Raw genomic sequence first — 56,920 nt, forward strand, 5'->3', positions numbered from 1 at the left:
TCGGCGCCGATTTTTTCAAGGAGGATTTGGGCTTCATCTTCGTTCCTTCGTCACTACGACGAAGCCCAAATCCTCCTTAAATCACAACCTCAATCTGTGCCATTGGCGCTGACGGCGGACAGATCCTTGATTCCGCCGATATAATTGCCGAATATCCCCAGGCTGAAACCGCCATGAGACCAGTCCGCGCCCCCTCGCGCGCGCCAATGCGGCGGGAAAAACAAGGTGCCGGCCGTATCGACCGCGGCGGATACGGGAGTGACTTTCCGGCGGCTCTCGAGATAGGTCAGATTTCCCGTCAGATGGATCATATCCCCAGCGGCCAATCTGACAGAATAGCTTATGTCGAGATCGATCCCTTTCGCTGTCTGCTGGGCGATATTGACGTATCGGCTGTCGACGATAGCCGCCACATTGTCGATATTGAAAGGCGCGTCGGTGAGGTTCGTAAGACCTGTGGGAGATCCCGATATGAAAGCTTCGATGAGTGCCTCGGTGGGACTAAGGTTGACCAGGGACTGATAGGCGGGGTTGGACAATAGACCGGTCGTCGAGGCGATCGGCGTGGCGATCCTGTTCTTGTAACGGATGTGGAAGAGGCTTGTGCTCATCTTAAGCCCAGGCAGCGCGGCCGGATGTATCTCAAACGTCGCGGCCATTGTGGTGGCCCGCTCGGGCCTGAGATCAGCATTGCCACCAGAGATGTAGAGCGCCGTAGCTGAAGCGGGGTAGGCACTGCCGCCAAAATCACTGATCGGCACCAACTGCGCCGTATAATCGAGAAACTGTTGGTAGAGCGTCGGTGTCTTGAACGAGCGGCCCCATGAAAATTTGAGATTGATATCTTTCGACGGGGCGTAGACGAGTCCCAATTTGGGCGTCGTGACATGCCCCATTCCGCCCGAATAGCTTTCATAGCGCGCTGCGGCGCTGAGAGACAGCGCATGAATGAAATCAATGTCCTGCTCTGGCGCCACGATCGGAATGGCGGCTTCGCCAAAGAGGTAATAGCTGCTGCGATTTTTTGAAAATTGTACCGTAGGCGTTGTCCCGGTCGCTCTTTCCGTCTGGAGATCGGCGATCAGCCTGTTCGATCGGTAGCCGCCACCGAGGGCGAGTCGCAAGTCGCCAGCCGGCAGATCGACGAGTGCGCCCTCCAGGTTCATCTCCAATATGCGGGACTTGTTGGTATAGCTGCCGACCGAGGCGAAATTCAGCAGACCTGCTGTGTAGAGGCGCGAGTTGATTTCAAGCTTGTCCTGTGCTGCGGTACCCATGAATGTGGCGAGCCAGTCGGCGGGCAGCTTCCATTCTATTTTTGGGGATATTGACCAGGATTGGTTCCGCGGTGTCCGGCGATATCCTCGATCCCGATAATCGTTGCTGATAAGCGGCTGAATGGTGATGGAATGACGATTGCTGAAAAGCGCGTCGGTGCTGATGGTGAGGTGGTCGGTGGGTTCCCAATATCCGGTCGCCACTATGCTATGCTGTCTCATGGCCGGGAGAATGGTCGTGTTGGGAAAGGCGTTGTTGGTGAATGAACGGTCGCCGGCCTTTATGGCCGTGCTGCGGTCATAGCTATAGGTGAACATGAAGCCGAGATTGCGTCCGGTCTTTCCCGCCACCACGCTATATTGCTGCTGCTCGTCGCCGCCATCGGTTGCCGCGCCCAATCGGGCGGATGCCTCCATTCCATCATAGCTGCGCTTGAGGATGATATTGGCGACGCCAGCGACCGCGTCCGAACCGTAAACGGCAGAAGCACCATCGGTGATGATTTCCACGCGATCGACCGCGCCCAGGGGAATGGAGGAAATATCGATGGCCTGCGCCACGCCATTATAGGCGATGCGTCGGCCATTCAGTAGTGTCAGCGTGGCATCGGGACCAAGTCCGCGAAGATTGAGGCTGGAAGCGGAGCTTACATTCTCGTTACTGATACCTCCCACGCCGACCGTGACCCCGGGATTTTGCCCGCCGGCAAAGCTTTGAGGCAGGCTGCGGGCGAAATCGCCGAGATTGGAAAGTCCGGCTGTGCGAATATCATCCTGTGTCCTGGTCATCACGGGCGACGCGCTTGCGCCACCGCGAATGCGCGACCCGGTGACGATGATATTATTTTCCGCCGTGCCGTTTATCGCCTCCCGCGATGGTTCGCCTCGCCCCCGAACGAAGATCGAACCGTTGCGGACTTCCGCTATGAGGTCGCTGCCCTCGACAAGGAGGCTGACAGCCTCGCTGACTGTATAGGCGCCCTTGAGGGCTTTTGCCTGCTTGCCCCGAAGTGCTCTTGAATCCGCTATCAGTTGATAGCCGTCCTTGCGGGCAACGGCACGAAGCGCATATTTCAGATCCTGCGCCGGAAGATCATAGGATCGCTTTTCGCTGTCCTGAGCCAGGACATGCGGACTTATCGCGACCAGGGCGGTCGCTGCGCCAATCAGAAATCCCGTCTTGCCGAAACCCATGATGCTTCCCCCATCATTTTCGCTGCGCCCTTCTTGGACAGGGCAAACGGGAAAAGACGGGGGAAGGAAAAGTTGAAGCTGGCTTGGCTAAAATTTATTTGGTGATGATCAATTTTCCTGGATGGGAACGATCGATCCTCGCCTCCAGGAATGCGGCAATTGCCTCCGCCACGGCGTCAATGTCGCGGATGTGAACCGAGCCGAATATCTCCCGGCTGCCAAGCCCTGGATCAGCGAGCACGATCTGCGTCGTGCTGTAACTGTTGGCTTCGGCGATTACCTCGCTGATCGGAACATCATCTAGATCTTTCACGCCGCTGACCCATTGCTCGTCGGTAGGTTTTGCGGACATGACAGAAGGCGACATGGCTTGTCCATCAAGGAAGGCTAATTGCTCCCCGGGATGGAGACGAAAGAGTCGCTCGGAGCGAGCACTGGAACGCCATCCATGCACCTTCACGTCGGCGCTTCCTTCAAGGAGATGAATGGCGATACGATGGCCATAGGTCACATCGAATATCGTGCCGGGGGACAGGATTTCATTCTGGCCGAAGCGCACGATGAACGGTCGCGCGGCATCATGCGCGATCCTGAACCTTGCCCGCCCGCGTTCCAGGCTTACAACACGTTGCTCCGCCGAGAGATCGACATTGATGCTCGTTCCGGTGTCGAGGATGAGCGTCGATCCATCCTCCAGCCGGACTTCGCGTACTTCGCCGATCCTCGTTGCGAGCTTGCCGCCGCCCAGAGCATCCGTGCGCGCGAATGGGGCGTAGAAGAACATCATGACCAGGGCGGCGGTGATCAGGGTCATGACGGTTGCCGCGGCAAGCGCAGGCCGCCATCCTGGCATTTGCGCGACGCCCTTCTCGACATGCATGGGCGCAACGGCCGCGGCGCCGGCTGCGACGCCGACGCTGGCCGACAATTTTTCATAGAAATGTTGACGGCCATCCTTGGCTGCCATCCACCGGCGGAGACCCGCGCGATGCCTGTCAGGGTCGCATTGCATTTTCATAAGCCATCGCGAAGCGGCACGGCGATCCCACCATGAGAGTTTATTCATGATCGCCTCCCATATTGGCGGCGATATGCCGGATGGCCTTCAACATATGCTTTTGCACCCTCCACAAGGGGAGCCTCAGATCAGTCGCTATCTCCCGATAGCTATAGCCTTCGACACGATTGAGAAGGAAAATTTCCAGGGTGCGCGGCGGCAGTTGCCGCAAGATCGCTCGCCAGCGCTGGATCTCCTGCCGCGCCTCGACTTCACGATGCGGGTCGATGTCGTTGGATTTGTGCAATCCTTCGTCGAGGGATACCGACAGCTGCGACAGGCGCGTCGATCCCCGTTCGGCGCGATCCCGCAGCATGTTCGTGGCGATGCGGGTGATATAGGCCCGCGGGGTTACCACCGCGACCGGAGGCGTGGCGCCCAGGAACCTAGTCATTACTTCCTGCGCCATATCGTCAGCATCCGAGCGATTTCCCAGCTTTTGCAGGAAATAGCGAAGGAGACGGGGCTTTTCCCGCCGGTACACGTCTGCAAAATCATGGGTGGGAGGGGCTGCGCTATTTGCGTCGTCATCGTCGAGGGACGCGCGTCGTTGGGGAGAGACGCTCATGACGGCATTCTCATCATATGCGCACCGCATCGCAGGAATGGCTTCCCGCAGCGGTCGTCGTGAAAGGGAAATATTCCCGGATTAGACCGGTCCCGCGCCGGTCGTGATTGGCCCTGGCTCATTCGTCGCACCTATGTCCACTCGGGGCGACGGCCTAAGCCGGATGTTGGAAACCTGTCTGGAACAGGCGCATGCGCCTTTACCGTTGCCGGTTGGACATGCGCGCATGCCACCCGGCCCCAGAAATCTGTGACCGAGCAATCCAGAAGGGTTTCCACGCCCCACTTCCGTTCTTTTCCCGGAAGCGGGCCTAGTTTGCGCGATTAACGCCTTGAAGCAAGCTCGAATTTGTCGGGTGGTGTATAATACACCATTTCTGCTCACGGTGGCTAGCGCAGCGCCGCTAAGCCTGTTTTTCGCCAGTACCGTGAGTATGAGTGATGTCATTCCAAACGGGATCAGTCCGGCCGCTCGGCAACGCGCCGTTCATCGCCGTTAAATGCCGAAATTTACCATTCCCGATCCGGAAATTCGTCTGCGATCCCGCATTCCAAAATAATAGATACACACCGTGTATCTTTCATGGTAGGGAGAGGTTTAAAGGATCAAGGGCATGCCACGTACCACCGCCTCCTCGGAAACGCCACTTCAGGCCGTCAATCTGCGTGTTCGAAAGGACACGCAGTCCCTGATCGATCGGGCGGCAAACATGCTTGGCCGCACGCGCTCCGACTTCATGATTGCTGCGTCCAGGAAGGCTGCCGAGGATGCCATCCTCGACCAACGTGTCATTTCTGTATCGTCCGAAGCCTATGGCGAGTTTTTGGCCATGCTCGACCGCCCCGCGCAAGCGAATGAGCAGCTTCGCAAAACCATGCAGACGCCCGCGCCCTGGGAGTCCCAGTGACGCTCATCGCTCCGGTGCCGCTCGATGACGGTCATCTGCTTGACGAATTCACCTCCGGCACGGCTTCGCTTGACGATTGGCTAAGGCGCCGCGCGCGTGCCAATCATGAAAGCGGAGCCAGCAGAACTTTCGTCCTGTGCGATGACGCGCGCGTCATCGCCTATTATTCGCTGGCCTCCAGTTCGATCGCCTGTGCGGAGGCCGTAGGCCGCTTCCGCCGAAATATGCCAGATCCCATTCCGGTTATAACTCTGGCTCGTTTGGCGATCGACCAGTCCATACACGGCAAAGGTTTTGGAAGGGCTCTCATCCGCGACGCCGGCCGCCGGGTGATTGCCGCCGCTGACCTTGTCGGCGTCCGTGGCATGATCGTCCATGCAATCAGTGATGACGCGAAGCAATTTTACTTGGCGTGCGGTTTCCTGCAATCACCCACCAACGAGATGACGCTCATGATCCCGCTTTCCGATTTGAAAGCGGCTGCCTGATCGTTCCCAACCATGCACGATATTTGCGGTTCATGGAATTGGATCATTGAAGACCGATACTCTCAGACTTCCTCGCTGGGGTCCTGGATTTCGAGATGGATTCGCCATCCCTCAAAGGTCATGAGCATGCGACCAAATTGCTCCCAACTCACCTCCCGCCCATCGATGATCAGCACCGGCATATAATCGGCGGATTCTGGGTCGCAAGTGAGTTGGCCTCGGACGGTCGTTCCCGAAATGGACAAACCCAGATCGCCTTCGACCAGGTAGGTCGTGGCAAGATCATGCCGCATCCGTTCGAGCAGGCGCGTCATGAGATCAAGCGGATCGGCGTCTGCGGCGCCATGCACCTGGAATTCGTAGCCTTCCCGTCTTCCGCCTTTGACTTCGACAGCCTCAAGCGACAGCATCATGCCAAGGAGCCGCAGCACAAAATGGAACCGATGCCCGGCCCCGTTCGCATCGAGCAATTCCATTGGCAGGAAGGCGATATGGGTGAAGGTCAGCCCGTTCCGGCGGGCGACCTCCTCGTGCAGCGGCTGCAAAGATCCCGGTAACCGGCCTCGAGGCTCCCGAAATGCGTTATTTCGAAGTCTGGAACGCCGCTATGGCATTCGTCGCATGATATGCGCGGCATCATTCTCCGCTCAACTCCTGCCTGTCTCATCTGGATGGGTATCGCGGGTCCAGGTCAAGCCAACATCGTCGCACCATCGGCACATGGCCGCTTCGACCGCGCGTTCTTCATAGGCATACCATCTTTCAAGCACGGCCTTCGCCTCGAGCAGATTTTTGAAACGCCTGTAGGCGCCTTTCCGGCTGAAAATGTCCCGTACGTCCATCTGTGCTTCTGGCAGTTCCTCGGCGGCGAATGCGAGCGCCAGCTTTTTCCCAAGGTCGAGGTCGCGTCGATGGGGCACCAGGATATAGCCTGCGGCCTCCGGATCGTCAGGCAACTCCGCCGCATCGTCCATGTCGACGCTGTCGGCCAGAAAAAGGATGCGGCCCGATTGCCTGCAAATATAGGCGTGATGTTCGTCATATTGGGAAGTGCTGACAAATTCGAGCGCGTCGATGAGATCGCTCAGCAGAATAGGCACTGTCTGACGATTTTCCGGTGTCATGTGCACGACTCGCCAATCAAAGACCGAGAACATTTTATCTTCGGGAAATGTTGGCACATCGTGGCGAACGAAACGAGCTCAAACAAGATTGAAGGGCGCGCTGTATGGAACTGCGTCCGGCGCCAATTCCTCCGTTCTTCGACATGCCGTGGACGGCATTCACTCGGGAAACAGCACGCTTCGTAGCCTCTCTACGAGGGCGTGGCGCCGTTCGGGGGAGAGTTTGCCGAGATTGTGCATTTTCCACTTCACTGCGGGCAGAGTCGATGCGTTGGGCACGTCCAGTAACGACCAATCCGGTTCCCCCTGTTTGAAGCCGATCAGGAAATGCCGGTGCGCATCTGGCATGGCCGCGATCATCGTGCCGATCATCGCCTCGCGCGCCTCGATGAGGGCGTCGAGGGCTATCGGTTCGCGCGTCATACCATCGAAGCCGCGCGCGAATTCCTCTTCGAGCGGTTTCCGTGTAGGGGCGAGGATCTCCGACAGGGGGCGATCATGGCTGATGGTGTAGACGATGAATGCGCGGCGTAGCGCATCGTCGACGCCGCTGCCCGCGAGTAGTTCGCGGACATCGAACAGGTCGCGGGGGTGTTGGCGGTCCAGCGCCGCGACGAGTTTTCCTGCATAGAGATCGGCGAGGGAGACGACTTGCATGCGCGCAAAGCCGAAGGCATCCTCGACGGGAGAGGTGACGGAGGTTTCGGTGGGGTCATAGACCGTACCGCGCAGGACGGGTGTCACCTCGATCTTGATCTGTGCGTTGTCCAGCCGGACGACCAGTTTGGTGATCACATTTTCTGCGCGCAGTCGGCTCGGTGTCACGTGAGCGCCCCGGATGCCCTTTTCGATGCGATCGGCGATACGTGCCATGGCCGTGTCGATCTCCGCGAGCGACGTGGCCCGGTCGGCTATCGGCAGATATGCAAGGTCGATATCCACTGAGAGGCGAGGCAAGTCTTTTACGAACAGGTTGATCGCCGTGCCGCCCTTGAGCGCAAAATCATTTTCAGTCGCAACGAACGGGATCGCGCGCACGAGCAGGGCGACCTGATCGCGATATTGGTCAAGATAGGCCATCAAGGTCTCCCGGAACGGTGATGAGATAGGTCGGATCAAGCTTGCCGCCCTTGACCAGCAAGCGTTTGCCGGAACCCAAATCGACGGCCTTCTTGTCGAGGCCATCCAGCCATGCATGGCGGTGACGGTCGGCAAAGAAAAAGAACAGGCGCTTTACCTTGACGCTCCGGCAGCTTTCGAGAAGCGGCTGCAGGTGGCGAGGGCTAAGGTTGGTGAGCCCCTCCATCAGCATATCGACCTGATGGAAGCTTTCGTGGGTGGGTAACTCGTCGAGCAATTCGAGTATGGCGCGCTCCCGCGAGGACAGGCGCAGCGGCCATTGCATTGTGCCAGCGGTTGCCATGAAGCCGCCGGGCAGCAGCGAATCCGTGTTTTCAGGGGGCGCCGAAGCCGGCGCCAGTTCGGGACTATCCGGGAAAAGGCGGCGGCTGTTATGCCAGCGAAACAGGATGTCGAGCGGCAGTGCCTCAAGCCAGCCCGGAGCCTTTCGCGGACCATAGAGATGCACTTCGCGCCGTTCACCCAGATAGTGGGCATAGCCCTGCTCCTCGAGCGCGGTGCGGCCGCCCACAGTCAGAGGGTAATCCATGAACGATTGGAGGGATGTGACGACCTGTTGCCAGGTGGGCTGGCCGGAAGCTCGGCGATAAACGCGCGGCGCGGGTTGATGCAGCCAGCCCCGTTTGACGTATTGGCTACGCAGCGATGACGAATAGCCATGGCGTTCAAGCCACGCGGCATCAACCAGCACGCTTTCGGGAAGCTGCTGTAGACGGTTTAGCTTTCTTTCGGAAGAATAAGCCATACTTGGTATTTTGGAATATTTTTAAACCGAAGTCTAGTTTGAAAATCATTCATTTTAGAAAGTTTAACTTAGCAAAATATGGATATATCAAACTGCGATTACACACCCGCTCCCATGTGCCTGTCATCCCGGGGCGGCCGCAACGAGCGTCGATGATACCCGACCATGTGAAGCGGTTGGAGAATTGCTACTCCATGGTGAGCAACTCGGTGGATTACGAGGCTAAGTCGTGCTCCCGGACCGCGGCTTCCACCATCGCTGCCAAAACCTCTTCGGCTCGCGCGCGCAGGCTGTTGTCCTTTGCGCCAAGATCGTGCCGAATCCATTCGGGCGCCCGCTGCAGCACTGTCAGCACAATTTTTGCCAGCTCTTCGTTCATCGCCACCGCTATGCTTCGGGAAACCGGGAGGGGCAAGAGCCGATCCTGATGTAATCCCGAGTTGACTGTCTCTGGCCGTTCGTTGAATTCGTCCCCTTTCCATGCAATATCATCTCCATTAAACGAGGTGATCCTATGGTATGGCCGACAACCGGCAATTCTATCGACCTGAATGAAGCGCTTCGCGCGCGCATCATGGCGAGCGCCGAACGTTTGCTGAAGGTTATGCCGGTCGCCGCCAAGAAGATCGCCATCGAAAGCGTCGATCTGCCCGAATTCATCCTCAACCTGGCGCGAGGCATTCCCGCCACCCAGGTCGATAACCCGGACATTGTCGAGGAACTCGGCCGGACAATCACTTTCAAGCGGCAGATGATGGAGGCGGCTGGACAGGCCCTCAGCGCGGAGTCGGTCCGCAAGCTGCTCGGCCACAAGACCGTCCAGGCGGTTTACAAGGCTGCGCGCGAGCGCCGCCTGCTCATGCTGGACGACGGGGGTGTGAAGCTGTTCTCGAGCTTTCAATTCGACGGCAACAGCGTTCGGCCCGCCATCCCACAGCTTCTTGCTGCAGCGCCCCGATCAAGTGGATGGGCGATCCTCCAGTTTCTGGTTGGGGGAGAACCGGCATTCGACGGCAGGCGCCGGATCGACCTGATCAGAGGCAAGCCCGAGGAAATCGACCGCGTGGTTCGTTTCGCCCGCACGCTCGACGACTGAGCCATGGCGAAAACGTGCATGCCGCAACTCACTATTGCGGCCAACAAAAATCCTTCACCGCGTTCATGGCGCTTTTGGTCGGACGGGCTGACCGGACCGGGCCGCTCCGCCATGTCATAAGGGCGAGGTGTGACAGATGCCGATCAGCCGGTCGAGCAGGCTGTTCATCTTATCAACGCCACCTTCCGTCATCTCGACGCCGATGCAGCGGCGATCGCGGTCAGACAACTCCCGCATGAGCAGGCCCTGCCGCTCCATTTCCACAACCCTGCGCTGCGCCGTCGACGGCGAAACATGCGCGACCATATACAGGGACCAAAGATAGACGCCTCGATTTTCGTGCCGCGCGAGATACAGATCGAGGAGCATGTCCCAGATCGGGCTGGGACAAAATTCATAGCCGAGCGCGTCGCCAACGGCATTCCGCATATCGATAAGCCTGCGGCACATCGCCGTTCTGCGGTTTATTGGCATCATCTGCGTCATTTGCGCACTCCCTTCCCGTGGAAGCTGAATTCCCATTTCATGACGAATTGTTGGTGCGTGCTGATGGTGCCGCGTGGGGCTGGGGCGATACCCAGCCAGGGCGCCGGAACCTACATCAGACCAGCTTTACGAAAGCTCACATATCCATCTCGGCAGATCACCAGATGGTCATGAACCGTGACGGCGAGCGGTTGCGCCGCGGCCATCATCTGTTGCGTTAAATTCCGGTCGGCCCGTGACGGCTCAGCGGTTCCGGCTGGGTGATTGTGCACCAGGATGATGGCCGTGGCGCCAATTTCGAGGCAGCGCTTCATCACCTCTCGCGGATAGAGATGGACTCGGGACACGGTTCCAATTCCCAGTATCTCATCCGCCAGCAACTCATTGGCTGCGTTCAGAAATATGACCCGAAACTGTTCGATCGGTTCGAACGCCATGGCCATGCGGAGATAATCGAGCAGCGCCCTCTCATTCGACATGACGCGCCTTTGTTGGATTCGACCGTGCAGGATTTGGTTCATGGCCTTTCGCAGGCATTGAATGGTCCGTTCCACCTCGGGCACGCCATCCAGGATTGCGGTTCTGTCTGCCGTGCGCGCTGCTACTGCGTCGCCCAGCGAACCGAAGCGATCCACCAGCCGATTGGACAGTTCATTCGCGCGACCCGGGCAGGTAAGCCTGATCAGCTCTTCCAGGGTTTGTCGACATTCCGCTGTCTCATGCGTTTTCCGTGCCGCCATGTCCCCACCACCAAAAATAATTGCGCGAACCAGCTCCAGAAGCCGACCGCATCGATATAGGCCTTGGGAACGATGTTCGGCATCGCTCCCCGCACGGCATGAACAATCACTTCCGCCAGCAGCAATCCCGCGATTCCGAGCGGCCAGAATCTCGTGCTTCGGACTGAAAGCCATAGAAAAATGCCCAGCATTGCAAAGTCTGTCAAAAGCAGACCCGGCTCAATGTGACGAAACCGCCCGCCAAACGGATCAACGACGATCACGGATAGGCAGGCGCCGCCGAAGAGGGTGGCCGCCCCGATCCTTTCGGGTCGGCCGCCCCTCATCATTGCATAGAGGCAGCTCAGGATCAGCAGCAGTAGAAATCCAGATTGTCGTGTCATAACAGTATGAAAAGCACATAACTGCTTCCACCCGTCAACCGCTGCCGCCCGCTGGGATCATGCCGCCCGCAGATGGCGACCCTCTGGGGGCTGCTGCTTGTGCTCGGCCTTGAACAGGTCGCCATAGCCCACCTCTGCTAGCCCGACATCGTCGTTGGTCTGTTTGAGATTGGCGTGGGTCGTGATGATCTCCTGCCGCGTCTGGGCGATCAGCATGACAGCCGATGCCGAACTGACGAGCGCATTCTGGCCGATGGCTGCTGCAAAGCGGGCATCCAGCCTGGCAATCGGCAGGGCGGCGTTGAGCTCTGCAATCCTGGCTGCCGCGATGTCGATGGCCTCTTCGGCGGCAAAGAGTTTTCCGGCCACGGATTTGGCGATGGTTTGACGTTGTGAGCGCATGATTTCTCCTTCCCGCGTCCGGACGGAGCGGGTCGTTGCATTTGACGATGTGGAAAAGGCTGCCTTAAGTATATGCGCTATTGAGCGCTGTAAGCAGCGAAGCGGCCGACCCTGCCATGACAAGAGCGAGGACGGCAACGGCCGCAATGACGGCCAGGGTCAATAATAGCTTCAGGTCATTATCTTGCCTCCCGCTTGTGCGGAGCATCAAAATGTTCCGACGGGCCAGACGGCGGAGGAAGCTGGACAAAGCATCCTGTTCCAACGCCGGTGGCTCTGCATGTGGAATCTGTGCATCCGCTTGGACATCAGCGGGTTCATCTGGTCCGAAATCATCGCGCTGCGGAAGGTATAATTTTTGGGGGTATAAAGAATGTACCCCTTCTTCGGCCGCTTTCTTGGCCGCCTCCATGGCAGCTTCCCAGGCAATCACAATGCGTCCCGCTTCAGCTTTTGAATATTGGCCGCCCAGGCGCGTGCGTCCTGTGAAGATCGCCTTGGTGACCATGTTTTGGCTAGTGCCGACCTGCTTGGCGATTTGCTTCGCGCTAAATCCATGCCCGGACCTTTTAAGCACTTCGCGCTCAAGGTTGTTAAAGCGTTCGAGTTGCTCTCGATGAGGCTCCCAGTCGATCGCGTCAGGGTCGAGCGGCATGTTCGTCACTACCTCCACATCCTGACCGTCTCGAATTCGCCCCGGACATCCATGCGCGGTCGGTGTCGCATGGCTGCAGTGTCATGAAACTGAAACACAAAAGCAACGGAGAATGGGCGCAGAACGGGCCTGCCAAATTCTTCCGCCATGGTGTGGGATACGCGAGGCCGATGGCCGACATGATCTAGGAATCTGGATACCGCCCAGCCATGGGAAGGAAAGGGGGAGGGGGAGTGATGCGGCCATTGGGTTGCACTCGTTCCTTCAACTCGGAGATTCCCATGAGATGGTGGCTGGGTTTTCAGGCATTGCGTGGTCTGATGTCGGTCCGTCCCTGGCGTCGCGGCTCTGGTAGCGACGCTGCGGTAGCGCGGGCGATCAGGGTCTATCTTGCAACCGCCGCAAGTCACAATCGGCATGATCAAAATGGGCCGCGATCGGTGCTGACGGATCCCTGTGACCGAGTCTGCGCCCACGATCCCGAAGACCTTCCATTCGTTAGGAGCGACCCAATGTGTCGGAGGGTGAAGGAAGAAACCGGATTAGAACGGCCTTTGGACCCAGTGCTGAAGTCGGCGGTTGATGCCATGCCTCCGCTGACTGCGGCGATACTCGCTCTTCGGGTGCATCATGGCATGGGAGTCGATGCAATCACCGAGCGATTTGCGATCCCTCGCTGGAAAATACGCATGCACCTGCGGCGTGCGATCCGCACCGTTGCGCAGTCGTCTGCGCATGAGGGCATGGATTTTCCCGGCTGACCTGTGATGGTTTCGCTGCTGGACGCGCAAGGGCGCAGGATCGTCGAGAAGCTGGGTGGAATATGGACACCACAAGGTGGAATGTGCCGCTGCCCCGCACATGATGACCATACGCCCAGCCTATCCGTGCGGGTCGGCGAGAGAGCGCTTCTGTTCAAATGATTCGCTGGCTGCGACACGAGAGACGTGCTGCGGATCGTCCGGGCTATTGATCGCGGCACCCTACAATCGATAGCCATCCCTTCGCCGACCCGGTCGCGGCCCTCATCCTGGAATCTGCAGCGCGCGCATGATCTCTGGCAGTCCAGCATGCCCCTCGCTGGAACGATCGGGGAAAATTATCTCCGCAGCCGCGCAATCCAGGCGGCTCCCTGCTCCCTGCGGTTCCATCCCCGAACACCCCTCGGCAGGGAACAATCATGCACATTCAGGCCGGCTATCATCACAGCCCTGCACGACCGCAGCCGCTTCGTTGCCGTCCACCGGACTTTCCTCGACCCGCATTCTGGCTGTCTCGCACCTGATCTGATCAATCCGCGGCAGATGCTAGGAGGACCGCGACAGGGGGCGGTCATGTTGGCTCCAGCGACGGATACGCTCGGCTTGGCAGAGGGCATCGAGACTGCAATCTCGGCCATGGCCCTGCTCGACATCCCCGTCTGGGCAACGCTGGGCAGCGAACGTCTCCATAATATCGCGCTGCCCTCTCGGGTGACGCGCCTCATCCTGCTTCCCGACAATGATCGGGCCGGGCAATTGAGCGCGGCCAAAGCCCTTATCGCCTATCAAGACCCTGGCCGAATGGTATAGACGATCTGGCCGCCCATGGGCATGAACGACTGGAACGATGTCCACAAGATGGAAGGGAAGTGGGGGAGGTACTGGTGGCGAGAGGGGGCCTGATGGTCAGGTTCCCTCGCCAGGAGAACTATTCCATGAACCAGCTTCCTATACTCGTTCCCGCAGCGAACCTTACCAAATCGCCGTCTAACGTCCGCAAGGCCAGCGACCCCGTCGCCGATGCTCAGCTCGAAGCCAATATCGCTGCCAAGGGCATAAGGCAGAATCTCATCGGCCTGCCCGTCTCCCGCAAGAAGGGCCATTACCGCATCGCTGCGGGCGGCCGACGCCTCGACGCAGTCCATCGCCTGATCGAAAAGGGCATCTTCGCGGCGGATTATCAGGTTCCCGTCCTCGTCCTTCGCGAAGCCAAGGATGCGATCGCGACCAGCCTTGAAGAGAATTTCTTCAAGTTAAGCATGTCGCCTGCGGACACCTGCCAGGCCTTTCAGGATATCGTCCAGACCGAGGGCAAGACGCCGGCCGAGATCGCCAAACGGTTCGGGTTGACCGAGCGTTTCGTGCTTGGCCGGCTTCGCCTCGCTGATCTGGCGCCCTGCGTGTTTGACGCACTGCGCGATGGTGAAATCAGCATCGAGGTGGCCATGGCTTATGGCAGTAGCCCCGATCCCGCGCGCCAAGCGAACGTCTTCGAAGAGCTGGGCCAGGGCTATTACCGCGCCAATGTGAGCGAGATTCGGCGTCAGCTGGCACAGGGCAGCTATCGGGGCAGCGATCCCAAAGCCCTACTCGTCGGACGCGAGGCCTATCTCGCCGCTGGTGGCCGGATCGACAGCGATCTCTTCACCGACAACGCCACCGAGATGTGGATCGATGGCGATCTGCTCAGCCAAATTGCGAGTGACAAGTTGGCGCAGGCCGCCGAGGCGATCCAGGAACGGGAAGGCTTTGGAGAAATCCGCGTCGTGCCGACCACCCATATCGCTTATAGCGCCACCTGGGGTCTGAAGCCTGTCGATGGTGAGCAACCGCCGCTGACGCAGGAGCAGGAACAGCGTCTGGCCGACATCGAAACGGAACTTGAAGGCTTCGAAAATCCCGCCGACACCGACGAAAGCGAGGAAGAGGCCGAGGCACGTTATGATCGGCTGAATGCGGAATATGAGGCGATCCAGCAACGCGCGCCGATTCTGACCGAAGAACAGAAGGCCTCCGCTCTGGCCTATGTTGTGATCGGGCAGGACGGGCAGCCGCGCATCCATGAGCAGCTCTACATCGCCCCGTCGGCCGAGCCTGTCGATGAGGAGGAAGAGCCATCCGGCGAGGATGCGGAGGAAGAGGCCGCATCGGATGAAGAGGTTTCGGCCAAGCCTCGCATCAGCCAGCGTCTGGCCGAGGAACTGGCTGAGATGAAGGCCGAGCTGCTCCGTATCCATGTCGCCAGCGATCCCCGCTTCGCGCTCGATCTCGCCACCTTCTATATGGCTGACGCTGCGACCCGGAAATATCGGACCAGTGATCTTGCCACCGAGTTGCGTGCCAATGCGCCTTTTTCCCGGCTCACCGACTATAAGAGTGGGACATCGGCAGCCGAGGAGTGGATGAAGTGCGACGCCAGCCTTGATCGCAGCTGGACCGAACCTACCGATGAGCGGGAACGCTATGACGCCTTTTGCGCGCTTGCTGAGGAAGCCCGAGCCGCCTGGTTCGGCTGGTTGATTGCCCGTACGATGCAGGCCGTTCCTGCTGGTCAATCCGGGAGTCACTTTATCGATCACCTGGGTCAGAAACTGGAAATCGACGTCGCTTCATGGTGGCGGCCCACCGCGAACAACTATTTCGACCGGATCAGCAAGGCGTCGATCCTGTCGGAGTTCGAGGGGATTGGCGGGATTGAACTCAGCAGCCGTTACAGCGCCTCGAAAAAGCATGATCTCGCCTTGTCGGCCGAAAAGCTTTTCTCCGGCGCGCTGATCATCGAGGCTGACCTCAAGGAAAAGGCGTTGGCCTGGCTGCCCGACGCAATGCGCTTCAGCCCGCCGGTTGAGCCGGATGAAGACGACATCGAACCGGGCGCAAGCGGTGAAGATATTGCCGCGGATGCGCAAGTGCTGCCCCCGGCTGAGAACGACGACATCGCCCAGGCAGCCTGACAGCCTGCATTGATCATCCTTGGGGCTGTCGCCTTGCGCTGCGGCCCCTTTTTGCATCCGCCCTGTCCGGTCGCATGTCCGGCGCAGGTGGATGCCGACCGACCGAACCAGTCCCCAGCCAGGAAAATTTCATGACCCTTCCACTCTTCGCGCCCGTCGAGGCGCCCGATGCAGATGTGCCTCAAAAGGTCCGGCAGCTATTCGACGTTGCCCAAGCCGTGTCCGCATTGCTGGCGGCCTCCCGGCCGCCCAGCCGTCAGACGCTCAAGCGGCTGATGACGCAAAGCTTTGGAACCAGCGATGCATGGGGCGACTGGTCGATGCGTGACGCCTATGACGCACTCGAAGCCGCTCAGGTCCTTTTCCTTCGCGAGAGCGGGGCCAGCGAAGCGGAAAGCCGGACGGCTGAAGCGCGATTTGACGATCTGCTGTTCCTCCAGGACCGGCTTCCGACCCACAGCTATCGGTCCGAACATCAGGTGGCGATGCAGCAGTTCAGCACGCCGCTTGCCCTCTCCTGGCTCGTCAACCAGGCGGCCCGGATCGGCACCGATGATCGCCTCCTGGAGCCTTCGGCCGGCACAGGCATGCTGCTGGCCCATTGCGGGGCGGCACCAGCGCAAATCACGCTCAACGAACGCGATCCGGCCCGCGCCGCGCTGCTCGCGCTTGTCATGGGGCAGGCAGTCACCACCCATGACGCTGAATTCATCCATGACCATTTGCCGGTGGACATCAGTCCCTCCGTCATCCTCATCAATCCGCCTTTCAGCCGCAGCGAGGGCAGGGGCCGGGACCGACATGGCGGCGCCCGCCATCTGCGTTCGGCACTATTGCGCCTGGCGCCAGGTGGACGCTGCGTTGCGATCATGCCTTCAACCTTTGCCGCCGATGGCAGCGGCGCGGCGGCTTATGCTTCGGTGGCAGAGGTAGTGCCGCCCCGCGCCGAGATCACGATATTGGGATCGCCCTATGCCAAACACGGGACGAGCATCGCCGTCCGCCTGCTCCTGTTCGACAAGGGTTGGACGGGGTCTGCAACCTGTCATTGCGCGCCCGATATCCGCGCGGCGCTGGCCCCTGTCCTGGCACTGCCGCCAAGGCTGGACGGCTCTTCACTACCTGAACCATCCGCGCCCGTGGCAAGATTCCGGCCTCGGCCGCCACGCGGCGCTGCCCCGTCGCCGCTTTTCAGTGCGCTTGCATCGCCGCGCCTTGCTCCACCGGCGCGATGGCCTGACGAGAAGGATGATCCGGAACCCTTAGATTATCAGATCCTGGACGAGCCCGTGCCGCCCGGTGAGCCGGTTGGGCTCTATACGCCCTGGCGGCTTGCCCGGATGACAATTGAGGGGGCAACGCGGCATCCCGACCAGCTTGTCGAATCCATGGCCATGGCGTCGGTCCTGCCGCCCGCGCCGAACTGGCGGCCGATGCTTCAGCGCAGCGCCCGGACGCAGCTGTCCGAGGCGCAGCTCGAAACAATCATCCACGCCGGTGAAGCTTTTGCGAGGGACCTGCCTGGCACATTCACCCCAAATAGCGCCGGCGACCAGCTTCATGAGGATGCGCAGGGGCGGTTCTACCGCTCCGGCTATTTCATCGGCGACGGTACGGGCGTCGGCAAGGGCCGGGAGGGTGCCGGCTGCATCCTCGACCAGTGGAACAGGGGCAATCGCCGCGCCATCTGGATATCGCGGAGCGCAGCCCTGCTCGAGGATGCGCGCCGGGACTGGAGCGCCCTTGGCGGCCTTCCCATCGATATCCAGCCCCTGGACGCTTTCCCCATCGGGCAGCCGATCAGCATGGCTTCGGGCATTCTCTTCCTCACCTATGCAACGTTGCGCTCCGCGCGCCATGAGACCGCCACCCGCCTGCAACAGATCCTTCAATGGACCGGATCGGATTTCGAGGGGGTCATCCTGTTCGATGAGTCCCACGCCATGGGCAATGCCGCCGGGACCGAAAATGATTTCGGGACCGCAAAGGGCTCGGACCAGGGCCTGGCTGGCGTCCGGCTCCAAAATGCGCTCCCCCGCGCACGCATCGCCTATGTCTCGGCGACCGGCGCCACCAAGCCTGAAAATCTGAGCTATGCCTCGCGGCTTGGTCTGTGGGGACCGGGCACCGCCTTTACCGATCGCAATGCCTTCATGGCTGCCATGGACGACGGCGGCATTGCCGCCATGGAAATCGTGGCCCGCGACTTGAAAGCCATGGGGCATTATACCGCCCGGGCATTGAGTTTCGCCGGCGTCGAATATGAGCCGCTCGAACATAAGCTGACCGCAGATCAGATTGCGATCTACGACGCTTACGCGGATAGCTGGGCGATCGTCCATCGCGGACTCCAGAAAGTCCTGGAAGCCTCCAACATCGTCGACCGCATGTCGGGTGCGACCCTCAACGCCCAGGCCAAGGGGGCGGCGCTCAGCCGGTTTGAGAGCGCCAAGCAACGCTTCTTTTCGCAGCTGCTGATCTCCATGAAGATGCCCACGGCGATCAAGGCGTTCGAGGCCGAGATCGCCGCAGGGCACGCGGTCGTCGTCCAACTCGTCACCACTGCGGAAGCTATATTGGATCGTCGTCTTGCGGGCCTGTCGGCGGAAGAACGCGCTACGCTGGATCTGGATTTGTCACCGCTTCAGATCCTTATCGACTATCTCACATCCGCCTTCCCCACGCGCCAGATGCGGGTCTTCCGCGCGAGCGACGACAGCATGCGATCGGAGCCTATGGCCGATTCCGAGGGGCGGCCGGTTCACTGCCAGGAGGCGATCGCGGCGCGTGAAGCCCTGATCGAGGAACTATGCTCCCTGCCGGCTGTGCCCGCCGCGCTCGATGCCATGATCGCGCATTTCGGGACCAATATGGTCGCCGAGGTAACAGGCCGCTCACGACGCATAGTCATCGACAGCCATGGCCGCCAGAAGGTCGAGCGCCGCAGTGCCCGCGCCAATATTGCGGAAACGCGGGCTTTCATGGATGGGATCAAGTCGATCCTGGTCTTCAGCGACGCCGGGTCGACCGGCCGATCCTATCATGCCGATCTTGCCTGCAAGAGCGCGCACAAGCGCCGCATTCATTTCCTGCTCGAACCGGGCTGGCGCGCGGACGTTGCGATCCAGGGCCTGGGGCGCACGCACCGTACCAACCAGGCGTTTCCACCGGTGTTCCGGCCGGTGACGACCGACTGCAAAGGCGAGCGGCGTTTTATCAGCACGATTGCCCGGCGCCTCGACAGCCTGGGCGCTTTGACGCGCGGCCAGCGTCAGACCGGTGGACAAAATCTCTTCGATCCGGCCGACAATCTCGAAAGCGATTATGCGCGCGAAGCGCTGACGCAATGGTATCATCTGCTGGGCGCGGGAAAGCTCGCCAGTGTCACCCTCAACGACTTCATGGACATGACCGGTCTCAAGCTTGTCGACGATGGCGGCGCATTGCTCGAACGGCTCCCGCCGATCCAGCGCTGGCTTAATCGCATCCTGGCTCTGCGGATCGCGACCCAGAACGCCATCTTCGAAGAATATATGGGCCTCATCCAGGCCCGCGTGGACGCTGCGCGTGAGGCGGGCACCTTGGATCTTGGCGTCGAAACGATCCGTGCGGAGAAGATCGTCACCTTGTCGGATCAGGTCCTTCGGACCGATCCGGTGACGGGCGCGGAAACAAAGCTCATGCGCCTGGAACTCCATTTGCGTCCGCACGCGACCAGTTGGAACCGCCTCATGCATCTCTGGGAAGAGACCCGCGACATCGCCTTTCTGCGCAACGGTCGGTCCGGTCGCGTCGCCTTGCGCGTGCCATCCTGGTCGATCACGGACGAGGACGGGCGGCCCATTGCCATGTGCCAGCTGGTCCGGCCGACCGGTACATCACGCATGGAAATCGCAGCGCTTGGGCATAGCCACTGGACCGTGATCAGCCGCCCGACGTTCAAGGACCTCTGGGATGCTGAAGTCGCTGAGACCGAGGCACGGCTCGACGTGGAAACCATCAGCGTCGCTACCGGTCTGCTGTTACCTGTATGGCACAAATTGCCGCAAGACGACGTTCGTGTCTGGCGGATCGACGATGGCACGGGATTATCGGTGCTGGGCCGTATCATCAGGCCATCGGCCCTCGACAAGTTGCAATCGGCGTTTGGGCTTGAACGGGCCATGAAGCTGAGCGCTGAAGAATTGATTGCCGCGGCGCAAAATGGAGAGGGGGCTTTTGTCCCCGGCCTTGGCGGGGCGAGACTGATATCGTCGATCGTCAACGGCAGTCGCAGAATAGAGATACGGGACTTCCAGCCTCATGACAGGGAATGGCTGAAGGCGCGCGGCGCGTTCAGTGAAATCATCCAGTATAAGACGAGATTATTTCTGCCACCCGAGAAGGCGGAAACAATCCTCAACGCTATTATCGTTGAACGATCCTGACAGCCGCCGCTCGGATTTCATCCCGATCATGCCGCCTTCGACCCGTTGAAACAGCCGAAGGCGGCATTCAGCCTCATGCGGTTTCGGTTACTGCTGCCGCCGGTTCGCCGCTCGCCGATGATGTCGGCTCGTCCGAGGGAATCTTGATGCCAAGCTTTTTGCGCGCAGCTTTGGGTGCCGACTTGGTTGTGTCCGCCGCAGGCGTCGTCGCCTTGGCATCAGGGACTGCTTTGGCGGCAACCAGCTTCTTGCCAGTCTTCGCGGCGGCCGGGCTCGCCTTCGCCTTCACCTCTGGTTTTGCCGCCTTTTCAGGAGCCGCCTTTGCGGGCTTCGCTTGCGCCTTGGGCTTCGATGTCTTGGCGGGAGCCTTGCTGGAAGTCGAAGGCGCTACCACCTTCGGCGCTGCCTTGGCCGGAACCTTATCGCTGACTGTCACAACTGCCGGTGTCTTGGCGGGTTCGGCAGTGGCATTATTCTTCGCGGGCGCGGCGGCGGCCTTGGTGTCTGCCTTCTTGCTGGTGGCGGGCTTGGAAGCTGGCGCCGCTGCCTTTGCAGCCGGTGCGGCCTCCGCCACCTTGGCAGTGGCGGGGAGCCGGCCCAGGCCCAGCTTGTTCGCGACTTCACGGCGCTGATCGGAATAGCTCGGTGCAACGAGCGGATAGCTTTGGGGCAGACCATAGCGGGCACGATATTCGTCCGGCGTCAGACCATGGCTCGCGAGATGCCGCTTGAGGGTCTTGTATGGACGTCCGTCGATCAGGCTGATGATATGCTCGCGGGATGCAAGGCTTTTGCGAATGCTGACAGCCGGAACATATTGGGGCGCGTCCTCGACGACAGGCGCTGTATCAGTCATCAAGGCCGTCCGGGTCGCATGGATGAGACCAGCAAGTTCATCGCTGGAGACGCTGTTCTTCGAAACAAAAGCGCTCAGCAGTTGAACCGTCAAAGTCGTGTAGTCGGGCTGTTGGGTGTCGGCCATGAGGACATTTCCTGGAATATTGAGAATGGATTGACCCTGGAGTCGGATCAGTTGCGAAACGGTAAAACCATGCCGCGTTAAGTTCAATGAGTCAAAGGAAAGGCGATAGGGTGAGGTAATATCCGTCGCAATTGATCATCCCAAGTCGAACGGTGCAACAGCCCAGAAGGAAGAGCATCCTATCTGGATGCTACTAAGGAAAATCTGATCATGATCATTCCCCATATGCAGCAGCGGGCGATGGTTCGCTCCCGTGGAAATGGTGAACCCTTCTGTCTCATTGAGAATGCCGAGGGCGAAATCATCCTTCTTTCTGAAGTCGAAGTCATCGAGTGTGGGATGGCTTTTGTCGATGCCATAATCTGGACGACCGACTTCGCGGAGGATGAAGCTATCGATCCTGCGCTCCTCGCCTGAATATTGGCACCGACCCGACGTGCCTCCTCTGGCAATCTCACGAGTCAGCATCGGGGAACCTCGCCTGAGGAGGGAAGTGGGTGTGGCGACATTGTGCGGCGCGCGTGTCGCAAGGGTTTGCGCATCCGCCTGTCCGTCCCCTCAATCCGCAAAAGGAAGCGTCCATGTCCGTAGCGCCAAACATCCTCCCTGCGCCGATCCTTTCCTACAGTCAGACAGAACCCGACAGCCGGGGCAATTTCCATTATGAGGGCGATCTCTACCGGCAGGGTGAAGCGCTGCCGGCGCTGTGTCATCGTATCGAGCAGCATCTGTTGGGGCTGATTGCAGGCGCCCGCTTCTCGGTGAGCAGCCAGGTCTTCACCGGCGGTCGCAAGATCATCGTTGAGTTGCTCGATGCGCCGGCGGACCTCACCGACCCACCAGCGCGTCATGCTTTCATCGTGATGATCCGTGATCAGGTCGAGCGCTTCGGCTTCACCCGTTCCAACCTCCTTCAGGACTTTATGAGTTGCGCCTTCTATACCGATATCAGGATCGGCAGGGCCTATTGGGCGGCCCTGTCTGCCCGGCGTGGTGCTGCCAATCCCGTTGTCAGCCGCATCTCGCTTGCCGCCTTTCGCAAGCAACTCAAGGTCGGTGATCGCATGACGCTTCTGTACGGCCCAAAGGGGCATCGGGCGCTCGGCACGACGCGGACCGTCACAGCCATCAGATCGCGAGATTTCGTGTTCGAAGGCCGCACTTTCATGGACTTCCCTCGCGCCGGCGCCTTTGCCTGCGATGGCAGGCTTATCCGCATCGCAATTGGCTCTGAACATGAACCTGATGCCCATCTCCTGTATGAATGGCTCCCGACCGATCAGTGTCAAGCCGATGCGATCAGCATGCCCGAGCAACCGGGCGGACTGTAAGGCCGGGCAGGCCGGGCAGCGAGACAGGAACGGGAGGGAAGAGGGTGGGATGGATGCGGACCGGGTGTGGATGCGCCCGAGGTCCAACTCGAATGAGGAGATCATCCCATGTCCAATCTCGTCCAGCACAGTGATGCATCGCCAGTTGGCGGTGCCTATCGCGTCGATATCTCACGGGGCCGCAATATCGGCCGGGTTTCCTCCGAATGGTATTCGCGACCCGATGACGAGAAGTTCCTCTCGTTGACCGACCTTTATGACAGCGTCCGCGCCCGCGCCGATCGCGCCACGACCCGGATCGTCGAAAGCAGGGCGGTTCGGGTCGAGGCGCGGTCCGAAGATGCCGAGCGCCTCAGCCTTTTCGTTCCCGGTGACGATCGCCCTGTTGCGCCCACCAACTGGTCTTTTGGCCAGCTTTCGAGCCTGGTCGGCGCGCCGGCTTCCTATCTCCGCTCACTGCCGGCGGCCCTAGCGGGCATCAATCTCCAGCACGGCCTGCTCGCTCATCGCGGTGAACAGGTGAAGCTGCTCCAGACCGAAGAGGGGCGCACGGAACTTCGGGCCGTTACCGGGCCGGATTACGGCCGTATCTGGGATTATGAATTGGTCTCCGCGGTGATGAAGATCGCGGGTAATGGTGTCGGTGATACGCGTTGGAAAGTTCCAGGCGTACTTGATTGGGGCAGCATGCACTATAACCCCTATGTCGATGTGACCCGCGACACGACGACCCTCTATGCGTCCGATCGCGATGTCTTCCTGTTCCTGGTTGACGACACCCATCCGATTGAGGCGGGCCGTCTTGCCAATGGCGATCCAGATCTCTTTTTCCGGGGATTTTATTGCTGGAATTCGGAGGTCGGCTCCAAAACCCTTGGCATGGCGACGTTTTACCTCCGCGCGGTATGCATGAACAGGAACATTTGGGGCGCGGAGAATTTCGAGGAAATCTCGATCCGGCACTCCAAATTCGCGGCCAATCGCTTCGCCCATGAAACTGCGCCGGCGCTTGAAAATTTCGCGGATTCCTCCCCTCGAAGCTTTATCGATGGCATTCGCACCGCGCGCGAGCGGATCGTGGCGCGCACCGACGAGGATCGCGAAACGTTCCTGCGTAAGCAGGGTTTTTCGAAGGCCGAAACCGGCAAGATCATTTCCACGGTGCTGGCCGAGGAAGGCCATCCGCCCGCCAGTCTCTTCGATTTCGTCCAGGGCATCACCGCCCACGCGCGGACGAAATCCAATCAGGACAATCGCCTCGACCTCGAGGCCAAGGGGCGCAAGCTCCTCGAAAAGGCGCACTGAGCGCCCGACGTAAATCCGCTTTTTCGATCCGCTTCGGCTCCGGCGCCCGCCGGGGCCGCAATTTCTCTTGCGAAAGGATACCGCCATGGGCGCTTCCCCTCAAATCCAGACCTTCATTGTCGAAGTCCAGTTCCTGAGCGGCGACGAGCAATATGGGATGGAGCTCTACACGATCGACGCGCCGAACTGGTATCGTGCCGAACAGCATGCGCTCGAACGCTCGGGCGAGAGCGTCTATGATAACGCGCTGATCCCTGATTTGCGGCGACGCGCTGTTGCCAGGCAGGTCTGAGAAGTATGGATCGATCTCCCGCGATCGGTCCCGCCGTCTACCTCTGTGTCGGACCCTTCAAATCCGGAGCAATTCCCATGTCCCGTTCCTCACGCGGGCTGGCATCCTTATTGTCAGCTTCTCCATCCTCAACCGGAACCCATCCAGAGCTGCGAAGTTCGAACGGCGAATTCCCAGCGCTGCCAGGGGCGGAAATCGGGCGTTACTGCGTCCTTGCCACCACTCATCTCTCTATGGCCACAGCGGCGATGCTCGATAGCTGGACCAATGGCCATGCGCATGAGGCGCCGATCACCGTTGCGCGCAACGCGCGTGGCTGGTTCGTCGCGACGCGGCAGTTCGATCCTGCGCGGGAATTTTCGCTTCCCGAGGATCTTATGGCTGCCATCCGCCTGGCACGCAGCCGGGGCATTGGTCTGCTGCATTTCGACTGCGACGGTCCGGTCCTCCCGGAACTGCCCGTTCATGACTGGTAGGGGAGTGGTCCTGCCGTCAGTGCCTTCAGGCGTGCCTGGAGATAGATCAGGCGGTCGGCGGCAAGTTCGGCCACATTGGCCTGGATCACATAGCCTTGCTGCCGCAGCACATCGCCAAGATCACGGACAATCGTGATCAGGTCCGGGGTGGAAATTCCGCTGTCCAACATGCGGAGTATCTCACGTTCTTCTTCGTCGAGTTCGCGCATAAATCCTCCCCGATCCGTGTCGATCCAGAGGGTGGTTGAAATCCTGGAGCATGGCCGGGTCGGGCACGATCGCCATCGACGCCGAGTCCGGCATGCGCCGAGAATAATATCTGATGCGCCTGACGGCAACGGCGACCTTTGCCGGCGATCGACGATAATCTGATCGATCCGTTCTTTTCAGTCATTCGTGGCGTGCCCCCCTTTCATCGGAGGTCTAACATGGACATTATCGTTACGCGCGTCCGGCTTCCGGGCGCGGCGCTGCTGTTCGAATATCGCGCGTTGGTACCCTGGACGGCACTTGCAGCGGGCCGACAGGCCATGCTTCCCTCGATCCTTGGTCCCCATATTGGGGGCCGGCTTCAATGTGTACGCCTAGCACCGCTGATCGCGCCCGATCGCTATTTTCCCATGCGGGAACCTGAACGGTCCTATCTGGCTCGTCGCGTCGGTCTCGTGGCCCGCCGGGTCGAAACGCTGGTTGTTCGAGCGGTTTTTCCCGAAATGACTGCCGATATGCTGCCGATCCATTATCGCGGCGATCATGGGACAGGCGATGCCTGCCATTGCGTTCCGATTATTGACCTCGCCAATGCATTCGATCGGCTCGAGCCGGCTGTCGATGCGCTGATGGCATGCGATCTCGGACTTTACCAGGGCTGCGCCCAAAACGCGGCCTGAGCTTCACATGAAAGGATCAGCATATGAACCAGAGTGAAGAGTTCAGTCTCGAAACTGCGGCGTGCCTCTGGGAAGCCGTGCTCGCTTTGCGGGACCAGACCAGTGGCGATCAGGCCGCAAAGCTTTTGGCTGCGGCTATTGCGCGCAGTTTCGAGACCGTCGGGACCGCTGCATTGCGCCTGATTGTCGTGGGTTGGACGAGCGCTGTCGAGAAAGCCTGGCAGGAAGTCAGCGCGACCTATCCGCTCTGCTTTGATTGGGATTTTGTGCCGGGCTGGGTGATCGACAATATCGACTGGTCGGATGCTGAAAATCCACATCGAATATCGAAAGAGTCGGACCCAATAGAGCTGCTCACGCCATGCGTGCCACCGGAACCCGCAGGCCCGCAATAGGGAGGAAGGAGGGGGACTGAAGGATGGATCGGAGGAATGGACCTCCATCCCACGGAGCATAACGATATGTCGCTTCCAGCCAGCATTCAGCCGTCCGTCGGTCAGTCGCTGATCACCCGCGTCTCGCGCCTGTTCAACGGCACAATTCATGACGTCCTTCATGAACTGTTACAGAATTCCCGCCGCGCAGGCGCGAGCCGGATCGACATCGATGTGACCGACATCGATGGGGTCCAGAAACTGATCTTCTCCGATGACGGTTCCGGCATCGATGATCCGTCGGCCCTTGTGACATTGGGCTATTCCGGCTGGGACAAGGACATCGCGCGACGCGAGGATCCCGCTGGCATGGGTGTTTTCAGTCTTGCCGGTCACCACGTCATCATCAGATCCTGGTCGCGCGCTGCGGGGCAGGGCTGGGAGGTCGAAATTCCCGAAAACGCCTGGGAGGGCGACATGGCTCTTGCCGTGGAGTGTTCTTCCCGAACTGCCGGCACTCAGCTTGAGATCACGCTCCCTGAACAGTGGATCGAGCGCTTACCGGATTCCGTTCGCGAAGCATCGCGCTATTTCCCGCTCCCTGTCATCTTTAACGGAACTGAGTTGCCCAGAGAAGATTTTCTGGCCGGCGCTATTCGGATCGAAGAATGCCGGGGATGCAGGATCGGGATATTTTCGGCCGCCGGTTATGATCCCAATGACGCACCCCGGTTCAATTTTCATGGTGTCACCGCGCCATGCCTAATGCCGTCCGTGTTGGAGATCGGAACCTTCGACCGTTGGCACGTCAAGATCGACATCGTCGATGCGCCGGACCTGCAACTCGTTTTGCCGGCCCGAAAGGAGATGGTAGAGAATGACGCCCTTGCCACGCTTCGGCTCGAGGCGGAAACCGGCATCTATCGTGTCATTGCGCAGCAGTCCAACCATCGTCTTTCCTTCAAGCGCTGGAAACGTGCTGAGCAATTGGGCGTGACCCTGGCTGAGGCGGCTCCATGGCTCGAAGCGTGGATGCCCATCACTGCTGACAGCCAGGGTCGAGAATGCGGTGGCCCTGTGCGTTCAGCAACGATGATCATCGTGCCCCGGTTCGATGTGGATATAGAGCAAGGCGCAGCCCCGATACTGCAAGATGCCGCGCGAATGGGCGGTGAAGTGGTATGCGCCGAGGAACAATTTGCTGGCTATAGCTGGTATGACCGGCTCCCCCGACTGGACAAGATTACATTCTCGATCGAACGGAATGGCGAGAAGGCGGTCTATGGAGACGATCCCCTCGATGCTGCGTTCGCTTCCGGACCCGTCGATTCAATCCACCTCGACCTTGTTATTGCCGAATCTACTTTGCCGGAAGCACGAAGAAACCATCTCAGCTATCCACTGGAGATGCTCGTCTGCGGCAATGGTGGAACTGAACTGGATGAAGCCATCATCTTATTCGATGCCAAGGCAAAGATAGCGCCGTCCCTGCTTGCCTGGTGGATGAAGAGCTGCATTTTCTGCGCGTCCGACGATGCCAACAGCGATAGTTGGAAAACCCAGAGCCAATTTTTTGAGCGCGACGCACGCGATCTCGCCAATGCGCTTCTGCTTGGCGAGGAAGCCGCACTGATAGAGCAAATTCGCGATGCGGTTGAACGCAAGGTCCAGTGGTTGCATCCGAAGGGGCGAACTCTCGCGCTGACTGCGACGCGCGACAGCCTCTCCGTCACGCTCGACAAGCCCGCCTGAAATCTGTTTCGAAGGGGTACTTATGCGTCTGTCGGCACTTTATGTCGTTTCTACCGCCCACCTGCCCAAGGCCGAGCGGAACGCCATCGATCAACTCATCTTGAATGCCCCCCGCAATGAAGGCGGCCGGGTCGTGGTCGACCACGGCGCGCTGGTGATCGAGCCTCATCTCTACGGCTTTTTCGTTCACACTTGCGTGGTTTTGGGTGAAGTCGAACCGCCGCTTGGTGTGTCACGCGAACTCTGGACGATCCTTGAGGCCGCCTTTCAGGGCGACGCGTCCTGGGTTCTATTTGACCGCGACGAACCGCCATCATCGGCTTGGCCAACCTATGACCACAGCTGACGGGATGTCCGAGTGCTTGGCAGCGAATATCGATGCTCTCATGCCGCGATGGAGATCGAAACCCGGATGATTTCGAAATCGACTTTATGCGCCGATCGCGAAGAAATGGCCCCTCATTCTCCTTTGCGCATGGCCGGCGGCTTATGTCCGCGTTGCGTGGAGCCGTGCAGGAGTTGGTCTTGTAGCTTGTAAGGGGGATGGGCGGCCGCCCGCGTTCCGCGGACGCCGGGCTGACGGGCTTCGCCCCGAGCCCCGCTGCGCGGGTCTCGGCCCTGGCGGGCGGTCATCCCTGCCGCGCTGGGCCAGAGGGTATCGCGGTCGCGAGATTGTCGGGCGTTCAGCACATGCGCGAAAAGGGGGAAGCGGTTGCTTGGTGGCGTACGCCAGAGCCGAGAGGGATGCGTCAGGCCCTACGGTCGGGGACCAGAGAAGAGAGGGATCTGAGATTTTTGTCGCCGGGAATGGGTTTCGAGCGATAGAATGAAAGGTCAAGTCAATGAATATCGGTGAAGTTCATCTCGTCAATGGTCGTCTCGAAGGCCGTCTCGCCACCCGCACGATCGATCTCCCCCGGATCGGCCTGCGCAAGGTCGATAGCATGAACCCCAGGGCGCCCGTCTATGAAGTCATCGCCCTCAACGTCGCGCGGCGGTGGGTGCAGGTGGGCGCGCTGTGGGAGGCAACCGCGAAAAGGTCCGGAGAAGTCTTCCTCGCCGGCAATATCGATGATCCGAGCCTCCCCGAACCGCTGGCGATTGCGCTGTTCCCGATCGAGAATGGAGGCTACTCCATCGCCTGGCGGCGCGACACGCTCCGGTCCGACTTCGGCGGTTCGGGCTTTGGCACCGCCAATTACGACAGCATGGGCGGCGGCGGTTCCGACTATCAACCGGGCGGCGAAGGTGGCTTCGGCGCAAGCACTGCGGAACTGGGCGGCCAGCTAGCCGGCGCCGGTGCCGATTTCGATGACGATTTCCGCAACTGAGGGTTCGATCATCGCAGCAATCGGGCTGGGGAAGCGCTGCTTCTCCAGCCCTTTTTCTTTGCCCATCCCATGAGGAGATATCCCATGACGGACATTCATCCCCGCAGCGTGGACAGCCTCGCTGACCTGAAGAGCCTCTATGCCGCGATCACCGCCAGCTCCGATTTCCAGCGCGCCTTCGGTGATCCCATACCCCTCACCATCGTTGAGCCGGGCGAAGAACCGGGTGATCATGATATGCCCGAGCCGCTCGCGGCGCAGGCTGAGTGCGGGGCGGTGATCGCCACCATCTTCGACCTCCTCGCCGATACGCGGCTTGAACCGCTCGCCGCGGAGATCGCTTGGGGCTTCGTCAACTCCTTCCACTTCGTGGCTAACAAGCTGGAACGGCGTGAGGATGCGCTTGCCGATGAACTGCGCGACATGGCGAACAGGCCCGACCTTTCCGAGGTCTATAATCAGCAACTGGAGGATAAGCAGCTCCTCTGCCAGTCCACCACCGAACAGCGCGAGGCGGTCGAGTGTATGCGCGACTATGCGGCCGAAATGTATCGCGCCCAGTCCGGCTGGCCCTGGTCCCCTTCAAAGGGTAGCAAGACCCGTTCGGCTCGCGCGCTGCAAGCATCGAGCGCAACCCAGGTCGCCGTGCAGGACTATCTGCGCGCTCGCGATCTCGCCGCCCGCGAGCGCTATCTGCCAACGGGACCGATCGTGATCGCCTCGGGCCATGCCGTCTGGCATGACTGGCAACCAATCTGGGAGCGTCTCGACCTCATTCTCGAACGCATACCGCATATGATGCTGGTGACGACCGCCCAACGGAAGGGGTTCGATGCCATCGTCGCGGCATGGGCGGGGGACCGCCAGGTTCCGCTTGTCGCCTACACCTTGCCGGGAGCGGGGCGTAAAGCGCCCTTCGCCCGGAACCGCAAGATGGTCGAATTGCAGCCGGTCGAAGCCGTGCTGGGCGAAGGGTCCGGCATCCAGGCCAATCTCTACCAGGCGCTGCGCAAGGCCAGCGTTCCGATCCATGCCTTCCGCAAGGCGGACCAGGCCCCCGCCGCAGACGTCGGTCGTCCGAAGGCCAGTTGGCGTAGGCGGCGCAGCTGATTGTAGCCCTTATAAGACATCATCGGGGACGGCGCGGGTGCGACCGTCCCCTTTTCCATGGGAGTTGTTCATGGCTATTCCAGATTCTTATCGCCGCAATTTCCAAACGCTGCTGCGCGCAGCTGCCGATGGAAATCTTGCCCTGCTCGAATGCACTGATGCCGCCACGGGTGAACCGCGCTACGTGATCTGCGCAGTCGGGAGGGACCGCGGCGATTATATCATGACCCCCTTCGGTCATCTGAATGATGGCGATCCTTTCGCCGCTTACATCCCGCCCGATGGCGAGGTCGGTGCCCGCCGCAAGGCTTGACGAAGACCCGAGGCAGGCATCGAGCCTGCCCCGCGCCTTTTGAGGTTTCGTCCAGAGGCACCCATTCGAGAATCGGGGGCATCGAGCCCCCGATTCTCGAGCCTCCTCTCTTCTCTCAACATCGGGGTTAAGTTTACACGGGGAACACCGGCGGCCTCAAGGACGACGGGGCCCCACCATTTTTCCTGGCGGGCGGGCGGCGGCACTCCCTGTCAGGCCTGGCGCGCGCCAGAAAAAATCGTGACCCCCATCGCCGCTTCGCGGTCGTGGCTGCGCCACGATCCTTGACCCCGCCGGCGCAAGCCCGTGTCGAGGGAAAGCCTCTTTTGGTTCAGTACAAGGAGGTTCCCATGACCAAGACCAACCGTTCCATCCGCTCCTTCTCCGAGATCGTGGCGCACATCGCCGCCGACGACAACTCGACAAGCGAGAGCTTCCTCGCCGCCTTCGCATCAGATCTGGATGGGGTGCGGATCGGGAAGGGCGAGGATGAAATGCCCTGCGAGATGCCCGACCCGGCACAGGTCCAACTCGCCATCGAACTGATCGTCACGACCCTTTTCGACGTGCTGCGGGACAGCCGGCTGCAAAGCGCAGCGGGGACCATCGCATGGGGGATGGTCTACAGCTTCCACCGCGCAGCCGATCAGTGGGCAGCCCAGGCGGACAAGGCGACGCGCGACATGCAGGACCTGCTCCGCCGCGCCGATGGCAGCGAGATCCACAGCGTCGAACTGGAACGGGTGCACGAACTGCTCGCCTTTCTCGACGAAGCATCCGACGCAATGGCCTGCATGCGCGATCATGCGGCAGACATCTTCCACAATGAGACCGGGAAGCCCTGGTCAGCACCAAAGGCCACGCTGATATCCTCCAAGCGCACCGCGAGCGTCATCAACGGCACCGATTATCTCGCCGCGCGCCGTCAACGCCGGATTGGGCAGCATCACCCCGACGGCCCGTTGGTGGCCTTTTCCGGTGGCAGCCAATGGTCCGATTATACGCCGATCTGGAAAGCCCTCGATCGGATCAAGGCGGTGCGCCCGACGATGGTGTTGTTGACCACGGCGCAGAAATGCGGAGGGGACGCCATCGCCGAAGCCTGGGCCGCCCGGACCGGGACACCGGTGGTGAGGCTGGGCATCGACAAGGGGCGCTGGGGCAATCGGGCGGGGTTCGTGCGCAACGACCAGATCGCCCGGCTGCGACCGGTCGAGGCCGTCATTGCGGAGGGTAGCGGGGTCCAGGCGCAACTTGTACGAGTGATGCGCTCGATAGGCGTCGATCCCATCCTGCTCACCCTTTATGGAGGGCCTGCGCATTGGGTCGACTGAACCCGCCAAGGACAGCGGGACCGGTTCGGGTTTCTCCCGGATCGGTCCCGCTCTTTTCCTTTCCACCACCCTTTCGTCGCCCTCAAGGACCGCCGCGATAGCGCCGGTCCCGTCGGTCGACGAGGCCGCGCCATGCGGCGCGGGCCTCCTGCGCGCGGCTCCGCCGTGCTCGTCGCAGGGACGCCCTACGGGCGCTTGTCGGGTTCGGCGCGATGTGTCGCAGAGAGGCTTTTAAGAGCAGCGATCGAGGCCGTGCCACCCGCCCGGATCGCATGGACAAGGATTTCGCGGCACTCCCGTTCCGACAGTCGCTCGATCTCCATATCGGCAAGCATGGCGGCATATTTGCCGCGCAGGGTGCGGCGGGTGTCCAGGATATCCTGCGCGATCTTCTTCTGTTGCGCCTCAAGGCCCGCAAGGCGTTCCCGGTCAGTCAATTTGGGCATGATCATCTTCCTCATCGGATGGTCTGCCCGCCAACCCTCATTATCGATGGAGAACATCATGATTGCAATCCAGGTCTCGCGCACAGGCGAGGAAAGAGTTGCTGCCCGGCGTGCCGCCGGGAAGAACAAGACCCCCTGCGGGGGAGCCCCGCGCCTTCCGGCACGAGGCAACGCAGCGGGCAAGCGCGCTGCGAAGAAAGGACGCACGACCGCTGGCCGTTTGTAATGCACCCCACGCACGGGTGCTGCGTGGCGTTTGCCCAGCATTTCTGCGGCTTTGCGGGCGTCATACGGGTATTACCGATGCACCGCAGATCGTCATACCGGTATGACCGGGCCATCGCATTTTCTTGATAAGATACTGAAATGATGCGGTATGATCCGTATTATTTTTCCGTATCCTGACATTTTGAACGCGCCGTCCTCGGGGTGTTGAAAAATCCCTTCATTTCAACTATAAAAGCTGTGCTTCACCTCCCCGGTAGGGGCTCCGTATCATCGGAGCTTCTGCATGGTCACAGTTACTTTTCGTCTCGACGACGCCCTCCATCGGCGCCTCCTTCGGCGCGCCAATGGGGCCGATCTCAGTCTTTCCGCATTCATCCGGTCAGTCCTGACCAGGGCCGCCGATCCTGATCGCGCCTATATTTACTCGTCGAAAGACGAGATCCTCGCGGTGGTAATCCAGACGTTCGCGATCCTCGTGACCGCGGTCGGCGAACGAGCGCCGCAGGCCTTGGAAAAGGGGCAAGGCTATGCCCGCCAATTGCTCGATGAGCGGGGCCTTCTGTCTGAGGAGGGACGTTCATGAGCATCTTCCGCAACGACACGCTGGGCAGTTGGACGAGGGGTGGACAGGCCATCGTTCACAATGTCCGCATGACCACCCAGGTCTTCTACCAGACTTGCCTTGCCGGTCTCGTGATCTGGATCGGCGGTATCGTCTGGTATGCGCTCGAAAAATCCTCCGACTATGAGCGTTTCGTGCTGGTGAAGATCGGCCAGGCGACCTTCATGAGAGACGCGGTTCCCGGCAATGTCACGCCGATCCTGTTCAGGACACCAACGGGCCAGCAATATTGGACCACGCCCAAGGCGCTGCTCGACTCCCGGCTGGCCCACAAGACCCTCGCGGCCTTCGAAAGCTACCTCCTGCACGGGGCTGCTCTGTCGGGTGTCTTCGCCCTCGCCATGCTGCTTTGGGCCTGGTTCTATTTCACCCGCACGGGACGCGGCCTTGGCTCCAATCAATTCCTGCGCGGCGCCCGCTTCGGCACCGTCAGACAGTTGAAGCGGGCGCTTCTCTGGCAGAAGAAGGGGCCGCTCACGATCGGGGGAGTCCCGGTGCCGGAGGCTTTCGAGCCCGAGCATATCCTCCTCTGCGGAGCGCCCGGCACCGGCAAGACCAATCTCATCGTCAAGATGCTGGAGGGCATTCGCACATCGGGTCGACGGGCGATCGTCTATGATACCGCAGGCACCTTCGTCGAGAAATTCTACCGCCCCAAATATGATACGCTGCTCAATCCCCTCGACCAGCGGACCGCGCGATGGTCCCCTTGGGTCGATGTCCCGCGCGACTATCATTATGACCAGATCGCTGAGTCCACGATCCCGGATAAGGGGGGTGATCCCTTCTGGGCGAAGGCGGCGAGAGGGACTCTGGTGGCAGTCCTGCGAAAGCTCGCCCGGCAGAAGCATACCTATGTCTCTCTGCTCCTTGACCGGTTGCTCCGGTCCAAGCTCAAGGATCTCGTGGCGTTCGCCGCCGGCACCGATGCTGCCGCTTTTCTCAGCATGGAAGGGGACCGGACCTCGGCCGGCATCCAGGCGGAACTGGCCTCGGTCATGCGCAGCTTTTCCTATCTCGATGACACGGAGGATGGTTTCTCGATCCGCGACTGGGTGGAAAAAGGGGAACCGGGAAGCTGGCTGTTCATCACCGTGAAGGCGGACCAGCTTCCCTCGCTGCGTCCCCTGATCACGGTCTGGCTCGACATCGCCATCAGCGCCATCATGAGTCTCATGCCGGATCGGGACCGGCGCCTCTATTGCGTCATCGATGAACTTCCAACGCTCCAGAAGCTGCCCTCCCTGAGCGACTTCCTCGCGCGGGCGCGCAAATATGGTGGCTGCGGCATATTGGGTTATCAGAGTTACCCGCAGCTTGAGGCCACCTATGGCATTCAGGATGCTGCCGCCATCACCGGCTATTGCTCGACCTGGGTGGCGCTGCGCGCCAATGACACCCCGACCGCCAAGCATGTTTCCGAAAATCTGGGTCAGGTCGAACAGGTCGAAGCCAATGAAGGCATGAGCTATGGCGTCAACGACATGCGGGACGGCGTCAATCTCTCCCGGATACAGGTGACCCGGCCGCTTGTCATGCACACCGAGGTCACGAACCTTCCCAATCTTTCCGGTTTCCTCCGGTTCGGGCGTAACCTTCCGGTCGTCAAGTTCGCGGACCGGTACAATGTCGTCTCCTCGGACGAACCTGCATTTGTCGAACGTGTGGGTCCGCCGGAGCGGCTCAGTAAGGCGGACGAATTGGTCAAACTGGCCAAGGCCGAGGCACGGGTGCGAGAGGCGCTCGAGCGTGAAAGGGGGCAGGGTGATGATCTGCGTCCTCCCGCTAAGGAGGGGCAGGGCTCCAGTGCTTCTGCCACCGGTGCGCCGAGCGTGGATGGGTCGCCTGCGGTCGAGAGTGAGGCGGCGCAGGTCGATGCCATTCTCGGCGCGGAGCAGGGTAAATTGCCGATCCCGCCGCGCGATGCCTGGACCTTGCTGGCTGCGCGCCAGGGCAGCATTCAGTCGAACCTCGTCCAGCATGGCCGCGCCGATGGCCCCCGCGAACAGGCAAGGCCGGCATGATCAATCCCGTCCGCCTATATGGCAAACCCGGCAATGTCGTCCGCTATTATGCGCTCGGCGATTATTACAAGAAGGGTCCCGATGAGCATTCCGAATGGGGAGGGGAAATTGCGCGTGACCTTGGCCTCGAAGGAAAGGTCGATCCCGAGATATTCGAGCAACTGCTCTCCGGCTGGGTTAGGGAGCAGCAGCTTGGAAGGCACCACAAGGATGGGGAGATCGAGCATCATCCCGGTTGGGATTTCGCGGTCAACGCGCCCAAGTCGGTTTCCATCATGGCGCTGGTCGCGGGAGACGAGCGGATACTGGCTGCACATGAAAAGGCGGTCGGGACAGCGTTGGACTATCTGGAAGAACATGCCGCCCTGCGGCGCCGCGTCGCCGGCGAGATTGTCTATGAGACGACCGGCCGGCTGATTTTTGCTCGCTTCACCGAACATGCCAGCCGGGAACTCGACCCCCATCTCCACACCCATGTGGTTGTCATGAACATCACTGGCAGGGAGGGCGAGGCGCACATGGCAAGTCTGGAAACTCGCGCCATGTTTGCGGAGCAAATGACCGCGGGACAGGTGTATCGCAACGACCTAGCCCATGGCCTTCGGGAGCTGGGTTATGAGATCGACCATGATCCTCGCAACGGCCTCTTCGAAATCAGGGGTGTTCCGCAGGATCTGGTGAAGGCATTTTCCAGGCGTGCCGAACAGATCGATGCCCATGCGCGGGAAGAGGGGCTGACCGGGCAGGCCGGACGCCAGGCCTCCTTCTATGCGACCCGCCCTCCCAAGCAGAAGGTCGGTATCGAGGCGCTGCGGGAGCAATGGCAGCACCGATCGGAACGATACCGCGAAGATCTCGATCTATTGAGCGGCAAGGACAGCAGGGAGATCGTTCCGCGCGCGGCCGACGTTGGCCGGGCCGCTCTGTTCGGCATGCGACAGGCGGAAACGCGCGAAGCGGTGAACAATCTGGGACGCATATTCCGTCTTGGCCTCGCTTCCCATGTTGGGGAAGTGCGCTTGTCTGACGTCCGCCCGATGATCGAAGCCCATGAGGCACGGCGCAAGCTTCTGGCAACGCGCGAACAAACGGGCCATCAGATATTGACCCGGGGCCGCACGACGAGAAAAACCGCGCGTCTTGAGTTGGAATTGACGCAGCATCTTGCGCTTGCGTTGAGCGATGCTCGGCCCCTCGCGTCTGCGGACCGGCTGCTGGTCGCGCTCGAAAAGGCTGGTTTGACGCCGGCCCAGGAACAGGCGCTGGTGAATGTCGCGATCTCGCGCGATCGGGTGAATGGCATCCATGGGGTGGCCGGCTCGGGGAAATCAACGCTGGTCAAGACGCTCAAAGAGGCTGCGGAGCCAGGCACCATCCTCATTGCGACCGCCCCGACTTCGTCTGCGACATTGAAGCTTGGGCAGGATGCCGGCATCGAGTCCCGGACCGTTGCCAGTCTGCTTGCCGGGGGCGGTCATGGGATCAGCGATCGCCATGTGCTGGTGCTGGATGAAGCTGGGCAGCTCGGCAATCGGCAAGCTGCCCGTGTGCTGGAGATCAGTCGCAAAACGGGTGCCCGCCTTCTCCTCTTGGGTGACGATCACCAGACCGGCGCCATCGAGCAGGGCAAAGCCTTCTGGTTGCTGCAACGACTGGGTTTGCCGACCGCGGAACTCAAGGAGTCGGTACGGCAGGAAACCAAGTCGATGAGAGCTGCGGTTACGTATGCGCGCGAGGGTGACTATCCCGCTTCGATCGCCGCGCTCGATAAGGTCGTAAGCGGGGAGAGCGTGGACATACTTGCCAAGGACATGGTGAGGGAGTGGACCCGGCTCAAAACGGAGCATCGCGTTGGCACGAACATTCTCGTGCTTGAAAATGCCACTCGTCTGGCTGTGAACGCCCAGATACGGGAAGCGCTCCAGAAGGAGGGGGGCATCGCCATCGAGGAGAGTCGTCTCCAGATTGTGTCGCCGGCGGGGATGACCGACGAAGAGAAGCGGTTCGCGCGCTTTTATTCGCGTGGGCAGGTCGTGAAATTTGGGCGCGACATTGCCGAGGTCGGTATCGCCCGGGACGTGGAATATCGCGTGGTAGGACTTGGCCGCAATGAGAACGGCCGGCAAATCGTTCGGTTAGCCGATGAACAGGGACGGATTATCCGGTGGGACCCCCGATCGACGCGCCCCCGTCAGGTCAATGTCTTCGACCAAGGTGAGCGGGACTTGGCGTCCGGGGATCGCGTTCAATGGCGATTGGCCAACAAGGAGCTCGATCTGAAGAATGCTGAGCGAGGCACGGTCGAACAGCTCGATGGATTGCTGGCAACAATCAGATGGGATCGGGATGATAGAGTCCAGACCGTAGATTTGTCGATACACAAGACTTGGGACCATGGCTACGCCGAAACCGTGTATTCGTCTCAGTCTAAGACCTATGCACGGGCTTATGTTTTGGCTCCCATCGGATCAAGTCTCGTCAATGGTCAGAATTTCTACACGGCGATCACCCGCGCGCGCCTTGGCGTGAAGCTATGGACGGAAGACAGGGATAAGCTGGCCAAGAAATTGGAGCAAAACTCAGGTCAAAAGACATCATCTCTTGAAGGTCTTGGTCGTCTTGATCGAGACAGTCGACGCAGTTTCACGGCGCGTCATGGGGAGAAATTGCGTCGTCAGCGCATGGATCAGGAAATCCAGCGGCAGGAGAGAAGAGAACGTTTGGGTTCGGCAAGCTCCCGATCGCAAGCGGAGGAATTGACGCTGCCCGAAAAGCTTGCAGGCCGGGCACGGTCCGTTGCCGAACAGCTTGATTCCTTTCTGCGCTCGTTGATTGGACGCGACCGGTCCAGGCCGGAACCGACTCAAGATCAGGAACATGGGCATGATCGGTCAAAAGGGTTGGATCGATGAGTGGGCCGAAAGGCCTGGTATTGGCAGGGCTGATCGTCATGAGCCTGACAATCCTGTATGCAGCCCCAGCTAACGCAAAGCAGTTTGCCGGGGATGTCGAGGTGGCGCGGTGCATTCGGCTCGCATCAAATGGAAAGGGCTGGCTGGAAAAGACGCTTTGGGGCCTACGAGATCAGGAAGCGGGATGGGTTGGCGCCAAGATCAGGAACACAGACGGCAGCTACGATTTGGGCCCATTGCAAATCAACAGTTGGTGGGTACCGAAAATCTCGGCCTTGGTTCATCAATCGGAATCTGAGATATGGCATCGGCTTCAACATGACACCTGCTTCAATGTGTACGCTGCCCGCTGGATATTTCTGACCGACTTGCAGGACGCCCGAGATTACTGGGCAGCGATCGGCCACTATCATAGTCGGGTTACATGGAGGAAAACTAGCTATATTCAGAATGTATGGAGGCGGCTTGTTGCACGTTTTGGACTTGATGCTTTCGGAAAAGGAGCAAATATGCCCTGATGCCTATTCCTGCTCAAGCGGATGCAGGCGTAGGTGAGGCACCGTCGTCTTCCCCAATATGTATAACGCCAGTGGACTTGTTCCCACACCCGCAAAGCGGCTGAATTCCGCCATTCCGGCAACATATGGTGCAGCAAATCAGTTGACCGCCGGCTGTTCGGGCGCCGCCGCCACCCAGGTCAGTCTTGGAGCCGTAGAGCGTTGACGTAATGCGATTCCCGTTGCCTTCGACGCCGTAACTGCGACCATTGAGATTTTGATTGTACGGGGGAAACCGGTCGGTTGCTCCCGTTAGCCAATTTTTGACAAAATCGCTCGACGTTCAAAAATCAGGGTGAAAACGGCGATCATCGGCGTGGATCGGCTTGGAAGCGGGGCCCAGCAGATTTCGGTCAGGCATCTGATGTTGAAGGAAGCCATATAGAGGACATAGCGTGGAAAGCACGTCAGACAACGCTAAGGGCGAACAATCGGTGAACGCTTACCGGGCATATGACCCGCTCTGGCGGGATCGGCCGTTTCAGTCGGCGACCTGCGTGACCTCCGCGATCAGTTCGAGAATCTGCCCCGCATGCTCCTTGCGGCAGATGAGAAGGTCGGGGAGGTAGACGTCTTGTCTATTGTAGACGAGCGGCGAGCCGTCGATCCGCGAGCAGTGGAGGCCATGGGCGACCGCGACCGCGACCGGGGCCATGCTGTCCCATTCATATTGCCCGCCCGAGTGCAGATAGATATCGGCCTGGCCCAGGATGACCGCCATCGCCTTGGCGCCGGCGCTGCCCATGGGGACCAGCTCCGCCCCCAGCCGTTCCGCGACCGCGACCGCCTCGGCGGCGGGGCGGGTGCGGCTGATCACCATGCGCAGCCTGTCCGGGGCAGGCGGCACGGTGACCGGCTGGTCGGAGCGCAATAGCGTGCCGCCATCCAGACCCGGCAGTGCGACTGCGCCTATGGCAGGCTGCCCGTCGAGGGCCAGACCCACATGCACCGCCCAATCGCTCCGCTCCTCGCCATATTCGCGGGTGCCGTCCACCGGATCGACGATCCACACCCGGCTCATGGCGAGCCGGTCGGCATTGTCCTTCTCCTCCTCGGAGAGCAGGCCGTCCTGCGGCCTGACCTCGCGCAGGGCGTGGCACAGGAACTGGTTCGCCGTCTGGTCCCCCGCCTTGCCCAGCGCCTTGGGGCTGAACAGGCCGCTTTCCCGCACATCGATCAGGATGCGCCCGGCAATCTCCGCCAGATGGGCGGCGAGATCGGCGTCGGTCATGTTTTCCACCGCCGCGCTCATGGGATCAGCCTCGCAACGATGGCATCGGCCGCTTCTTCCGCCGTCATGGCGGTGGTGTCGACGCGGATCTCCGGATCTTCCGGCGCTTCATAGGGGCTGTCGATGCCGGTGAAGTTCTTGAGCTGACCCGTGCGCGCCTTCTTGTAAAGGCCCTTGACGTCACGTGCTTCGGCCTCGGCCAGCGGCGTGTCGATATGCACTTCGACAAACTCGCCCGGCTGCATCATCTGCCGCACCATCTCGCGCTCGGCGCGGAAGGGCGAGATGAAGGCGGTGATGACGATCAGCCCCGCATCGGTCATCAGCTTGGCGACTTCGCCCACGCGGCGGATATTCTCCACCCGGTCGGCATCGGTAAAGCCCAGATCCTTGTTCAGCCCATGACGCACATTGTCGCCGTCGAGCAGGAAGGTATGGCGGTTCATCCGCGCCAGCTTCTTCTCGACAAGGTTGGCGATGGTCGACTTGCCCGCGCCCGAAAGCCCGGTGAACCACAGCACGGCCGGCTTCTGGTTCTTGAGGCCCGCATGGAAATCGCGGCTGACATCGGTCGCCTGCCAATGGACATTCTGCGCCCGCCGCAGCGAGAAGTGCAGCATCCCCGCCGCCACCGTGGCGTTGGTGATCTTGTCGATCAGAATGAAGCCGCCCAGCGTGCGGTTCGTCTCATAGGGTTCGAACACGATCTGCTTGTCGGTCGACAGGTTGGCGACGCCGATGGCGTTCAGCTCCAGCGTTTTCGCCGCCAGATGCTCCATCGTGTTGACGTTGACCTGATATTTGGGGTGCTGGACCGTGGCGGTGACGGTCTGGGTGCCGATCTTCAGCCAATAGGGGCGGCCGGGCAGCATTTCTTCGTCCGCCATCCAGACGATGGTCGCTTCGAACTGGTCGGCGGCCTGGGGCGGATTGTCCGACGCCGCGATCACGTCGCCGCGCGAACAGTCGATCTCATCGGCGAAGCACAATGTCACCGACTGACCGGCGATCGCTTCGTCCAGATCGCCACCCAGCGTGACGATGCGGCTGATCGTGCTGGTCTTGCCGGAGGGCAGGACGCGGATCGCATCGCCCTTGCGCACCGTGCCGGTCGCGATCTGGCCGGAAAAGCCGCGGAAGTCGAGGTTCGGGCGATTGACCCACTGCACCGCCATGCGGAAGGGCTTTGCCTGATCGGAGACCTGATCGACCTCGACGGTCTCCAGATGCTCGATCAGCGCGGGCCCCTTGTACCAGGGGGTGTTGGCCGACGGGCCGGTGATATTGTCGCCCTTGAAGCCGGAAATGGGCATGGCCGTGAAGGCCTTGATGCCGATCGAGTGGGCGAACTCGGTATAATCCTTGACGATGCCGTCATAGACCGCCTGGTCATAGTCGACCAGGTCCATCTTGTTGATGGCGAGGACGATATTCCTGATGCCGATCAGATGCGCCAGATAGCTGTGGCGGCGGGTTTGCGTCAGCACGCCCTTGCGCGCGTCGATCAGGATGACGGCAAGGTCGGCGGTGGACGCGCCGGTCACCATGTTGCGCGTATATTGTTCATGCCCCGGCGTGTCGGCGACGATGAACTTGCGCTTTTCGGTGGCGAAGAAGCGATAGGCGACGTCGATGGTGATGCCCTGTTCGCGCTCGGCGGCAAGGCCGTCGACCAGCAGAGCGAAGTCGATTTCCTGCCCCTGGGTGCCGACGCGCTTGGAGTCCGCCTCCAGCGCGGCGAGCTGATCCTCGAAGATCATCTTGCTGTCGTAGAGCAGGCGGCCGATCAGCGTCGACTTGCCGTCGTCCACCGATCCGCAGGTGATGAAGCGCAGCATCGTCTTGTGCTCATGCACCTGCAGATACTGGTCGATGTCCTCGGCAATGAGGGCATCGGTCTTGTAGATAGGTTCGTCGAGCGTGTCGGTCATGTCATCTGTCCCGTCATCCCGGCAAAGGCCGGGGTCGCATTGGTCTGGTTCGTATCAGGAGGCGAAAGACCCCAGCCTGCGCTGGGGTTGACGCTTGGGAACGCTTCGCATTCCGTAGTGCGTCAGAAATACCCTTCCTGCTTCTTCTTCTCCATGCCGGCGCCGCCGGCATCCTTGTCGATGGCGCGGCCCTGCCGTTCCGATGTGGTGGTGAGCAGCGTTTCCTGGATGACTTCCGGCAACGTCTTCGCCTTGCTCTCGACCGCGCCGGTCAGCGGATAGCAGCCCAATGTCCGGAACCGGATGGAGCGCATCACCGGCTCCTCTCCAGCCTTCAGCGGGAAGCGTTCGTCATCGACCATCAGCAGCATGCCGTCGCGCTCCACGGTCGGGCGCTCCTGCGCGAAATAGAGCGGCACGATGGGCACGTCGTTCAGATGGATATATTGCCAGATGTCCAGCTCGGTCCAGTTGCTGATCGGGAAGATGCGGATGCTCTCGCCCTTGTTCTTCTTGGCGTTGTAGAGGTTCCACAGCTCCGGCCGCTGGTTCTTGGGGTCCCAGCCGTGGCTGGCGGTGCGGAAGGAGAAGATGCGCTCCTTCGCCCGGCTCTTCTCCTCGTCGCGCCGCGCGCCGCCGAACGCCGCGTCGAAGCCATAGAGGTCGAGCGCCTGCTTCAGGCCTTCCGTCTTCCACATGTCCGTGTGCAGCGCGCCATGATCGAACGGGTTGATCCCGCGCTCCTGCGCTTCGGGGTTGTGATAGACCAGCAGTTCCATCCCCGATTCCCGCGCCATCCGGTCGCGCAGATCGTACATCGCCTGGAACTTCCACGTCGTGTCGACATGCAGCAGCGGAAAGGGCGGCGGCGAGGGGTAGAAGGCCTTGCGCGCCAGATGCAGCATCACCGCCGAATCCTTGCCCACGGAATACAGCATGACGGGCTTTTCGGCCTCCGCAACGACCTCCCGCAATATATGGATGCTCTCCGCCTCCAGGCGCTGGAGATGCGTCAGCCCTATCCGTGGCTCTTTGATCATGAAATTCCTGCCGATAGCAAATGGACACTATCTGCTCGGTAGCAATATAAGGTGTCGATTCCGAGCTATCGATCAGCATTCAAAGTGCCAAATGAATAGCGATTCCGTCAAGGATAGGCTAGTACGATCGTAGCCGATCCGAATGATGATAACAGTAACATCTTGGGTATCTATCGTCAAAAATATGAATATTTCCCGTAACCGCGTATCAGGGAAATCATCCGATTATATTTTTGGAACCAGAAGAGATCGTCCGATAAATCAGCTTCTCCTGATAAGGTCGATCGCCTATCATCACGATAATCCGGAGAGAAGAGAGCGCAGGTAAGGGCCGATATGTCGATAAGACCTTATGACGCTGCCCGTCATGCTGAGGGCACAAGACTGGACTTCATATTCCCGCAGGAATTCGAAACGTCTCTCGAAGCGGCCAAGGCTACAGTTGGTGCCCGCTTTGAAGTCCGGCGGTTTTTCTGGCGGGAACGGAACGAGATCGTCTTCACGCCGCCGTGCAGCTATTTCGAATTGACCCACTTCCCGTCCGTGGGTCGTTATCTCGCTTCTGCCTGCGACTTTTGCGAGCAGGGCGAAGTGCGCTTTTATCCGGCCGCGCGTCCGTTCCAAATGCATTGGCAGGAACGCGAGCAAAGATCGCTATTTTGCAGAATAGATATTCCCGCGATTACCGGATTGCCGATGGAACTTTCCGATCAACAACTGCGCGACACCATAGACATGCGCAATCCCCACGTCAGGGCGCTGCTTCTAAGGGCGCAGCAGGAACTGGTGGCGCCGGGGCTGTGTTCGCAACTCGTTCTGGATTCGATCAGCGTCGGGCTTGCAGCCGAAATGGTGCAGCAATTCGGCCCGGAAACGCAAGCCGAATTCACCAGTCGCCGGACGTTCGACCAGCGCTATCTGGCCGGCCTTGTCGCACATATCCGGGAGCAGCCCGGCAGGGTCGAGATCGGGCAGTTGGCGGCGGAACGCGGCATCAGCGTCCGTCATTATGAACGCCTGTTCCGCGCCGCGACGGGCGAAAGTCCCGCAGCCTTTTGTCGCCGTCATATGCTGGCTCTGGCAAAGGACTTGCTGATGGACCGATCGCTTCTGGTCAAGGAGATCGCCTATCGCTGCGGTTTTGCCAATACGGCAAGTTTCAGTGTGGCCTTCCGCCAGATGGAGGGCTGTTCGCCGCAGCAGTTCCGCGACCGGCTTTTGATCCACTGACGCCCATTGGTGTAGCCGCAATTTTCGACATCTGTTTCCGATAGGCGACATCGAGGCCGCCTGCGCTTTTCATCGGTGCCCGGACCGGTCATCCTGCCCAAAATGGTCGTCAGACCGGTTTGAGAGAGGATGGCAATGACATTTGGATTTCCGGACGCGGACGCGCTGCTGGCGCAATATCCGCTGCCTGATTATTTACGGGACAATGTGCGGCCGGGGCTCGAACAACTGCTCGCCTCGATGGAGGAAGACCGGGCACTCAACGCCAATGGCCATGCCCGGGCGCTGCATATCATCGCCGATGACTTGTCCCGGCTGAAGGCGATCGCCGACGATCGGGCGCGCTATCCCAACATTGCCAATGTCGAAATCAGGCAGCCGCTTTTCATCCTCGGCCTGCCCCGGTGCGGCACCAGTTTCCTGCACGCCCTGATGGAAGGCGACCCGCAGATCCGCACGCCGCTGATGTGGGAAGTGGCCGAGCCATCGCCCCCGCCCGAAGCCGCAACCGCCGATACGGACCCGCGCATCGCCCGTTTCGACGAACATCTGCGCGCGCAACTGGGCGGTGATGCCGACGAATTGCTCAAAGCCCATCCGCTCGGCGCCAAGATCCCGCAAGAATGCGGATCGTTCATGACGACGTCGTTTCAGAGCAGCAATCCGTGCATGTTCCAGCATCTTCCCCGCTTCTACGACTGGTTCAAGGGCATCGACGCGACCTTTCGTTACGAGGTCCATAAGATGTGGCTTCAGCATCTGGGCTGGCGGCATCCCGGCAGGCATTGGGTGCTCAAGATTCAGGAGCATATGTATAAGCTCCCGGCGCTGCGCCACGTCTATCCCGATGCGATCTTCATCCAGCCGCATCGCGACCCGACCACCGTCATCGCCTCCATCTCCCAACTGATCAGCGTCATCCGTGGGCCCTCCTACGACCGGCTCGACCTGCATGCGCTGGGCGCCGAATTTCTGCAACTCTGGTGGGACGGGGTGAAGTGCTGCATGGATTACCGCAAGGCGCATCCGGACCTGCCGATTTACGACATGCGCTACAAGGATCTCGTTGCCGACCCGGTTTCGACCATCCGGGCCGCCTATCACCATTTCGGCTGGGATTTCACGCCGGACTCGGAAAAAGGCATTCTGGGCTGGCTGCGGGAGAATCCGGCGGGCAAGCATGGGCCGCGCAGCTATACGCTGGCCGATTATGGCCTGACCGCCGAACAGGTGAGCGACAGGTTCGCCGAATATATTGAGACCTACCATGCCTATCTCTAATACGTCCCAGTGGCGCGCCTGGCTGGAGCAGATGGCGGGGGCGGAAAGCGTGCTGGACAGGCTGGCCGATCCCGATGATCCACAGGCCCGGGCCGAGGCGCACCGCCTGTTCTTCGCCATCCTCGCCACCGGCTATCAGACGGCCTTCGCCGATCCCGATCATCCCGATTTCGTGCCGTCGGTCAGCAGCGTGCTGAACACGGTCGGGGTCAATCCCGACTTCATCTATGGCGCGGCGCGGATCGACGGCAGCGGCGTTTACAGGTTGTCCGGCACGCGCGGGGATGGGGTTTTCGTGTTTCTCGATCTGGTCGCGGGCGGTCTGGGACCGATGGAGGATATGGGGGCTTCGGTGGGCATGATCGATCTGGATGCCTGCACATTGGGACCGGACGGCGCATTCGACATCCTGTTGGGCGGCGAGCGGCCGGAGGGTCATGCGGGCGACTGGTTCCCGCTCGACCCGCGCGCGGTCACCATTGGTCTGCGCCATGCCTATTATGACTGGGGCGCGGGGCGCGATCTGCGCATCGCGATCGAACGGGTCGACCGGCGCGTGGGCGGCGGTCCCGTGCCCGCGGCCGAGATCGCCCATCGGCTCGATCGCCTGTCGGCCTTCGTCGAACGCTATGCCGCATTCGCCTTGGGCTATGGTCAGCGACAGCGGGCGCAGGGCTTCGTCAACAGGCTGGAATATGACGACTGGGCCGGTCGCGGCGGCGTTGCCGGGCAGCATTATTATCAAGGCATCTTCCGGCTGGAACCGGGGGAAGCGATGATCATCGATACGGCGGTGCCCGATCAGGTGCGCTATTGGAACGTGCAGCTCAACGATCCACTGTGGAACACGATCGACTGGATCAACCATCAGAGCAGCCTCAACGCAGCGCAGGCGCGGCTCGACGGCGACGGCCGCTTCCGCGCCGTCATCGCACTGGACGATCCGGGCGTGCCCAACTGGCTCGATCCGGCAGGCCGCAACGAAGGGTCGCTGATGCTGCGCTGGACCGGCGCGAGTTCCGGGCCGGAGCCGACGCTCAGACTCGTGCCCGCGGCAGAGCTTCGGTCGCATCTTCCCGGCGACACGCCGCTGGTCACGCCGGAGCAGAGGGACGAGATGATCCGTAACCGTCGGCGTGGCGCGCAATGGCGACGGCGCTGGTGACGGGATCGACCCCATCCGGCGAAAGGTTGGCCGCGTCGTAATCACCGATATGACAGGCGTTCAGCGCGGCATCTTTTGATCCCGCCGCCGCCCCGTTTGGGAAAGACTATGCGGATGGACTTTGCAGGCAAGGTCGTACTGGTCACCGGCGCCGGGTCGGGCCTGGGCCGGGCGGCGAGTCTCGCCTTTGCTCGGGAAGGCGCGGCACTGTGCCTTGTCGGGCGCAGCCGGGCCAAGCTGGAAGAGACCGGGCGGTTGATCCGCGACGCGGGTGGCCGATGTGTCGAACTGGCTTGCGATCTTGGCGAGCCGCGTGGCTGTAGGGAGGCGATCGAAGCGGCGATGACGGCGTTCGGCCGGCTGGACGTGCTGTGCAATATCGCCGCCGATGTCATGTTTCACCGCTTGTTGGACATCAAGGAAGAGGAATGGCACCGGACCATCGCCTCGAACCTGTCCGGTCCCTTCTTTCTCATGCAGGCGGCCATGCCGCACCTGATCGAGAGCAAGGGCAATATCGTCTGTGTGGCCTCGACCGCCGGTTTCATGGGGCAGGCCTATCTGGCGCCTTATACCGCCTCCAAATTCGGACTGGTCGGTCTGACGCTGTCGCTCGCGATGGAGATGATGGACAGTCCCGTGCGGATCAACGTCCTCTCGCCCGGCCCGATGCGGACGGAAATGACGCAGGGCATGTCCTTCCCCGATTTCGCCGATCCCCGGCTGCTCGCGCGCTACACGGGCATGCGCCCGCCCTGTCCGCCCGAGGATGTGGCCGAACCGCTTCTGTTCCTTGCGTCCGATCGCGCGCGTCATGTGCATGGCGCCTGCTGGGCGGTCGACGGCGGCATTACCGCCGGCTAGAGCGTTTTCGAAGCGGGTGGAAACGCCAGTTCGGCCAAGCCAATCACCTGCTGGCTCGGAAAACGCGTCAAATCAAAAGACTAGAGCAATCGAGCCGATGCAATCGGATCGGAATCTGCTCTAGGCAGCTTCTCTATCCTCCGATGGGATAGAAGACCGACTTCTGATTTTGATATTCGTGCAGCCAGTCCGGACCATATTCCCGTCCGATGCCGGAGCGCTTGTAGCCGCCGATTGGCGCATAGGTCATCCGCCCGGTCCCGCCATTGAGCATGACGCTGCCCGCGCGGATCTGCATCGCCATCTCATAGCCCTTGGCGGCGTCGGCGGTTTCGATGCCGCCATTCAGGCCATAGCGGGAATCGTTGGCGATGCGGATCGCCTCTTCGTCGCTATCGAAACCGATGATGCAGCCGACCGGACCGAACACCTCTTCCTGGGCAATCGTCATGCTGTTGTCGACATCGTCGAAGATCGTGATGTCCGTGAAGAAACCCTTGTCGAGGCCCGCCGGACGCCCGCCGCCATGCACGATCCGCGCCCCTTCGTCGCGGCCGATGGCGATCAGCCTTTCGACCTTTTCCCGCTGGGATTCGCGGATCAGCGGCCCCATCGCCACGCCGGGATCGGCAGGATCGCCGATCCTGAACTGGCTGGCGATGGCGCAGGCGGTTTCGACGAACGCCTTCCTGATGCTGTTATGGACGACGAGGCGCGTGAGCAGGGCGCAACCCTGGCCCGCATTGACCGAGAGTACCGCGACCGCCATGCCCGCGGCGCGGGCGACGTCGGCATCCTGACGGACGATCAGCGCGGACTTGCCGCCCAGTTCGAGGTGCACGCGCTTCAATGTCGGTGCGGCTTGCGCCATGATCGCGGCGCCCACCCCTTCGGAACCCGTGAAGGTAACAAGGTCGACGCACGGATCGCTGGTCAGGGTCGTGCCGACCTCCGGTCCACCGGTCACGATGTTCAGCACGCCTTTGGGCAGGCCGATCTCTTCGGCAATCTCCCCGAACAGCAGCGCGGAAAAGGGTGTGAAGGGCGACGGCTTCAGCACCATCGTATTGCCGGCGAGCAACGCGGGCACGATCTTCGCCAGATTGATGAGGAAAGGGAAATTATAGCCGGTGATGGCTGCGACGACGCCCACCGGCTCGCGCACCACGGTGGTCCCGCCTATTTTCTTCGGCCCGTCGGGGTTGAAGGGATCGGGGGTGATGTCGATGGGCAGGCGGACGCTGTCGTCGCGCGTCGAATGTTCGACGGCGGCCAGCAAATGGTCGAGCGGATTGGCGACCTGCATGCCCTGGGTGATGCCCTGCGAACAGCCGACTTCCGCGACGATCAGCGCCGCGATCTGCTGCCTGCGGGCATCCAGGGCGGCATGCATCCGGCGCAGGTACGTGGCGCGCTCGGACATGGCCATGCGCGGCCAGATGCCCGTGTCGAACGCATCGCGCGCGGCCGCGATCGCGGCCTGCACGGCGGCGGCATTGCCCACCGGCGCGCGACCGATGACCGCTTCGGTGGCGGGGTTGATGATAGCGTCGCGTTCGCTCCCGCTATCGACCCAGGCGCCATCGATATACAGCTTGTCGAATGCGGTGAAAGACACGGTCATAGGGCAGGGTCCTGACTGGGCCGCAGGATCATGTCCGCGGCGTTGAGCGCGATGGCCATGGCCGGCGCATTGGTATTGCCCGACACGATGGTCGGCATGATGGAGGTATCGACCACGCGCAGGCCAGTGACGCCGCGCACGCGAAGTTGCGGGTCGACGACGGAGGCTTCATCCGCGCCCATGCGGCACGTCCCGCAAATGTGGAAGGATGTGCCGCCAAGCGCCATGGCGTTGGCAAGAATGTTCTCGTCCGCCTCTATACCGACGGTCTTTCCTGTTTCCTCGACGATCCAGTCTTTCAGCGCGGGTTGTTGCGCAAGGCAGCGGAGCCAGCGAAACAGGGCGACGAAATGGCTCCGGTCGGCATCGGTGGCCAGATGATTGGCGTCGATGACCGGCGGGACATCCGGATCGGCCGAGCTTATCCTGACATGGCCCTGGCTGTCGGGCCGCATATAATAGGCGATGACGGTCATGCCGGGATAGGGGTCGAGCGCGACCGCCCCCTTGTCGTCCGTGTGAAAGGAATAGAGGCCCAGGCCGACCTGCGCGTCGGGCCGGTCGAGCGTGGCATCGGTCTTGACGAAGCCGCCCACCTCATGCGCCGCATGGGTCAGCGGACCTTTCGATCCGAAAGCATAGCGCAAAGCCGACATGATGAGGCCCAGGCCGGACAGTTTCTGGTTCAGGCTGTTCCTCCGAACCCTGTAGGTAAAGCCCAGATAGCGATGTTCGCGAAGGTTGGCGCCGACGCCGGGCGCATCGACGACGATCGGGATGCCGAGCGATTCAAGCAGGGCGCGGGGACCGATGCCCGACAATTGCAGCAGCTTGGGGCTCTGCACCGCGCCTGCGGAGAGGATGATCTCCTGCCGTGCCGCGACCTCATGCACGCCATCCTTGTTGCGCAGCAGGATGCCGCTCGCCCGCTGCCCGTCGAACAGGATGCGCAGGACGTCGGTACGCGGCACGACGTCCAGATTCGGCCGGCCTCGCACGGGCTTGAGAAAGGCGCGGGAAGCGGAGAAGCGCTTGCCGCGATAGGTAGATGTCGGCTGATAGGCCATGCCGCCCTCGGACACGGCCGGCATGTCGTTCATGTCATCCACCCGTTGCGTCCCGGCCTGCTCGGCGGCGGTCAGGAACGCTTCGCAAAGCGGGTCGCCGGAAGGGTGGACGCTGATCTTGAGCGGGCCGCCGGCGCCGCGCCACGCCTTGGCGCCCAGCACATGGTCCTCCAGCGTCACGAAATGCTGGCCCATCCTCTGCCAGCCCCAGCCGGTGCAGCCTGCCGCTTCCCAGCCGTCGTAATCGGCCGGAGCGCCCCGCACATAGACCATGCCGTTAATCGAACTGGACCCGCCCACCGCGCGGCCCTTCAGCCATATTTCCTGGGGTGCGTTCCCGCCGGGCGAAACGGCGTAATCCCAGACATGGGGATTGCCCGGCGCCAGCAGCTTGCCGATGCCGCGGGGCATGGCGATCAACGGGCTGCTGTCGTCCGGTCCCGCCTCCACCAGCAGAACCCTGACGGTCGGGTCGGCCGACAGACGATTGGCCAGCACGCAGCCGGAAGAACCCGCTCCCACGATGATATAGTCATAGCAATCAGCCGGCATGTTCGCTCTTTTCTCAGGCATGTCGCGATGAAACAGCAATGCGGGCCCTGGCTGACCTGCCAGACGGCAGGGCGGCGCTGTTCGACCTGAGCAGGTCAGCCGAATGCCAGGGGCAGGCCGGGCACGTCCCAGTCGAAACATATGACCTTGCCGGAACTGCCCAGCGTGACGAAGGCCACGCGCCCGTCCGCGCCGCCAAAGCAGATATTGGTCGTCAGAAAGTCGCCCGTTTCGATCTGCTCGGGCGTTCCGCCTTCCGGCGGGAAGATCAGTATCGCGCCCTCGCCGGGCGAGGCGCAGCAGATGCGTCCGGCGCTGTCCACGGCCAGACTGTCGAGATATTGACCGGGGCCGGCCCGGCCGACGATGCTGTGCCCGTCCGGGGAGGGCGACGCCGATTTATCGATCACGCCGGGCGCCGACAACCGATAGCGCAGCAGATGCGCCTCATAGGTGAGGGCGACGTAGAGAGTGCGTCCATCGGGCGAGAGGCCGACGCCATTCGCCCCGTCCAATGGTCCGGCGGCCAGCCGAATCTCCGACCCGTCCGCCCTGGCATAATAAAGCCCGCCCCGCATTCGCGCCGCGCCGCGATCCCTACCGAAATCGGTGAACCAGAAGCCCCCCTCTGCATCGAAGACAAGATCATTCGGTCCCCAGAAGGGCGTTGCTTCGGTGGATGCGTATAAGGTTTCGAAGGCGCCGCTGGCCGGATCGACGACCTGGATCATGCCGGGCGGCGTATCGAGAGGCGCCTCGATCGGCAGAAGCCCGCCATCTGGCAGGGTCATTTTGCCGAAGCCACCATTGTTGCAGACATAGATGCGCCCGTCAGGACCGATCGCCGCGCCATTGGGACCGCCGCCCAGATCGGCCATAGTGGTGCGCGCGCCGTCCGGGCCAAGGCGGGACAGGCGGCCGCCGAGCACCTCCACCAATATGAGGCTACCATCGGGCTGCGCGATCGGTCCCTCTGGCATCAGCAGTCCGCTTGCAAAACAGGTCATCTCGTCCTTTCCCATTAGGGGCCGACGGCATCTGCGGACCGTGCGCCGCCCTCAAATCTGGTGGATATCGGCATGATCGGACATCGGACCCACCTTTCGACAGGTAATTGAAGGCGCGAATTGGCGTCATATCCGCCGCACACCCGATCCATGGGGAAAATGCCGAGAGGATAGCGACGTGGCTCGCAGGCAGATTTGCATAGGCGACAATCCGGAAAGTGCGGTCGGCGACGGGAACTGACCGGCGGCAGGCGGCAACGACCATGCTGCCAACCTACAGAGGCGGAAGGCCGGCAACAGACCGGCTCTCAATCAGAACGGTCATCCTTTGACCATCAGGGAGAAGAAGAATGAAGGGAATACGGGGTTTCATACTGCCATTGGGCCTGTTGCTGACGACGTCGCAGACGGCATTGGCGCAGTCGTCCACCGCTGCGCCGCAGGAGGGCGCTACCAGCGACATCGTGGTGACCGCGCGCCGCACCGCCGAGAATATTCAGGAGACGCCGGTTTCCGTCGTGGCTTTCGGGGCGGATTCGCTGCGGCAGGCCAATATCCGCGATACGCAGGATCTGCTGATCAAGACGCCGGGCGTTTTCCTGGCCGGGTCGGGCGGGCGCGAAAACACCAATTTCTCCATCCGGGGTCAGTCCAAGGCGCTGGCCGGCAACAGCGCGCCGGGCGTCATCAGCTATTTCGCCGAAGTGCCTTCCCCCACCACAGGTTCCAGCATCCCGACCTACGACCTGTCCTCGGTTCAGGTGCTCAAGGGGCCGCAGGGGACATTGTTTGGCCGCAACACGACCGGCGGCGCGATCCTCTATTATCCGACCGCGCCGGACTATAAGCTGGGGGGATATGCCAAGGCGTCCTACGGCAATTACGACGCCCGGCTGCTGGAAGCCGCACTCAATATACCCCTGACATCGGATACGCTGGCCATCCGCATCGCCGGTCAGATCCAGAAACGCGACGGCTGGACCAGGAATATCGGTATCGGCGGCGACCCCGACGATCTCAACTCGCGTGCGATCCGCGGATCGATCCTGTTCGAGCCGAGCGCCGCGTTCCGCAACACGGTCATTGTCGACTATTATCACAATGAAGCGGTCGGCGGCGCGTCCGTGCTGACCGATGTGCTGCCCGGTCCCAACGGGCTGACGGCGACGGGCACGGCCAATGCAGCGCTGGTCCAGTTGGCGTTGCAGCGCGCACGCGGTCCGCGCGTGATCAATTCGGACGTCGATGCGTTCGAAAGGGTCAAGCGTTTTGGTATTACCAATCGGACTGAATTCGATCTGTCCGACGACATCACTTTCCTCAATATCTTCGGCTATCGGCGCACCAAGATCGACTATTATTCCAGTGTCGACGGATTGCCGACATTGATCGCCGACGGCAGCGGCGCGATCCCCGCCGGGCTTCCGGTGACAATCGTCGGCGGCCGTCAGACATCCGATGTTCGGCAGCTCAGCGACGAAGTGCAGGTGAAGGGATCGGCACTCGGCAATCGCCTCGACTGGCTGGTCGGCGCCTTCTACCTTGACAGCAAGCCGCTCGGGCCGTCGGGCACCTATATTCCCGTCTTCATCCTGCCCGGTATTACCGATGCGCGCTTCAACTACAGTTTCTACAGCGAAAAGAGCCGGGCGCTGTTCGGCAATGTCAATTATGAGATCGCGGACGGGCTGCACGTCAATCTGGGCGTGCGCCACACCTGGGACAAGATCGAGGCCTGCGTCGGCGGCGGCCTTAATAACCAGCCCGTCGTTTCGCCCGAAGAATGCGCGGACGGGGCGGCAACTATCCGCAATTCGAGCGTCAACAAAACCTCGTCCAAGGCGCTGACCTGGCAGCTGGGCGTCGACTGGAAGGCGTCGGATGCGATCTTCCTCTATGCGGTCACCCGCCGGGGCTATCGCGCGGGCGGAATCAACAGTCCCACGCTGGCCGGCAGGCTGGCGCCGTTCCAGTCCTTCGCACCGGAAAAGGTGACGGATGTGGAGGTCGGTATCCGCTCCGACTTCACCATGGGCGACGTCAAGCTCCAGTTCAACGCGTCGCCTTTTGTCGGCTGGTATAATAATGTGCAGGTGCCGATTTCCGGCCTCAATACGCAGGCAAGTTGCAGCACGACGGCCGCCGGTGGCACGAACCCGCCAAAATCACCGGACGGCGATTGCGACGCCAGCAACGATCCGAGCGGCGGGACGCTGCTCGTCAATGCCGGCAAAACCCGTGTCGCGGGCATTGACCTTTCGACCCGGATTCAGCCGACGTCGACATTGTCATTCGACGCGGGGGCGACCTTCCTCGACCTCAAGTCGCGGTCGCTGACGGTGCCTGCCGCACTGCAATCCTATCTCGCAGCGCTCAAGGTGCCGTTCAATCTGGTCGCGAAGACGACGGTGACCGCCGGGCTGCGCTGGACGCTGCCCGTACCGCGCTCGCTTGCGGAAACGGTGGTCAGCATGGACTATTACCATTCGAGTAAAGTCCGCTCCTCCGATCAGGTTCTGCACGCCTATGATCTGGTCAACGGACGGCTGGACCTGAACGGCGTGGGCGGCAGCAATGCCGACATCAGCTTTTTCGTGCGCAACCTGTTCGACAAGAAATATCTGGCTTCGAGCAATGTCGGATCAGCGGCGCTTGGCATATTCAGCGGGTTTTATGGAGCCCCGCGCACCTATGGCGTGGAGGTTCGCTATCGGTTCGGCGACTGACCGCAAGAGTTGAGGACGGTGCGTCAGTCTCGTCCTGTCCGCAAAGGCCAGCGCGGCCCAACGAAGGCGGATGACGCACCGGCCATAATGGACAGGGCAGGATTATGGGGAGGACCGTCGATGGCGCAGACCGAAGCCGATCAGGATCAGGCCGAAAGCCGCGAACAGCTCAGCCGATGGCTTGAGGATGTGCTGGGCTGTTCTGAGGTCATGCTGGAAAAGCAACGGCGCTGGCGTCCGGTCTGGCGCGCCAGCGTGCAGCAGAATGGTGTGAAGCGCGACTTTCTGCTCAAGGGCGACCGTACCTGGCCGACCCATCCCTATCCGCTCGATTATGAAATGCGCATGCAGCGGGCGCTGCATGAAAATGGCGTCCCCATTCCCGCCATATTGGGCATGTGCGACCAGCCCAACACCATCGTGATGGAATGGATAGAAGGTGGGCGGGACCCCGGCCTGGTTCAGCAGGCGATCGAAAGCGCATCGGTCATGACCGACGATCGGTGGGCCGCATCCCTGCGCTATATGGAGATATTGGCGGACATACATCGTCTTCCAAGTCGCCCCTTCGTCGAAGGGGGAGCCCATTTGCCGCAGGGGCCGCGCGAGATTGCCCTGCACAATTTCGAGCGCTTTCATGCCATGACGGCAGAGCAGGGCATCACCGATCCGCTGCTGGAATTTTGCGCAGGCTGGCTGCGCCGTAATTATCCCCGGCATCGGGAATCCATTTCCTTCGTCACGGGCGATTGCGGCCAGTTCCTTTCGGACGGCGCCCAGGTCACCGGCATATTGGATGTGGAAATCGGTCATCTGGGCGATCCCATGCGCGATCTCGCCTGCTTCCGGGGACGCCATCCGATCGAGAATATGGGCGACGTCGCCGCATTGTTCCATCACTATGAACGCGCGATCGGCGTGCCGCTCGATTATGACGCAATCGCTTATCACACCGTCTCTTTCCTGGCCGAAGCCATTTATGGTCCCCTGTTCGGGCTTCATGAAACGGGACGCGGCGGCGACTGGGTCGAGGCGGCGGTGCAGGTTCCGATGATCGGACGGCGCTGCATGGAGGCTTTGGCCGAGATATTGGGCATGACGCTCGATGACATCGCGCTCCCGCCGCCCGCCGCCATCGACCAGAACGATCTGGCGCTCCAGAAATTGCAGGCGGAAATCGAGCGCCTGCCGGAAAGCGGATCGTTACAGGGTTGGCAACGTAACATTCTCGCATCCATACCGCACTATCTCCGGGATCAGCTGCGCTATCGGGACTGGCTGCGGGACGAGGATGGCAAGGATATCGAGGCGCTGCTCGGTACAGCCTATGCCGATCCGGTCGAGGGTGAGGCCGCATTGATGCGCTTCATCGAAAAGAGCAAGCCAGCCGATGATATCGCCCTGACGCGTTTCTTCCACCGAAGGACGCTGCGGCATTGTCTGGTCATCGCGGGGCCTGGCGCGCCCGCCGATCATCTGGTTCTGGTGCCCATGGAGCCGCTGCGGCGGGATTAGGCGTGTGGGTATTGAATATGCCCGCATGGGCGTCTGGCCAGCCCGAGGGATGGTACCTATCCGACGATATGTGCTTCGTCCCGCAGATTGAGCGATCAGGGAGTAGCTGGTCTGGGCAATCAGTATATGCTTGCCCAATCAGTATCTACGGATCGTGCCAAGATAAAATATTATCTGAAAATATAATAAGATAAAAATATATCATTTCGGTCAATAAATAGAAACAGGTCGTCATAAATTAAATATAGTCACCACAGGAGGGGATGAAATGGGTAAGATATTCCGGGTAATCCTTATGACCGGCGCCGCGTGGAGCGCGTGCGGTGTTGCTATAAGCCAGGCGGCAGAAGCGGTCGAGCAAAGCTCCAGTGGCGGCGACAATAACGCGGTGCGCGATATCATCGTGACGGCGCGCCGGACTTCGGAGAATCTTCAAACAGTTCCCGTGGCCGTCACGGCGCTTGATCCGACCGCCCTGCTTGAACGCCAGATTGTCGAAGTGGCGGATGTAGGCCGGGCCGCGCCGGGTTTGTCTGTTCAGTCGGGCGGCACCGGGAACGCGTCCCTCATATATCTCGCCATCCGGGGTAACGCTCAGAACAGTCCCAATTCATTTTCCGATCCTGCGGTCGGCATCTATGTCGACGGCGTTTATTATGGACGACCCATTGCCGGCAATCTGGGTCTTCTCGACCTGGCGTCCGTCGAAGTCCTGCGCGGTACCCAGGGAACATTGTTCGGACGCAATACGACAGGCGGCGCCCTGAACATGACGACCGTTCAGCCGGACGGCCATTTCGGCGGCTATATTACCGGTCGTGTCGGCAATTATGAAAGCTGGTCGATCGAATCCGCGCTGACTTTGCCGATCGCCGGCGACGAATTGTCGTTACGTCTGGCGGGGCGCTATGGTGAGCGGGGCAGAGGCTTTGGCCCGAACCCCATCAGGGGGGTCGATGCGGCGCGTATCGATCATGACATCGCGGCCCGCGCCACGCTGAACT

The 56,920-nt window shown here is 60.9% G+C and carries 54 protein-coding genes (1 of these 54 cut by a window edge); 31 read left to right on the forward strand and 23 right to left on the reverse strand.

Annotated elements, in window-relative coordinates; all coding sequences use genetic code 11:
• Positions 1–89 precede the first annotated feature (89 nt).
• The 3 genes from A8G00_RS01700 to A8G00_RS01710 form a co-directional block, all read right to left on the reverse strand.
• The gene (locus A8G00_RS01700; protein WP_102999814.1) at positions 90–2,471 is read right to left on the reverse strand and encodes a TonB-dependent receptor; all 2,382 of its coding nucleotides are present in this window, start codon (positions 2,469–2,471) and stop codon (positions 90–92) included.
• A 94-nt stretch (positions 2,472–2,565) separates the two neighbouring features.
• Positions 2,566–3,438 (reverse strand): FecR family protein, encoded by an 873-nt coding sequence (locus A8G00_RS01705; RefSeq protein ID WP_066563242.1) that lies wholly within the window; start codon positions 3,436–3,438, stop codon positions 2,566–2,568.
• A 91-nt stretch (positions 3,439–3,529) separates the two neighbouring features.
• Positions 3,530–4,096, reverse strand: a complete 567-nt coding sequence (locus A8G00_RS01710; RefSeq protein ID WP_082749196.1) for an RNA polymerase sigma factor — start codon at positions 4,094–4,096, stop codon at positions 3,530–3,532.
• Between the two features lie 613 nt (positions 4,097–4,709).
• On the opposite strand from A8G00_RS01710, the gene A8G00_RS01715 reads away from it, so the two are divergent.
• Together A8G00_RS01715 and A8G00_RS01720 are read left to right on the forward strand one after the other, a co-directional pair.
• Positions 4,710–5,003, forward strand: coding sequence for a DUF1778 domain-containing protein (locus A8G00_RS01715; protein WP_066563239.1), 294 nt, complete (start codon positions 4,710–4,712; stop codon positions 5,001–5,003).
• Entirely contained in the window at positions 5,000–5,491 is a 492-nt protein-coding gene (locus A8G00_RS01720; protein ID WP_066563237.1) for a GNAT family N-acetyltransferase, read from the forward strand. Before A8G00_RS01715 ends, A8G00_RS01720 begins: the two co-directional genes overlap by 4 nt.
• Positions 5,492–5,553: 62 nt before the next feature.
• Here A8G00_RS01720 and A8G00_RS01725 read toward each other — a convergent pair whose 3' ends face one another.
• The 5 genes from A8G00_RS01725 to A8G00_RS24940 form a co-directional block, all read right to left on the reverse strand.
• Positions 5,554–6,036: a hypothetical protein gene (locus A8G00_RS01725; protein WP_066563235.1), complete on the reverse strand. Its 483-nt coding sequence runs from the start codon at positions 6,034–6,036 to the stop codon at positions 5,554–5,556.
• 102 nt (positions 6,037–6,138) lie between these two features.
• Positions 6,139–6,648, reverse strand: a complete 510-nt coding sequence (locus A8G00_RS01730; protein ID WP_066563229.1) for a UPF0158 family protein — start codon at positions 6,646–6,648, stop codon at positions 6,139–6,141.
• Between the two features lie 126 nt (positions 6,649–6,774).
• Positions 6,775–7,695, reverse strand: coding sequence for a nucleotidyl transferase AbiEii/AbiGii toxin family protein (locus tag A8G00_RS01735; RefSeq protein WP_066563225.1), 921 nt, complete (start codon positions 7,693–7,695; stop codon positions 6,775–6,777).
• Positions 7,682–8,500, reverse strand: coding sequence for a type IV toxin-antitoxin system AbiEi family antitoxin (locus A8G00_RS01740; RefSeq protein WP_082749152.1), 819 nt, complete (start codon positions 8,498–8,500; stop codon positions 7,682–7,684). Before A8G00_RS01740 ends, A8G00_RS01735 begins: the two co-directional genes overlap by 14 nt.
• A gap of 214 nt (positions 8,501–8,714) precedes the next feature.
• A complete protein-coding gene (locus tag A8G00_RS24940) occupies positions 8,715–8,879 on the reverse strand; it encodes a DUF6771 family protein (RefSeq protein WP_169575789.1) in 165 nt (54 codons plus the stop codon).
• Between the two features lie 195 nt (positions 8,880–9,074).
• Here A8G00_RS24940 and A8G00_RS01745 point away from each other — a divergent pair, with 195 nt between their 5' ends.
• Complete coding sequence (locus A8G00_RS01745; RefSeq protein ID WP_082749195.1) at positions 9,075–9,596, forward strand: hypothetical protein; 522 nt, start codon at positions 9,075–9,077, stop codon at positions 9,594–9,596.
• A 114-nt stretch (positions 9,597–9,710) separates the two neighbouring features.
• Here the strand turns inward: A8G00_RS01745 and A8G00_RS01750 are convergent, their stop codons facing one another.
• The 5 genes from A8G00_RS01750 to A8G00_RS01770 all read right to left on the reverse strand — a co-directional run bounded on the left by A8G00_RS01750 (position 9,711) and on the right by A8G00_RS01770 (position 12,271).
• Positions 9,711–10,082 (reverse strand): MarR family transcriptional regulator, encoded by a 372-nt coding sequence (locus A8G00_RS01750; RefSeq protein ID WP_145907680.1) that lies wholly within the window; start codon positions 10,080–10,082, stop codon positions 9,711–9,713.
• Between the two features lie 110 nt (positions 10,083–10,192).
• Positions 10,193–10,822 (reverse strand): RadC family protein, encoded by a 630-nt coding sequence (locus A8G00_RS01755; protein WP_082749149.1) that lies wholly within the window; start codon positions 10,820–10,822, stop codon positions 10,193–10,195.
• Positions 10,765–11,205, reverse strand: a complete 441-nt coding sequence (locus A8G00_RS01760; RefSeq protein ID WP_102999815.1) for a hypothetical protein — start codon at positions 11,203–11,205, stop codon at positions 10,765–10,767. Before A8G00_RS01760 ends, A8G00_RS01755 begins: the two co-directional genes overlap by 58 nt.
• 57 nt (positions 11,206–11,262) lie before the next feature.
• The gene (locus A8G00_RS01765) at positions 11,263–11,607 is read right to left on the reverse strand and encodes a hypothetical protein (protein WP_066563214.1); all 345 of its coding nucleotides are present in this window, start codon (positions 11,605–11,607) and stop codon (positions 11,263–11,265) included.
• Positions 11,608–11,671: 64 nt separating this feature from the next.
• A complete protein-coding gene (locus A8G00_RS01770; protein WP_145907677.1) occupies positions 11,672–12,271 on the reverse strand; it encodes a sigma-70 family RNA polymerase sigma factor in 600 nt (199 codons plus the stop codon).
• Between the two features lie 515 nt (positions 12,272–12,786).
• On the opposite strand from A8G00_RS01770, the gene A8G00_RS01775 reads away from it, so the two are divergent.
• From A8G00_RS01775 to A8G00_RS01790, 4 genes are all read left to right on the forward strand, one after another.
• Positions 12,787–13,023 carry a sigma-70 family RNA polymerase sigma factor gene (locus A8G00_RS01775; protein WP_145907674.1) on the forward strand — a complete coding sequence of 79 codons (237 nt, stop codon included), beginning with the start codon at positions 12,787–12,789 and terminating at the stop codon, positions 13,021–13,023.
• 573 nt (positions 13,024–13,596) lie between these two features.
• On the forward strand, positions 13,597–13,833 hold the full coding sequence (locus tag A8G00_RS25525) for a toprim domain-containing protein (protein ID WP_253257881.1): 237 nt from the start codon (positions 13,597–13,599) through the stop codon (positions 13,831–13,833).
• A gap of 125 nt (positions 13,834–13,958) precedes the next feature.
• Entirely contained in the window at positions 13,959–15,977 is a 2,019-nt protein-coding gene (locus A8G00_RS01785; protein ID WP_066563202.1) for a ParB/RepB/Spo0J family partition protein, read from the forward strand.
• A 131-nt stretch (positions 15,978–16,108) separates the two neighbouring features.
• Positions 16,109–20,404: a strawberry notch-like NTP hydrolase domain-containing protein gene (locus A8G00_RS01790; RefSeq protein WP_240962261.1), complete on the forward strand. Its 4,296-nt coding sequence runs from the start codon at positions 16,109–16,111 to the stop codon at positions 20,402–20,404.
• Positions 20,405–20,477: 73 nt separating this feature from the next.
• On the opposite strand, the gene A8G00_RS01795 is transcribed toward A8G00_RS01790, so the two are convergent.
• Positions 20,478–21,386, reverse strand: coding sequence for a MucR family transcriptional regulator (locus tag A8G00_RS01795; protein ID WP_082749147.1), 909 nt, complete (start codon positions 21,384–21,386; stop codon positions 20,478–20,480).
• A gap of 210 nt (positions 21,387–21,596) precedes the next feature.
• Here A8G00_RS01795 and A8G00_RS01800 point away from each other — a divergent pair, with 210 nt between their 5' ends.
• From A8G00_RS01800 to A8G00_RS01820, 5 genes are all read left to right on the forward strand, one after another.
• Positions 21,597–21,803, forward strand: coding sequence for a hypothetical protein (locus tag A8G00_RS01800; RefSeq protein ID WP_066563192.1), 207 nt, complete (start codon positions 21,597–21,599; stop codon positions 21,801–21,803).
• A 314-nt stretch (positions 21,804–22,117) separates the two neighbouring features.
• Positions 22,118–22,717, forward strand: coding sequence for a hypothetical protein (locus A8G00_RS01805; RefSeq protein WP_367379432.1), 600 nt, complete (start codon positions 22,118–22,120; stop codon positions 22,715–22,717).
• 108 nt (positions 22,718–22,825) lie between these two features.
• The gene (locus tag A8G00_RS01810; protein ID WP_066563187.1) at positions 22,826–24,022 is read left to right on the forward strand and encodes a hypothetical protein; all 1,197 of its coding nucleotides are present in this window, start codon (positions 22,826–22,828) and stop codon (positions 24,020–24,022) included.
• Positions 24,023–24,107: 85 nt separating this feature from the next.
• A complete protein-coding gene (locus A8G00_RS01815) occupies positions 24,108–24,314 on the forward strand; it encodes a hypothetical protein (RefSeq protein ID WP_066563186.1) in 207 nt (68 codons plus the stop codon).
• A gap of 233 nt (positions 24,315–24,547) precedes the next feature.
• Positions 24,548–24,790, forward strand: a complete 243-nt coding sequence (locus A8G00_RS01820) for a hypothetical protein (protein ID WP_066563183.1) — start codon at positions 24,548–24,550, stop codon at positions 24,788–24,790.
• Here A8G00_RS01820 and A8G00_RS01825 read toward each other — a convergent pair.
• Positions 24,778–24,999 (reverse strand): hypothetical protein, encoded by a 222-nt coding sequence (locus A8G00_RS01825; RefSeq protein ID WP_066563178.1) that lies wholly within the window; start codon positions 24,997–24,999, stop codon positions 24,778–24,780. The genes A8G00_RS01820 and A8G00_RS01825 overlap by 13 nt on opposite strands.
• Positions 25,000–25,137: 138 nt before the next feature.
• Here A8G00_RS01825 and A8G00_RS01830 point away from each other — a divergent pair, with 138 nt between their 5' ends.
• The 8 genes from A8G00_RS01830 (at position 25,138) to A8G00_RS01865 (ending at position 31,894) form a co-directional block, all read left to right on the forward strand.
• Positions 25,138–25,680 (forward strand): hypothetical protein, encoded by a 543-nt coding sequence (locus A8G00_RS01830; protein ID WP_240962264.1) that lies wholly within the window; start codon positions 25,138–25,140, stop codon positions 25,678–25,680.
• Between the two features lie 23 nt (positions 25,681–25,703).
• Positions 25,704–26,075, forward strand: coding sequence for a hypothetical protein (locus A8G00_RS01835; RefSeq protein ID WP_197672815.1), 372 nt, complete (start codon positions 25,704–25,706; stop codon positions 26,073–26,075).
• A 66-nt stretch (positions 26,076–26,141) separates the two neighbouring features.
• Positions 26,142–27,806, forward strand: a complete 1,665-nt coding sequence (locus A8G00_RS01840; RefSeq protein ID WP_146032542.1) for an ATP-binding protein — start codon at positions 26,142–26,144, stop codon at positions 27,804–27,806.
• Between the two features lie 22 nt (positions 27,807–27,828).
• The gene (locus A8G00_RS01845; protein ID WP_066563162.1) at positions 27,829–28,152 is read left to right on the forward strand and encodes a hypothetical protein; all 324 of its coding nucleotides are present in this window, start codon (positions 27,829–27,831) and stop codon (positions 28,150–28,152) included.
• 496 nt (positions 28,153–28,648) lie between these two features.
• On the forward strand, positions 28,649–29,137 hold the full coding sequence (locus A8G00_RS01850; protein ID WP_066563159.1) for a DUF736 domain-containing protein: 489 nt from the start codon (positions 28,649–28,651) through the stop codon (positions 29,135–29,137).
• A gap of 84 nt (positions 29,138–29,221) precedes the next feature.
• A complete protein-coding gene (locus tag A8G00_RS01855; protein ID WP_066563157.1) occupies positions 29,222–30,247 on the forward strand; it encodes a DUF2493 domain-containing protein in 1,026 nt (341 codons plus the stop codon).
• A 70-nt stretch (positions 30,248–30,317) separates the two neighbouring features.
• Positions 30,318–30,560: a DUF6117 family protein gene (locus A8G00_RS01860; protein WP_066563154.1), complete on the forward strand. Its 243-nt coding sequence runs from the start codon at positions 30,318–30,320 to the stop codon at positions 30,558–30,560.
• A 350-nt stretch (positions 30,561–30,910) separates the two neighbouring features.
• Positions 30,911–31,894, forward strand: coding sequence for a DUF2493 domain-containing protein (locus A8G00_RS01865; RefSeq protein WP_066563153.1), 984 nt, complete (start codon positions 30,911–30,913; stop codon positions 31,892–31,894).
• A 185-nt stretch (positions 31,895–32,079) separates the two neighbouring features.
• Here A8G00_RS01865 and A8G00_RS01870 read toward each other — a convergent pair whose 3' ends face one another.
• Positions 32,080–32,340 (reverse strand): hypothetical protein, encoded by a 261-nt coding sequence (locus A8G00_RS01870; RefSeq protein WP_066563959.1) that lies wholly within the window; start codon positions 32,338–32,340, stop codon positions 32,080–32,082.
• Between the two features lie 511 nt (positions 32,341–32,851).
• Here A8G00_RS01870 and A8G00_RS01875 point away from each other — a divergent pair.
• The 4 genes from A8G00_RS01875 to A8G00_RS01890 are packed head-to-tail and all read left to right on the forward strand — an operon-like array spanning position 32,852 to position 38,644.
• Positions 32,852–33,151, forward strand: a complete 300-nt coding sequence (locus A8G00_RS01875; protein WP_066563150.1) for a CopG family transcriptional regulator — start codon at positions 32,852–32,854, stop codon at positions 33,149–33,151.
• Positions 33,148–35,214 carry a type IV secretion system DNA-binding domain-containing protein gene (locus tag A8G00_RS01880; protein WP_066563148.1) on the forward strand — a complete coding sequence of 689 codons (2,067 nt, stop codon included), beginning with the start codon at positions 33,148–33,150 and terminating at the stop codon, positions 35,212–35,214. The genes A8G00_RS01875 and A8G00_RS01880 overlap by 4 nt, the downstream gene beginning before the upstream one ends.
• Entirely contained in the window at positions 35,211–38,126 is a 2,916-nt protein-coding gene (gene mobF / locus A8G00_RS01885; RefSeq protein ID WP_066563145.1) for a MobF family relaxase, read from the forward strand. The genes A8G00_RS01880 and mobF overlap by 4 nt, the downstream gene beginning before the upstream one ends.
• The gene (locus A8G00_RS01890; protein WP_082749146.1) at positions 38,123–38,644 is read left to right on the forward strand and encodes a lytic transglycosylase domain-containing protein; all 522 of its coding nucleotides are present in this window, start codon (positions 38,123–38,125) and stop codon (positions 38,642–38,644) included. The genes mobF and A8G00_RS01890 overlap by 4 nt, the downstream gene beginning before the upstream one ends.
• A gap of 520 nt (positions 38,645–39,164) precedes the next feature.
• On the opposite strand, the gene A8G00_RS01895 is transcribed toward A8G00_RS01890, so the two are convergent.
• The 4 genes from A8G00_RS01895 to A8G00_RS24945 all read right to left on the reverse strand — a co-directional run bounded on the left by A8G00_RS01895 (position 39,165) and on the right by A8G00_RS24945 (position 43,533).
• Positions 39,165–39,935, reverse strand: a complete 771-nt coding sequence (locus tag A8G00_RS01895) for a 3'(2'),5'-bisphosphate nucleotidase CysQ (protein ID WP_066563142.1) — start codon at positions 39,933–39,935, stop codon at positions 39,165–39,167.
• Complete coding sequence (gene cysN, locus A8G00_RS01900; protein WP_102999817.1) at positions 39,932–41,845, reverse strand: sulfate adenylyltransferase subunit CysN; 1,914 nt, start codon at positions 41,843–41,845, stop codon at positions 39,932–39,934. The genes A8G00_RS01895 and cysN overlap by 4 nt, the downstream gene beginning before the upstream one ends.
• Before the next feature lie 122 nt (positions 41,846–41,967).
• Positions 41,968–42,885: a sulfate adenylyltransferase subunit CysD gene (gene cysD, locus A8G00_RS01905; RefSeq protein WP_066563138.1), complete on the reverse strand. Its 918-nt coding sequence runs from the start codon at positions 42,883–42,885 to the stop codon at positions 41,968–41,970.
• 294 nt (positions 42,886–43,179) lie between these two features.
• A complete protein-coding gene (locus tag A8G00_RS24945; RefSeq protein WP_216365586.1) occupies positions 43,180–43,533 on the reverse strand; it encodes a hypothetical protein in 354 nt (117 codons plus the stop codon).
• Between the two features lie 48 nt (positions 43,534–43,581).
• Between A8G00_RS24945 and A8G00_RS01910 the strand changes: the two genes are divergently transcribed.
• From A8G00_RS01910 to A8G00_RS01925, 4 genes are all read left to right on the forward strand, one after another.
• Complete coding sequence (locus tag A8G00_RS01910) at positions 43,582–44,115, forward strand: helix-turn-helix transcriptional regulator (protein ID WP_066563955.1); 534 nt, start codon at positions 43,582–43,584, stop codon at positions 44,113–44,115.
• A gap of 135 nt (positions 44,116–44,250) precedes the next feature.
• Entirely contained in the window at positions 44,251–45,396 is a 1,146-nt protein-coding gene (locus A8G00_RS01915) for a sulfotransferase (protein WP_237230104.1), read from the forward strand.
• Positions 45,383–46,561 carry a hypothetical protein gene (locus A8G00_RS01920; protein ID WP_237230102.1) on the forward strand — a complete coding sequence of 393 codons (1,179 nt, stop codon included), beginning with the start codon at positions 45,383–45,385 and terminating at the stop codon, positions 46,559–46,561. Before A8G00_RS01915 ends, A8G00_RS01920 begins: the two co-directional genes overlap by 14 nt.
• Positions 46,562–46,675: 114 nt before the next feature.
• Entirely contained in the window at positions 46,676–47,425 is a 750-nt protein-coding gene (locus A8G00_RS01925) for an SDR family NAD(P)-dependent oxidoreductase (protein WP_066563952.1), read from the forward strand.
• 133 nt (positions 47,426–47,558) lie between these two features.
• On the opposite strand, the gene A8G00_RS01930 is transcribed toward A8G00_RS01925, so the two are convergent.
• The 3 genes from A8G00_RS01930 to A8G00_RS01940 form a co-directional block, all read right to left on the reverse strand.
• Complete coding sequence (locus A8G00_RS01930; protein WP_066563132.1) at positions 47,559–49,049, reverse strand: aldehyde dehydrogenase family protein; 1,491 nt, start codon at positions 49,047–49,049, stop codon at positions 47,559–47,561.
• Positions 49,046–50,668: a GMC family oxidoreductase gene (locus A8G00_RS01935; RefSeq protein WP_102999818.1), complete on the reverse strand. Its 1,623-nt coding sequence runs from the start codon at positions 50,666–50,668 to the stop codon at positions 49,046–49,048. Before A8G00_RS01935 ends, A8G00_RS01930 begins: the two co-directional genes overlap by 4 nt.
• Positions 50,669–50,763: 95 nt before the next feature.
• Positions 50,764–51,675, reverse strand: coding sequence for an SMP-30/gluconolactonase/LRE family protein (locus tag A8G00_RS01940; RefSeq protein ID WP_066563942.1), 912 nt, complete (start codon positions 51,673–51,675; stop codon positions 50,764–50,766).
• A 350-nt stretch (positions 51,676–52,025) separates the two neighbouring features.
• On the opposite strand from A8G00_RS01940, the gene A8G00_RS01945 reads away from it, so the two are divergent.
• The 3 genes from A8G00_RS01945 to A8G00_RS01955 form a co-directional block, all read left to right on the forward strand.
• Positions 52,026–54,401, forward strand: coding sequence for a TonB-dependent receptor (locus A8G00_RS01945; protein ID WP_102999819.1), 2,376 nt, complete (start codon positions 52,026–52,028; stop codon positions 54,399–54,401).
• Positions 54,402–54,521: 120 nt separating this feature from the next.
• Positions 54,522–55,916: a phosphotransferase gene (locus tag A8G00_RS01950; RefSeq protein ID WP_066563129.1), complete on the forward strand. Its 1,395-nt coding sequence runs from the start codon at positions 54,522–54,524 to the stop codon at positions 55,914–55,916.
• Positions 55,917–56,184: 268 nt separating this feature from the next.
• Positions 56,185–56,920, forward strand: partial view of a TonB-dependent receptor gene (locus tag A8G00_RS01955; protein WP_066563126.1) — the 5' end (the start) only. 1,697 nt of this gene lie beyond the right edge of the window; the window shows 736 of its 2,433 coding nt (coding positions 1–736); the start codon lies at positions 56,185–56,187; its stop codon lies off the right edge, out of view.

It is taken from the genome of Sphingobium sp. SA916 (genome assembly GCF_002894065.1).
GTDB classification, from domain to species: Bacteria; Pseudomonadota; Alphaproteobacteria; order Sphingomonadales; family Sphingomonadaceae; genus Sphingobium; species Sphingobium fuliginis.

Excerpts from the sequence above, each read along its gene's own strand:
- A8G00_RS01700 (WP_102999814.1), bottom strand. The coding sequence starts at position 2,471 with ATGGGTTTCGGCAAGACGGGATTTCTGATTGGCGCAGCGACCGCCCTG.
- A8G00_RS01705 (WP_066563242.1), bottom strand. The coding sequence starts at position 3,438 with ATGGCAGCCAAGGATGGCCGTCAACATTTCTATGAAAAATTGTCGGCC.
- A8G00_RS01710 (WP_082749196.1), bottom strand. The coding sequence starts at position 4,096 with ATGAGCGTCTCTCCCCAACGACGCGCGTCCCTCGACGATGACGACGCA.
- A8G00_RS01715 (WP_066563239.1), top strand. The coding sequence starts at position 4,710 with ATGCCACGTACCACCGCCTCCTCGGAAACGCCACTTCAGGCCGTCAAT.
- A8G00_RS01730 (WP_066563229.1), bottom strand. The coding sequence starts at position 6,648 with ATGTTCTCGGTCTTTGATTGGCGAGTCGTGCACATGACACCGGAAAAT.
- A8G00_RS01735 (WP_066563225.1), bottom strand. The coding sequence starts at position 7,695 with ATGGCCTATCTTGACCAATATCGCGATCAGGTCGCCCTGCTCGTGCGC.
- A8G00_RS01740 (WP_082749152.1), bottom strand. The coding sequence starts at position 8,500 with ATGGCTTATTCTTCCGAAAGAAAGCTAAACCGTCTACAGCAGCTTCCC.
- A8G00_RS24940 (WP_169575789.1), bottom strand. The coding sequence starts at position 8,879 with ATGAACGAAGAGCTGGCAAAAATTGTGCTGACAGTGCTGCAGCGGGCG.
- A8G00_RS01745 (WP_082749195.1), top strand. The coding sequence starts at position 9,075 with ATGGCGAGCGCCGAACGTTTGCTGAAGGTTATGCCGGTCGCCGCCAAG.
- A8G00_RS01750 (WP_145907680.1), bottom strand. The coding sequence starts at position 10,082 with ATGACGCAGATGATGCCAATAAACCGCAGAACGGCGATGTGCCGCAGG.
- A8G00_RS01755 (WP_082749149.1), bottom strand. The coding sequence starts at position 10,822 with ATGGCGGCACGGAAAACGCATGAGACAGCGGAATGTCGACAAACCCTG.
- A8G00_RS01760 (WP_102999815.1), bottom strand. The coding sequence starts at position 11,205 with ATGACACGACAATCTGGATTTCTACTGCTGCTGATCCTGAGCTGCCTC.
- A8G00_RS01765 (WP_066563214.1), bottom strand. The coding sequence starts at position 11,607 with ATGCGCTCACAACGTCAAACCATCGCCAAATCCGTGGCCGGAAAACTC.
- A8G00_RS25525 (WP_253257881.1), top strand. The coding sequence starts at position 13,597 with ATGTTGGCTCCAGCGACGGATACGCTCGGCTTGGCAGAGGGCATCGAG.
- A8G00_RS01785 (WP_066563202.1), top strand. The coding sequence starts at position 13,959 with ATGAACCAGCTTCCTATACTCGTTCCCGCAGCGAACCTTACCAAATCG.
- A8G00_RS01790 (WP_240962261.1), top strand. The coding sequence starts at position 16,109 with ATGACCCTTCCACTCTTCGCGCCCGTCGAGGCGCCCGATGCAGATGTG.
- A8G00_RS01795 (WP_082749147.1), bottom strand. The coding sequence starts at position 21,386 with ATGGCCGACACCCAACAGCCCGACTACACGACTTTGACGGTTCAACTG.
- A8G00_RS01800 (WP_066563192.1), top strand. The coding sequence starts at position 21,597 with ATGATCATTCCCCATATGCAGCAGCGGGCGATGGTTCGCTCCCGTGGA.
- A8G00_RS01810 (WP_066563187.1), top strand. The coding sequence starts at position 22,826 with ATGTCCAATCTCGTCCAGCACAGTGATGCATCGCCAGTTGGCGGTGCC.
- A8G00_RS01815 (WP_066563186.1), top strand. The coding sequence starts at position 24,108 with ATGGGCGCTTCCCCTCAAATCCAGACCTTCATTGTCGAAGTCCAGTTC.
- A8G00_RS01820 (WP_066563183.1), top strand. The coding sequence starts at position 24,548 with ATGGCCACAGCGGCGATGCTCGATAGCTGGACCAATGGCCATGCGCAT.
- A8G00_RS01825 (WP_066563178.1), bottom strand. The coding sequence starts at position 24,999 with ATGCGCGAACTCGACGAAGAAGAACGTGAGATACTCCGCATGTTGGAC.
- A8G00_RS01835 (WP_197672815.1), top strand. The coding sequence starts at position 25,704 with ATGAACCAGAGTGAAGAGTTCAGTCTCGAAACTGCGGCGTGCCTCTGG.
- A8G00_RS01840 (WP_146032542.1), top strand. The coding sequence starts at position 26,142 with ATGTCGCTTCCAGCCAGCATTCAGCCGTCCGTCGGTCAGTCGCTGATC.
- A8G00_RS01845 (WP_066563162.1), top strand. The coding sequence starts at position 27,829 with ATGCGTCTGTCGGCACTTTATGTCGTTTCTACCGCCCACCTGCCCAAG.
- A8G00_RS01850 (WP_066563159.1), top strand. The coding sequence starts at position 28,649 with ATGAATATCGGTGAAGTTCATCTCGTCAATGGTCGTCTCGAAGGCCGT.
- A8G00_RS01855 (WP_066563157.1), top strand. The coding sequence starts at position 29,222 with ATGACGGACATTCATCCCCGCAGCGTGGACAGCCTCGCTGACCTGAAG.
- A8G00_RS01860 (WP_066563154.1), top strand. The coding sequence starts at position 30,318 with ATGGCTATTCCAGATTCTTATCGCCGCAATTTCCAAACGCTGCTGCGC.
- A8G00_RS01865 (WP_066563153.1), top strand. The coding sequence starts at position 30,911 with ATGACCAAGACCAACCGTTCCATCCGCTCCTTCTCCGAGATCGTGGCG.
- A8G00_RS01870 (WP_066563959.1), bottom strand. The coding sequence starts at position 32,340 with ATGCCCAAATTGACTGACCGGGAACGCCTTGCGGGCCTTGAGGCGCAA.
- A8G00_RS01875 (WP_066563150.1), top strand. The coding sequence starts at position 32,852 with ATGGTCACAGTTACTTTTCGTCTCGACGACGCCCTCCATCGGCGCCTC.
- A8G00_RS01880 (WP_066563148.1), top strand. The coding sequence starts at position 33,148 with ATGAGCATCTTCCGCAACGACACGCTGGGCAGTTGGACGAGGGGTGGA.
- mobF (WP_066563145.1), top strand. The coding sequence starts at position 35,211 with ATGATCAATCCCGTCCGCCTATATGGCAAACCCGGCAATGTCGTCCGC.
- A8G00_RS01890 (WP_082749146.1), top strand. The coding sequence starts at position 38,123 with ATGAGTGGGCCGAAAGGCCTGGTATTGGCAGGGCTGATCGTCATGAGC.
- A8G00_RS01895 (WP_066563142.1), bottom strand. The coding sequence starts at position 39,935 with ATGAGCGCGGCGGTGGAAAACATGACCGACGCCGATCTCGCCGCCCAT.
- cysN (WP_102999817.1), bottom strand. The coding sequence starts at position 41,845 with ATGACCGACACGCTCGACGAACCTATCTACAAGACCGATGCCCTCATT.
- cysD (WP_066563138.1), bottom strand. The coding sequence starts at position 42,885 with ATGATCAAAGAGCCACGGATAGGGCTGACGCATCTCCAGCGCCTGGAG.
- A8G00_RS01910 (WP_066563955.1), top strand. The coding sequence starts at position 43,582 with ATGGAACTTTCCGATCAACAACTGCGCGACACCATAGACATGCGCAAT.
- A8G00_RS01915 (WP_237230104.1), top strand. The coding sequence starts at position 44,251 with ATGACATTTGGATTTCCGGACGCGGACGCGCTGCTGGCGCAATATCCG.
- A8G00_RS01920 (WP_237230102.1), top strand. The coding sequence starts at position 45,383 with ATGCCTATCTCTAATACGTCCCAGTGGCGCGCCTGGCTGGAGCAGATG.
- A8G00_RS01925 (WP_066563952.1), top strand. The coding sequence starts at position 46,676 with ATGGACTTTGCAGGCAAGGTCGTACTGGTCACCGGCGCCGGGTCGGGC.
- A8G00_RS01930 (WP_066563132.1), bottom strand. The coding sequence starts at position 49,049 with ATGACCGTGTCTTTCACCGCATTCGACAAGCTGTATATCGATGGCGCC.
- A8G00_RS01935 (WP_102999818.1), bottom strand. The coding sequence starts at position 50,668 with ATGCCGGCTGATTGCTATGACTATATCATCGTGGGAGCGGGTTCTTCC.
- A8G00_RS01940 (WP_066563942.1), bottom strand. The coding sequence starts at position 51,675 with ATGACCTGTTTTGCAAGCGGACTGCTGATGCCAGAGGGACCGATCGCG.
- A8G00_RS01945 (WP_102999819.1), top strand. The coding sequence starts at position 52,026 with ATGAAGGGAATACGGGGTTTCATACTGCCATTGGGCCTGTTGCTGACG.
- A8G00_RS01950 (WP_066563129.1), top strand. The coding sequence starts at position 54,522 with ATGGCGCAGACCGAAGCCGATCAGGATCAGGCCGAAAGCCGCGAACAG.